37 protein-coding genes and 1 pseudogene (1 of these 38 cut by a window edge) are annotated in these 45,851 nt (G+C 56.7%); 10 read left to right on the top strand and 28 right to left on the bottom strand.

Going from position 1 to position 45,851, the window contains the following annotated elements; all coding sequences use genetic code 11:
* The first annotated feature begins 236 nt into the window (after nt 1-236).
* From mptB to ACWORE_RS03390, 4 genes are all read left to right on the top strand, one after another.
* A complete protein-coding gene (gene mptB / locus ACWORE_RS03405; protein WP_455302556.1) occupies nt 237-2,084 on the top strand; it encodes a polyprenol phosphomannose-dependent alpha 1,6 mannosyltransferase MptB in 1,848 nt (615 codons plus the stop codon).
* 53 nt (nt 2,085-2,137) lie between these two features.
* A complete protein-coding gene (locus ACWORE_RS03400) occupies nt 2,138-3,136 on the top strand; it encodes an ABC transporter ATP-binding protein (protein ID WP_455302555.1) in 999 nt (332 codons plus the stop codon).
* On the top strand, nt 3,137-3,994 hold the full coding sequence (locus ACWORE_RS03395; RefSeq protein ID WP_296135593.1) for an ABC transporter permease: 858 nt from the start codon (nt 3,137-3,139) through the stop codon (nt 3,992-3,994).
* A gap of 125 nt (nt 3,995-4,119) precedes the next feature.
* Nucleotides 4,120-5,163 carry a COX15/CtaA family protein gene (locus tag ACWORE_RS03390; RefSeq protein ID WP_455302553.1) on the top strand — a complete coding sequence of 348 codons (1,044 nt, stop codon included), beginning with the start codon at nt 4,120-4,122 and terminating at the stop codon, nt 5,161-5,163.
* A 203-nt stretch (nt 5,164-5,366) separates the two neighbouring features.
* Here ACWORE_RS03390 and ACWORE_RS03385 read toward each other — a convergent pair.
* Nucleotides 5,367-6,362, bottom strand: a pseudogene (locus ACWORE_RS03385) (heme o synthase); the annotation flags it as partial.
* Nucleotides 6,363-6,817: 455 nt separating this feature from the next.
* On the opposite strand from ACWORE_RS03385, the gene tkt reads away from it, so the two are divergent.
* From tkt to pgl, 5 genes are all read left to right on the top strand, one after another.
* Nucleotides 6,818-8,893, top strand: a complete 2,076-nt coding sequence (gene tkt, locus ACWORE_RS03380) for a transketolase (protein WP_455302624.1) — start codon at nt 6,818-6,820, stop codon at nt 8,891-8,893.
* Nucleotides 8,894-8,940: 47 nt separating this feature from the next.
* A complete protein-coding gene (tal, locus tag ACWORE_RS03375; RefSeq protein WP_455302552.1) occupies nt 8,941-10,176 on the top strand; it encodes a transaldolase in 1,236 nt (411 codons plus the stop codon).
* 330 nt (nt 10,177-10,506) lie between these two features.
* The gene (zwf, locus tag ACWORE_RS03370) at nt 10,507-11,988 is read left to right on the top strand and encodes a glucose-6-phosphate dehydrogenase (protein WP_455302623.1); all 1,482 of its coding nucleotides are present in this window, start codon (nt 10,507-10,509) and stop codon (nt 11,986-11,988) included.
* A gap of 63 nt (nt 11,989-12,051) precedes the next feature.
* Nucleotides 12,052-13,248: a glucose-6-phosphate dehydrogenase assembly protein OpcA gene (locus ACWORE_RS03365; protein ID WP_455302550.1), complete on the top strand. Its 1,197-nt coding sequence runs from the start codon at nt 12,052-12,054 to the stop codon at nt 13,246-13,248.
* Nucleotides 13,249-13,310: 62 nt separating this feature from the next.
* Nucleotides 13,311-14,159: a 6-phosphogluconolactonase gene (pgl, locus tag ACWORE_RS03360; protein WP_455302548.1), complete on the top strand. Its 849-nt coding sequence runs from the start codon at nt 13,311-13,313 to the stop codon at nt 14,157-14,159.
* Nucleotides 14,160-14,374: 215 nt separating this feature from the next.
* Here pgl and secG read toward each other — a convergent pair whose 3' ends face one another.
* A complete protein-coding gene (gene secG / locus ACWORE_RS03355; RefSeq protein ID WP_455302546.1) occupies nt 14,375-14,608 on the bottom strand; it encodes a preprotein translocase subunit SecG in 234 nt (77 codons plus the stop codon).
* Nucleotides 14,609-14,786: 178 nt separating this feature from the next.
* Between secG and ACWORE_RS03350 the strand changes: the two genes are divergently transcribed.
* Nucleotides 14,787-15,794 carry a hypothetical protein gene (locus ACWORE_RS03350; protein ID WP_455302545.1) on the top strand — a complete coding sequence of 336 codons (1,008 nt, stop codon included), beginning with the start codon at nt 14,787-14,789 and terminating at the stop codon, nt 15,792-15,794.
* Between the two features lie 86 nt (nt 15,795-15,880).
* On the opposite strand, the gene tpiA is transcribed toward ACWORE_RS03350, so the two are convergent.
* The 26 genes from tpiA to ACWORE_RS03220 form a co-directional block, all read right to left on the bottom strand.
* Entirely contained in the window at nt 15,881-16,663 is a 783-nt protein-coding gene (gene tpiA / locus ACWORE_RS03345; protein WP_296135609.1) for a triose-phosphate isomerase, read from the bottom strand.
* Nucleotides 16,664-16,746: 83 nt separating this feature from the next.
* Nucleotides 16,747-17,958 carry a phosphoglycerate kinase gene (locus tag ACWORE_RS03340; protein ID WP_455302543.1) on the bottom strand — a complete coding sequence of 404 codons (1,212 nt, stop codon included), beginning with the start codon at nt 17,956-17,958 and terminating at the stop codon, nt 16,747-16,749.
* 99 nt (nt 17,959-18,057) lie between these two features.
* Entirely contained in the window at nt 18,058-19,062 is a 1,005-nt protein-coding gene (gene gap / locus ACWORE_RS03335) for a type I glyceraldehyde-3-phosphate dehydrogenase (protein ID WP_296135612.1), read from the bottom strand.
* A gap of 242 nt (nt 19,063-19,304) precedes the next feature.
* Nucleotides 19,305-20,309, bottom strand: coding sequence for a DNA-binding protein WhiA (gene whiA / locus ACWORE_RS03330; protein ID WP_455302541.1), 1,005 nt, complete (start codon nt 20,307-20,309; stop codon nt 19,305-19,307).
* A 1-nt stretch (nt 20,310) separates the two neighbouring features.
* A complete protein-coding gene (locus ACWORE_RS03325; protein WP_455302540.1) occupies nt 20,311-21,429 on the bottom strand; it encodes a gluconeogenesis factor YvcK family protein in 1,119 nt (372 codons plus the stop codon).
* A 63-nt stretch (nt 21,430-21,492) separates the two neighbouring features.
* Nucleotides 21,493-22,446: an RNase adapter RapZ gene (rapZ, locus tag ACWORE_RS03320; protein WP_455302539.1), complete on the bottom strand. Its 954-nt coding sequence runs from the start codon at nt 22,444-22,446 to the stop codon at nt 21,493-21,495.
* Between the two features lie 10 nt (nt 22,447-22,456).
* A complete protein-coding gene (gene uvrC, locus ACWORE_RS03315; RefSeq protein ID WP_455302537.1) occupies nt 22,457-24,574 on the bottom strand; it encodes an excinuclease ABC subunit UvrC in 2,118 nt (705 codons plus the stop codon).
* A 3-nt stretch (nt 24,575-24,577) separates the two neighbouring features.
* Nucleotides 24,578-25,141: a PH domain-containing protein gene (locus ACWORE_RS03310; protein WP_406604574.1), complete on the bottom strand. Its 564-nt coding sequence runs from the start codon at nt 25,139-25,141 to the stop codon at nt 24,578-24,580.
* A gap of 65 nt (nt 25,142-25,206) precedes the next feature.
* The gene (ribH, locus tag ACWORE_RS03305) at nt 25,207-25,686 is read right to left on the bottom strand and encodes a 6,7-dimethyl-8-ribityllumazine synthase (RefSeq protein ID WP_455302535.1); all 480 of its coding nucleotides are present in this window, start codon (nt 25,684-25,686) and stop codon (nt 25,207-25,209) included.
* Nucleotides 25,687-25,786: 100 nt separating this feature from the next.
* Complete coding sequence (locus tag ACWORE_RS03300) at nt 25,787-27,172, bottom strand: bifunctional 3,4-dihydroxy-2-butanone-4-phosphate synthase/GTP cyclohydrolase II (RefSeq protein WP_296135619.1); 1,386 nt, start codon at nt 27,170-27,172, stop codon at nt 25,787-25,789.
* A gap of 25 nt (nt 27,173-27,197) precedes the next feature.
* Nucleotides 27,198-27,905 carry a riboflavin synthase gene (locus ACWORE_RS03295; RefSeq protein WP_406604576.1) on the bottom strand — a complete coding sequence of 236 codons (708 nt, stop codon included), beginning with the start codon at nt 27,903-27,905 and terminating at the stop codon, nt 27,198-27,200.
* A gap of 67 nt (nt 27,906-27,972) precedes the next feature.
* The gene (ribD, locus tag ACWORE_RS03290) at nt 27,973-29,046 is read right to left on the bottom strand and encodes a bifunctional diaminohydroxyphosphoribosylaminopyrimidine deaminase/5-amino-6-(5-phosphoribosylamino)uracil reductase RibD (RefSeq protein ID WP_406604577.1); all 1,074 of its coding nucleotides are present in this window, start codon (nt 29,044-29,046) and stop codon (nt 27,973-27,975) included.
* Nucleotides 29,046-29,825, bottom strand: coding sequence for a ribulose-phosphate 3-epimerase (rpe, locus tag ACWORE_RS03285; protein ID WP_455302532.1), 780 nt, complete (start codon nt 29,823-29,825; stop codon nt 29,046-29,048). Before rpe ends, ribD begins: the two co-directional genes overlap by 1 nt.
* Before the next feature lie 9 nt (nt 29,826-29,834).
* Nucleotides 29,835-31,409, bottom strand: coding sequence for an RsmB/NOP family class I SAM-dependent RNA methyltransferase (locus ACWORE_RS03280; RefSeq protein WP_455302531.1), 1,575 nt, complete (start codon nt 31,407-31,409; stop codon nt 29,835-29,837).
* Nucleotides 31,406-32,428 carry a methionyl-tRNA formyltransferase gene (gene fmt / locus ACWORE_RS03275; RefSeq protein ID WP_455302529.1) on the bottom strand — a complete coding sequence of 341 codons (1,023 nt, stop codon included), beginning with the start codon at nt 32,426-32,428 and terminating at the stop codon, nt 31,406-31,408. Before fmt ends, ACWORE_RS03280 begins: the two co-directional genes overlap by 4 nt.
* Nucleotides 32,428-32,964 (bottom strand): peptide deformylase, encoded by a 537-nt coding sequence (def, locus tag ACWORE_RS03270; RefSeq protein WP_406604579.1) that lies wholly within the window; start codon nt 32,962-32,964, stop codon nt 32,428-32,430. The genes fmt and def overlap by 1 nt, the downstream gene beginning before the upstream one ends.
* Before the next feature lie 123 nt (nt 32,965-33,087).
* Nucleotides 33,088-35,214 carry a primosomal protein N' gene (locus tag ACWORE_RS03265; RefSeq protein WP_455302527.1) on the bottom strand — a complete coding sequence of 709 codons (2,127 nt, stop codon included), beginning with the start codon at nt 35,212-35,214 and terminating at the stop codon, nt 33,088-33,090.
* Between the two features lie 80 nt (nt 35,215-35,294).
* A complete protein-coding gene (gene metK, locus ACWORE_RS03260; protein WP_455302525.1) occupies nt 35,295-36,497 on the bottom strand; it encodes a methionine adenosyltransferase in 1,203 nt (400 codons plus the stop codon).
* 112 nt (nt 36,498-36,609) lie between these two features.
* A complete protein-coding gene (coaBC, locus tag ACWORE_RS03255) occupies nt 36,610-37,905 on the bottom strand; it encodes a bifunctional phosphopantothenoylcysteine decarboxylase/phosphopantothenate--cysteine ligase CoaBC (protein ID WP_406606065.1) in 1,296 nt (431 codons plus the stop codon).
* A gap of 151 nt (nt 37,906-38,056) precedes the next feature.
* Entirely contained in the window at nt 38,057-38,344 is a 288-nt protein-coding gene (rpoZ, locus tag ACWORE_RS03250; RefSeq protein ID WP_012731626.1) for a DNA-directed RNA polymerase subunit omega, read from the bottom strand.
* The gene (gene gmk / locus ACWORE_RS03245; RefSeq protein ID WP_406604581.1) at nt 38,341-38,916 is read right to left on the bottom strand and encodes a guanylate kinase; all 576 of its coding nucleotides are present in this window, start codon (nt 38,914-38,916) and stop codon (nt 38,341-38,343) included. Before gmk ends, rpoZ begins: the two co-directional genes overlap by 4 nt.
* 3 nt (nt 38,917-38,919) lie before the next feature.
* Nucleotides 38,920-39,246 (bottom strand): integration host factor, actinobacterial type, encoded by a 327-nt coding sequence (mihF, locus tag ACWORE_RS03240; RefSeq protein ID WP_012731628.1) that lies wholly within the window; start codon nt 39,244-39,246, stop codon nt 38,920-38,922.
* 205 nt (nt 39,247-39,451) lie between these two features.
* A complete protein-coding gene (pyrF, locus tag ACWORE_RS03235; protein WP_406604582.1) occupies nt 39,452-40,483 on the bottom strand; it encodes an orotidine-5'-phosphate decarboxylase in 1,032 nt (343 codons plus the stop codon).
* Between the two features lie 41 nt (nt 40,484-40,524).
* The gene (carB, locus tag ACWORE_RS03230; protein WP_296135637.1) at nt 40,525-43,998 is read right to left on the bottom strand and encodes a carbamoyl-phosphate synthase large subunit; all 3,474 of its coding nucleotides are present in this window, start codon (nt 43,996-43,998) and stop codon (nt 40,525-40,527) included.
* Complete coding sequence (carA, locus tag ACWORE_RS03225; protein WP_455302523.1) at nt 43,999-45,246, bottom strand: glutamine-hydrolyzing carbamoyl-phosphate synthase small subunit; 1,248 nt, start codon at nt 45,244-45,246, stop codon at nt 43,999-44,001. It abuts the gene before it with no gap.
* On the bottom strand, nt 45,246-45,851 hold the 3' portion of the coding sequence (locus tag ACWORE_RS03220; protein WP_455302522.1) for a dihydroorotase. Its footprint extends 759 nt past the window's final position; the window shows 606 of its 1,365 coding nt (coding positions 760-1,365); the start codon falls outside the window, past its right edge; the stop codon is at nt 45,246-45,248. The genes carA and ACWORE_RS03220 overlap by 1 nt, the downstream gene beginning before the upstream one ends.

The raw sequence follows: 45,851 nt of genomic DNA, 5'->3' as shown, positions 1-45,851 counted from the left end.
GGCTGCTCCTTGCTAGTCGGGGTCTGATTTCTCAGTCCAACTAATGGGGAGCAGTTCACCGGACGGGGGGATATAAAAACAGTTCAGCCGTCGACGTTGGCTACACTCGACGTGATGGCAATGGCTTGGAATAGGCCGTGCTTGAATGTGAGGGACGTGCTGCGCTTGAACGTGCAGCGCGTGGGCTCGTGAGCTGATAGTTAAGAACTAGTGGGGAACGATGGGAGGACCTTGACATGGGCACTCGTGGACCATCGTTCTTCCATCGACTCCTGGATATTAGCCGGCGCCAGATTTCCTCCGTCGTCCCGGAGTTTGGGGTAGCTGGTTCACGATCCGCAGAAGTTTTTCACGGTGAAGGCCCGGCGCGGCCCCGCCTCAAGCGTTTTGGGGTTTCCGATCTTCGTCGATTCGCGCTCTTGCGGTGGCTTGGCACCTTCGGATCCGTCTTAATCATGATTGGCGGCTGGGGTGCGGGGGCGATGCCTGTGGTCGACAACACGCTCTGGGACTTCCCCATTGCCAACCTCATGGGTCGAATGTTGTTGACGTCGACTGTGCTTGTGTTCGTCGGCATCGGTTTTCTTGTCACGGCGTGGGCGCTCATGGGTTATTTCGCGTTAGCCGGTCCACGAGAGCACGGTCATGGTTGGGCTACTGCACCGGTGATGGTCCGGAACTTTGTTGCGTGGGTCATCCCTCTGGGCTTTACTGCTCCGCTTTTCACCCAGGACATTTATTCCTATATAGCTCAGGGGGCGATTGCAGCTCGAGGGCTCAACCCGTATCAGGGCGGCCCGGTTGATCTATTAGGCGTGGCAGATCCTCTTGCTCGATCGGTGCCTTTAGTGTGGTCCCATTCGCCGTCCCCCTATGGGCCCGTCGCCATTATGGGTGGCCAAGTGATCTCGTGGTTAACCAACGAGAACATTATGGCGGCTGTTTTCCTCTACCGGCTGGTGTCAATCATCGGCCTCACGCTGTGTGCGTGGGCTGTCATCAAGCTTGCACGCCGCTGTGGTGTGGAGGCATCGGCTGCGCTGTGGCTTGGCGTGTTAAACCCGTTATCGCTTCTTCACCTCGTCGGCGGTATCCACAACGAGTCAATCATGCTTGGTTTGTTGATGGTTGGCATGGAATGGTGCTTCAGGGCTTTCGAACGCCCACTGGACGAGTCCCCATCCGGGTCCGAGTTTCCTTCCCCGGTTTCTGTAGAGCCGACAACGTCGGCGTCGGCACTGTTCACGCGCCGAAGCGTACTGTATTTCGTTGCCGGCGTCGGAGCGATCTGTTGCGCGATTATGGTCAAAGTGACCAGCATTGTTGCGCTGGGTTTTGTCTGGGTCACGCTTATTCGTTCCATTCATCGCAAACATGCGTGGCTGCTCGCCACTGTCATCGTGGGATCCTTGCTCGTTTTCTTCGTCGTCGGCCTGTCTTTTGCTTCTGGGCTCGGCCTCCAATGGCTGACGGTGCAGGGCGGAGCAGCCGATATTGTCAGCTGGATGTCGATTACCACGCTTCTCGGTATTTTTGCTGGGTTCCTAGGAAGTCTGCTCGGACTAGGTGACCACACCGAGGCAATGACCTCGTTTATTCACGGGGTGGGGTTGGTTGTTGCGGCGCTATGGATGGTCCGCATGCTCGTGGCGACCTATCGCGGCCGCCTCCACCCCGTCGGTGGATACGGGGTCGGGATGCTCGTGCTAGTTCTTCTTTTCCCTGTCGTCCACCCCTGGTATGCATTGTGGGCCATCATTCCGCTCGCTGCGTGGGCGAACCGTGCTCTATTCAGGAATACGGCCGTCATCTATTCGATCATTCTCAGCTTCTTCGTTCTGCCTCGCGGATTGAAGTTGCCCGCGTGGAGCGTGACACAGACATATATCGTCGCCGCAGTGAGCTTCGTAGTCTCGGCAGTGCTGGGGTATGTCATCCTCAAAGTCATCGAGGTTCGATCCCCAGGAATCGTGCTCGGACATGCGGACCGCACCCACACGTCCACGGTCAGAATTTCGCGGGGCACTCACCATAAGGTGACGAAGAACACGGACAATCGTGACCGGTCGCGTTCACTGCGGTAGCTACCGCTGAGTCTCTCTGTCGGTATCAGTTCGTCGCGCTACACTCGTACCCTGTGACTCACTCGGAAAATTCGCGTGGTGATGCGTTAATCCTCGATTCCGTCGTGCGGACTTTTAAATCCCGACGGGCCGTTGATGGCATCAGCTTTTCAGTTCGTCGTGGTGAAGTTTTCGCTCTGCTGGGTCCGAATGGTGCCGGTAAAACCACGACGATCGAAATGTGTGAGGGATTCCAGACTCCCGATTCCGGATCGATTGAGCTCTTGGGGATGGATCCGTCGACGCAAACTGACGAGATTCGCGCCCGTATCGGCATCATGCTCCAGAACGGGGGTTCGTACCCAGGAATCCGCGTCAAGGAGATGCTGTCTCTGCTGGCGAGTTACAGCCAGAATCCGTTAGATCCCTCCTGGCTCCTGGAGATCGTCGGGCTGACTGACCATGCTCACACGCCGTATCGTCGGCTCAGCGGTGGTCAGAAGCAGCGGCTCTCGTTGGCATGCGCATTAGTTGGCCGGCCGGAAGTGATCTTTTTAGACGAACCCACTGCCGGTTTGGACGCTCAGTCACGATTGGCTGTGTGGGATTTAATCAGCTCACTCCGTCGCGATGGGGTGACCGTATTGCTTACCACCCACATGATGGATGAGGCGGAATCATTAGCGGATACCGTGTTGATCATTGACCATGGTCGCGTCGTCGCCCACGGGACCACACAGGAATTAACGAACGCCGACGATGCACGAATTTCCTTAACGACGTCGGGCGCGCTGGATTTGTCGGCTGCTAACAGTTTTTTGGCTGAGAACACCCACGCAGGCGCTCCCCACGCAGGGTCGGACGACGCGCCGACAGTGAGCCAGCCACCACTTCGTGTCTCGGCTGTGCGCCCACAGCATTACCGCGTGGATGGACAGGCGAACCCAGAAGCAGTGAGCGCTATCGTAGCCGCTGCTAGTGCTCAAGGAATCCTAATTACCGCTCTAACGGTGGACCATCGGAGTCTTGAGGACGTCTTCTTGGATATCACCGGACGAGAGATGAGGTCCTAAATGATGGCAGACAATCGCGGCACAGAGTCTCTTACTGGCGCCCAATCCCCCACTGAGGCCTCTACTCAGGACACTGAGACCACCGAGGATTCGCGTTTCGCGCCGGGGACGTTTACACCACAGCCCCATCGAGCCTCCACAACGAAGCTTGTTTCTGCTCAAGCGAGAATGGAGACTCTCCTGTTCTTGCGTCATGGTGAGCAGCAGCTTCTCTCGATGGTCATCCCCATCGCGATGCTCATCGGCTTCACATTGATGCCCTTCCTCGATCTCGACGATCCGATCGCGCGGCTGTTCCCCATGGTCTTAGCCGTCGCAGTGATGTCCGCGGGATTTACGGGTCAGGCGATTGCCGTCGTCTTCGACCGTCGATATGGAGCCTTGAAGCGGATGGGAGCCTCAGCCCTCCCCAAGTGGGCGATTATTGCGGGTAAGGCGTGTGCCGTTGTGGTCGTGGTGTTGCTTCAAACCCTGGTTCTTGGTGCGATCGCCATGGTCATGGGGTGGTCGACGACTCCCCTCGGCGTCGTGATGGGGATTGTTTTCCTTATCGTGGGAGCTGTCGCCTTCACCGCGCTAGGGTTGTTATTGGGCGGCACGCTCCATTCTGAGGTTGTTCTGGCACTGGGGAATCTCCTGTGGTTCGGGCTCATGGGTGTGGCGGCAATTGTCGCCATGGAGCCGGGAATTCGCGAGGGGATCCATGCGCTGCTCATGCTTTTCCCCTCGGTCGCCTTGACTCAAGGACTTATCGACGCGTTCCACGGGAGCTTTAACGTCTTTGCTCTCGTGATCATGCTCATGTGGTCTGCTCTCAGCGGTTTCGCTGCTAGTAAGCTGTTCCGTTTCACGGCGTAGAACGCCTTCGTCGTCGGCTAGTCCTGGATTATCGGAAGCCTCCGACTTCGCGTGAGGATTTTCGTGAATAACCCCACGTGTGTGCGATCGTGGTGTGCGCGGTGCGGGCTGTAGGCTGGAGAATCGTGAGTGCAATTCAGACTAATGATGCTCGGCGTGACGAACCGACACAATTAGGTCCCGGCTCCCGTGAAGATGCGACTACTCCTCCATCGACGGCAGGAGGATTCGTCCGCGGCTGCTATTCCTTTGCTCGTCGTACCCGCTTCCCCGTGTGTACTGTGGCCCGCCAACGGCTGTTTGCGCTGGCGTTGTTAATTGCCCAGATCGGCATCACATTCACGGGCTCGATTGTTCGTGTGACAGCTTCGGGGTTGGGCTGCCCGACGTGGCCCGAGTGCCAACCGGGATCGCTGGTTCCAGAAACTGGATCAATCCCATGGGTTCACCAGCTCATTGAATTCGGAAACCGCACGCTCACCTTCGTTCTGACCATTTTCGTCATTTTGGCGTTTCTCGCGGTGTCGCGTGCCAAACGGCGTTCAGAAATCATCGTCTTGGCGTTCATCCAAGGAATCGGCGTGATAGCCCAGGCGGTCATTGGCGGTATCTCCGTCCACCTTGATCTGGCGTGGTGGATGGTTGCGCTGCACTTTTTACCCTCGATGGTGCTCGTATGGCTTGCTGCCTTGCTGTGGGTTCGAATCGACGAACCTGACGACGGTAAAGCCCAGGTGATGTACCCGCAGCCTTTGCGCTGGCTGGCTCTCATGTCGTCCATCGCCATGGGGATCACCCTGATTACAGGAACCATGGTGACGGGTGCTGGCCCTCACGCAGGCGACTCGGAGGTCCCCGCCGATTCGCGGCTCCAAATACCGCTTGATCTGATGGCGCACCTGCATGCGCACGCGATGTACCTGTACCTCGGCCTCGTGGCAGGTTTATTGTTCGGGCTTCTCACTGTTCGAGCTGACCGAGCGATCATGAAGACGACACAATGGTTGGTCGTCTTGATTGTTCTCCAAGCTGGGGTTGGCATCGTCCAGTATTGGCTGGGCGTTCCGCGGTGGACTGTTCCGCTTCATGTTATTGGTTCTGGTGTGATCTGTGCTGTGACAGCAGTGTTGTGGGCACAGGGCAAGCGGCGCGCCGCTCCAAGGATTTAGGTTAAAGATTTTAGGAAGCCTGCTGCGCGTTGTAGCGGTTTCCGTCGATCATTCTCTTGTCCGCCGAGGACTCCCTACCTCTCCATGGAGGTGTCACTGGTTTATGTGTTTCGGGGATCCCCGGCGGACTTTGCTTTGTCTACACGAACGGTTCTACGAGAATTCTATTTGTCGAATAGATGATTGTGCTCGGTGATCAGATCTTAAAAACCAAGAACTTCGTGAAGCGGTTGTAAATTGATTACCGCATCAATGGAGAGACCAACGAACAACAACGACAAGTAGTTATTCGATAAAATAAATAACCTAATAGGTTTCACTGGTTTACCAGTAGAGATTCGCTTGTAAAGGCGAGTGGCGCTGATAATGAACCATGCCCCTGCCCCGATTGCGGTGAGAGTATAAAACCAACACGAGGCGAAAATAAGGGTCAGGGACGTGAGGACAGTAAGCCAGGTATAGAAAAGTATTTGTTTTGCAACCTGAGCTCGTGTTTTCACTACTGGCATCATGGGCACCCCGGCACCGCGATAATCTTCTTCATACCGCATACCTAGAGCCCACGTGTGCGGGGGCGTCCAGAAGAAGATGATCATGAATAGTGCGACGGCTTGTAGCCATCCAGCCACCGAATGATTAGACGTGTTATCAGCAATAACGGCCCAGCCGACAATGACGGGCATGCATCCTGCGGCCCCACCCCAAATCACGTTCTGCCACGTCCGGCGCTTGAGCCATTTCGTGTAGACGAAGATATAAAAGAGGATGGTCAGCATCACGAAAACTGCTGATAAGAGCGAATGACACAAGAATGTGAGGAACAAAAAGCTCAGCACAGTCATCGATGAGGCAAAAACCTTGGCTTCTGTGAGAGTCAGCCGGCCGTCCACTAAGGGGCGATTCTGGGTCCTCTTCATAACCTTGTCGATGTCACTGTCGACGATCATGTTGAAGGAGTTGGCAGCGGCAGCTCCCATCCATCCCCCGACAAGCGTCAACAAGATGAGCCAGAGGTGGATAGTACCGCGATCCGCCTGAAGCATGGCGGGAATCGTTGCGACCAGGAGAAGCTCAATTACCCGTGGCTTCGTGAGCGCCACATACGCCTTTATCTTCTCCACTTGCCTCTTTTTCCTCCATGTCCGCTGACAGTCCTCATCGCTGACTGATCGTTCATGCTTGTCTCGGCACTGGTGATGGGCATCTGTGCGTCGTAGCTATGACCATATTTAGGACAGTCACCGCCCTAGTCTAACAATCACGATGTTATTCGTTGACTTGCCACGGGATTTTTACTCGAGGAGGAAATTCCATCCTGAACACTCGACCCCGACGGGGCTTATAGGCGCCGCGTTTCGTCAGGCCATGCTGACCCTCTGAAGAGGGTGCCTGAGGCGGGCATGAGAGCCTGTGCAGATCCCCTTTGAATAGCTTCGTAGACCGCGATGAAACTTCAGCCTAAACTGGTGTTCGTTTACTCCGAGGAGTTTTATTCCGCGGGAATGTTGCTTCAGCGGGAACCAACTTAGCGGTCGCTACGTAGACGGTAAGCATGTCTACGGCACGCGCACAGAAAGGTGATCAGAAGGTGATTGATAAGACTTCGGCAGTCATCAAGCGGTATGCACAAGCTCGGGAGCTCGTTCCCGACCATATCCGCAGAGCCGTGGAACCAGCCTTCCCCAAAGACTGGGATGAGATCGACTCGCGATCCGTCGACACAGTCCGCGTTTTAGCTGCAGATGCTGTTCAGAAGGCAAAATCCGGTCACCCCGGCACGGCGATGAGCTTGGCTCCCCTGGCCTACACCTTGTTCCAGCGAACAATGCGCCATGATCCCTCGGATCCCGACTGGGTAGGCCGCGACCGATTCGTCTTATCCTGCGGGCATAGTTCGATGACTATTTACGCCCAGCTCTTCTTGGGCGGATTTGGCCTAGAGCTCGACGACCTCAAGCAGCTCCGTACGTGGGGATCCTTGACTCCCGGCCATCCGGAGTACGGGCATACCGCGGGGGTTGAAATTACGACCGGTCCTCTGGGGCAGGGTTTGGCCTCATCCGTCGGTATGGCCATGGCCGCCCGTCGTGAGCGGGGGCTTTTTGACCCTGATGCTCCGGCAGGACAGTCACCCTTCGACCACTTCATTTATGTGATTGCTTCCGACGGTGACCTTGAAGAAGGCGTGACCAGCGAGGCGTCATCACTTGCAGGGACACAGAAACTCGGCAACCTCATCGCTTTTTGGGATGATAACCGTATCTCGATCGAAAACGATACGACGATTGCGTTTAATGAAGACGTCTGCGCCCGGTATGAAGCCTATGGATGGCAAGTTCTGAATGTTGAGTCCGGTGAAGATATTCAGGCGCTAGAAGCCGCGATCACGTTAGCTCAGCGCGAAACCAATCGTCCGACGCTCATCCGCGTCCGAACCGTTATCGGTTACCCGTCCCCCACCAAGATGAACTCCGGTGCTGTTCACGGAGCAGCACTCGGTGATGATGAAGTTGCCGCCGTTAAGCGCATCTTAGGTTTCGATCCTGATCAGACCTTCGAAGTCTCAGACGACGTCCTTTCTCATACGCGGTCACTTCGTGATCGGGGTGCCCGCGCCCATGAGGCCTGGTCGGCCGACTTTGACCGGTGGGCTAAGGAGAATCCTGATCGGAAAGCCCTATTTGATCGTCTGTATGCCCGGAGACTTCCCGATGGCTGGGATGCTGATCTGCCTGAGTGGGAGGCTGATGGTTCCGGAATTGCGACGAGGAAAGCCTCGGAGGTTACGCTTCAGTCGCTGGGTGCGACGCTACCGGAGCTGTGGGGAGGCTCTGCCGACCTAGCTGGATCGAATAACACAACTATTAAGGATGCGGATTCGTTCGGCCCCTCCACCATTTCTACTGATTCATGGAATGCGCAACCCTATGGCCGAGTGCTTCACTTCGGTATTCGTGAGCATGCCATGGGTTCTATTCTCAACGGGATTGCTCTTCACGGGCCGACGCGCCCCTATGGCGGCACTTTCATGGTCTTCTCCGACTACATGCGCCCTGCAGTACGTTTGGCTGCGTTGATGAAGACCGACGTGTACTACGTGTGGACACACGACTCGATCGGGTTGGGCGAAGACGGCCCCACCCATCAACCTGTGGAGCATCTTGCTGCCCTGCGCGCTATCCCAGGCCTTGCGGTCCTGCGTCCTGCTGACGCGAATGAGACTGCCTCCGCATGGCGAGCAGCGATTGATTCCCCCGAGGGGCCCAAAGCGCTGGCATTGTCCCGCCAGAACTTACCTGTGTTGAAGGGAACCAAGGAACTCGCTCGGGACGGTGTCCGTCGTGGTGCTTATGTCCTGGTTCGTGAGTCCGCGGAACGCCCGCAGGTCATCGTGATGGCCTCGGGTTCGGAAGTCCAGCTCGCTGTCGAGGCTGCCAAAGTTTTGGAGTCTCGCGGTGTAGCAACGCGTGTTGTGTCCGTGCCATGTATGGATTGGTTCTTGGAGCAAGATCAGTCATATCAGGACGAAGTCCTTCCTCACGACGTCACCGCCCGCGTATCAGTGGAAGCGGGCATCGCAATGCCGTGGTATCAGCTTCTCGGGTCGCGCGGTAAAGCCGTCAGCCTTGAACACTTCGGAGCATCAGCTGCCGCTAGTGAGCTCTTTGAAAAGTTCGGCTTTACTGTCGACGCCGTCGTCGATGCTGCCACCTCTGTTGTAGAGAACTAAGACCATCTACGTCATATTTGCGCGTTACGTGATGAAAGGATTTGATCGTGACCTCTGATAACGCACCCCACGTACTGGGAGGCGATTCGAGTTTTCCCTCCGAGTATCTCCCTTCCTCAGCCAATGAGAATGTCCGTCAACTAGCCGACGCAGGCACGTCGGTGTGGCTCGATGACCTTTCTCGGGACCGTCTGACCTCTGGGAACCTGGTCGAGCTCATTGCCGACGCGGGAATCGTCGGCGTGACGACGAACCCGGCGATCTTTTCGGAAGCCATGACTGTTGGCACCGCGTATGACGACCAGTTAGCGACCCTGAGTTTGCAGGGGCATTCGGCGTCGGAAGCGGTCTTTGACATGGCTATCGACGACGTCCGTGATGCCTGCGAAGCCTTCAAAGATGTATATGAGGCATCGCGGGGTCAAGATGGACGCGTATCTATCGAGGTCGACCCTCGTTATGCACATAATCCCGAGAAAACGGTGGCACAGGCTAAAGAGTTGTGGGATCGTGTGGGCAAACCCAACGTGATGATCAAAATTCCTGCCACAAAACAGGCTCTACCGGCGATTACGGATACTATCGCCGCGGGAATTAGCGTGAACGTCACCCTCATTTTCTCAGTGGAGCGATACAAGGAAGTCATCAAGGCCTTCATCGACGGTCTTGAACGTGCCCAGTCGGCCGGCAAGGATCTGTCCTCTATTCATTCCGTGGCTAGTTTCTTCGTCTCTCGGGTCGATGGTGCCGTCGACCATAAACTTGCTGATATCGCACCAACCGCATCCCGCGATGTAGAAAAACTTAAGGGGATGGCGGGTATTCATAATGCGCAGCTAGCTTATGAAGCATTCCGTCGTGTTTTCGGAGGCGACGACGTTGAGACCAGCGCCGCTGTCAATAACGACGATCTCTCGTCGGAGGCTGAGCGTTGGCAGAAACTTGCGGGCGCCGGGGCTAACGTCCAACGGCCGCTATGGGCGTCGACCAGTGTAAAGAATCCTGATTACACGCCTGCGTTGTACGTCACTGAGCTTGCCGGTGCTTGCACCGTCAACACCATGCCAGAGGGGACGCTGGACGCTCTCCAGTCTGATGGTGGTGTTCACGGGGACGCGCTCACGGGCACGGGAAATGACGCCCGAACATATTTTGACGACCTTGAATCACTGGGCATTGATTTCGCTGACGTGGTGAATGTGCTTGAGGATGATGGCGTCGCTAAATTTGTGGATAGTTGGAATGAATTGATCGCCAATATTGATTCCCGCTTATCCAGCTAACCACTCAGCGAGTTGTTTACCAGAAATAGCTGTTGCTCCCCCAGCATGGTGACACTGCCGAGTCGGGGTCAACCAAGGACCTGATGAGAAAGGCATGGACAATCGACCGTGAATAATCCCAACGCGGCCGCCGCGTCACACCGGCAGACCTACACCCCAGAAGGAGAAACCGACAACGACGTGAACAAAGGTCATGCTGCGGCTCATCAGGAGCCGTCCGCCGAAGAACAGCTCAACCGGGTGACAGTGGAGTCCAATGAAAACCTGCTGGAAACTAGCGGTTTTCCCGATAACTGGACTAATCCGCTCCGCGACCCCAGGGATAAAAGGATGCCCAGGATCGCGGGACCATGTGGGCTCGTCATCTTCGGGGTCACAGGCGATCTAGCACGAAAGAAACTCCTCCCCGCGGTATATGACCTTGCCAACCGCGGTTTACTCCCCGCGGGATTCACCCTCGTGGGATACGGCCGTCGTGACTGGACCAAAGAAGATTTCATTAAAAAGGTGTACGACGACGTTCGCGCGGGATCTCGTACCCCCTTCAGACGATCGGTATGGGAACGTCTGGCCGAGGGGCTGATCTTCGTCAAAGGCACCTTTGACCAAGACGAGTGCTTCGATGCGTTGGCCGAGACGCTGGCGGAGGTCGACCATACCCGCGGCACCGCCGGGAACTGGGCCTTTTATCTCTCTGTGCCTCCTGCCTATTTCCTGAACGTGTGTCACCAACTTCAACGCTCGGGTCTCGCTAAAGATAGTGCTGGCGGTTGGCGGCGCGTGGTTATCGAGAAACCTTTTGGTCATGATGAGGAATCAGCTCGGGAACTTAACCGCATTGTCAACAGTGTTTTCCCTGAACGGTCAGTTTTCCGTATCGACCATTATCTGGGCAAGGAAACAGTTCAGAATATTATGGCGCTGCGCTTTGCGAACCAGCTGTTTGAACCTTTGTGGAGCGCATCCTTTATCGACCACGTCCAAATCACGATGGCTGAAGACATTGGCCTAGGCGGACGGGCTGGTTATTACGATGGCATCGGCGCTGCGCGGGACGTCATCCAGAACCACCTCATCCAGCTTCTTGCGTTAATCGCAATGGAAGAGCCCCTGGCCTTCACGCCCCGCGATCTGCAGACTGAAAAGATAAAGGTTCTGAGAGCCACCAGTGCTGTTCCCCCGTTCTCTAAAACGACAGCCCGGGGCCAGTACACCGCAGGATGGCAGGGCTCTGAATTTGTCGGCGGTCTTCGCGATGAAGAAGGATTTGCCGAAGACTCGAAAACTGAAACCTACGCGGCCTGCACATTGGAGATTAACTCTCGACGCTGGGCGGGCGTCCCATTCTATTTACGCACCGGCAAGCGATTGGGCCGACGAGTGACGGAAATCGCTTTGGTGTTCAAAGATGCGCCCTATCTTCCTTTCGATGCTGATGAGACGACTGCTCTTGGCCCCAACGCGGTTGTTATTCGTGTGCAACCCGACGAGGGAGTTTTGATGCGCTTCGGCTCGAAGGTTCCCGGTTCCGCGATGGAAGTTCGTGATGTCAACATGGACTTCGCCTACTCGGAAGCGTTTACTGAGGCATCCCCCGAAGCCTATGAGCGTTTGATCCTGGATGCTCTCTTGGATGAAGCTAGCCTCTTCCCCACCAATGAAGAGGTGGAGCTCTCGTGGAAGATCCTTGACCCCATCGTCAAATATTGGGCTGAACGAGGACGCCCTGATGACTATCCGGCGGGAACGTGGGGCCCTGAAAGTGCTGATCGCATGCTTTCGCGGTCAGGACGCACCTGGCGGCGCCCGTAAAACTATCTCACCGCTCGTCCTCACATCACACGCTCAATTTTCAGGGAATGAGAAGACCGACGCATGATCATTAACCTCCCCAATACAACAACCCGCGACATTTCTAAACGCCTCGTCACCGTCCGTGAGTCGGGTGGCGAAGTCACGACCGGCCGTGTACTCACTTTGATCATCGTCGCGTCAATTAACGACGACTACGAAACGTTTATTACGGCGGCAAATGAAGCCTCACAGGAGCATCCTTCTCGTATTCTCGTGTTGCTTACGGATGATTCCTCCTCGACCGCGGGACCATCTGATAATGATGACACCGGAAATTCGCAGACTGAGCTTGCGGACTATGAGAATCTCGAAGAGTTTGAGCGCGCTCTCGACGCGATGCCCACCACCGCGCAACCCGAAAGGTCCGACGAGGAAACCGCGCAGCCAAGTGTCACAGACGACGTAGCGTCCAGCGGGCGCGTTGATGCCGAAATACGTATGGGTGGCGATGCTGGTGCCGCTGAAGTCGTCGTCATGAAGTTGTATGGCGCCGTTAGTCAACATCTCGCCAGTGTTGTGATGCCAATTCTGCTGCCAGACACTCCGATTGTGGCGTGGTGGCCGGCCAGCCGTCCCCCGGTCCCTGCGACCGATCCGATCGGTCGTCTTGCCGGCCGACGAATTACTGACTCTTTATCGTCAAGTATTGAGGACGGAATCTTTAGGTGCCGATCGTCGTATGCGCCCGGCGACTCTGATCTTGCCTGGTCACGTATAACGCAGTGGCGTGGAATTTTAGCGTCGGCACTGTATCAGCCTCCGTTTTCTCCCATCCGCGGAGTGACGATTGCTGGTCCATCGGAAGACCCGAGCGTTGATATAGCCGGTGGATGGCTTGCGGACCGTCTAGGAATGAATGTCACCCGTGAATCCACGGACTCGCCCAAGGTACCTCTTGATTCCGAAGGGCGACCTACTATCGGCGTGCAAAGCGTGACGATCCATCGTGATAGTGGCGATCTGATCCTCCGCACCTTTAGCGCACATACGCTGACGATCACACGCGAAGGATCAGGCCGCGAAAGTCGCGTCGCCCTCACGAGACGCGGAACAGCTGACTGCCTCGCGGAAGAGCTGCGTCACCTTGACCCAGATGTCATCTATGCACAAGCTCTCCGAGGGCTATTCAGAGTTCACCGCGTCGATGCTTTCGATTCAGACGAGTCGTACGCACCTGACGACGCGAACGACAGTGACGTCGAAGCAGACCGTGAATAGGTCGTCGGCAGTGCAATAAACCTCACCGTTGTGTGATAGACCGCAAGAAGAAAGGCGTATGGATGAGCGAAAAGGCTAGTTCTGATTCAGATGTCCGCATCGTCGCGTGTGCAGATCAAGCAGAAGTGGCTATGCGAGCAGCACGGGACGTTGAAAACGTCATAGTCAGTATTCAGGAAGGGCGTGAGGGCGCTAGTAACACCACCGGGGTTACCCCGGATGGGTACGCCCGGCTGGTGGTCACGGGTGGAAGCACGGGTATCGCGGTCCTCCACCAGCTGTATATCGATAGTGAAGCCGGTAACGCTGGTATTGACTGGCACCGCGTCCACGTGTTCTTCGGTGATGAGCGCTGGGTTCCAGCAGATCATCCGGAGCGGAATGACAAACAGGCAGCAGAGGCGCTCTTCAGCAACATCGATATCCCGCAGGAGAATCTCCATCGCTTCCTTGCCCCATCATCCGACAGTGCGTATGGAGAGACCGAAGGATCTCACAGTGGAAACGTTGACGTCGCGGAGCTCAAGGACGCTGCTGCATCGTACGCGGACGCCATCAATACGTACGCTCCCGATGGATTCGACATCCACCTCTTAGGAATGGGGCCGGAAGGGCACATTAACTCCCTGTTCCCCCATACGCCTGGGTTGACGAGCGAAGACACCGTCGTATCGGTAACTGATTGCCCCAAGCCACCGCCCACGCGTTTATCGCTAAGCCGTCGCGCGCTGAATTCATCGACACGTGTGTGGTTCGTCGTTGCGGGTGAAGCTAAAGCTGAGGCCCTTTGGCACGCAGTCTCTGGCGACGATGCAGACATGTGGCCAGCTGCGGGCGCACGTGGGCAAGAAGATACTGTCGTGTATGCCGACGCACCGGCCCTATCTCAGCTACAGGGCTCATCGTCATAGGTCACCAAAAATTGCCGACGTACAGCGCATCCCCACTCGGTCTGAATAAGGATTGCGTTGTCTGTCGGCAAAAATAAGTAGGCCCTTCGCGTGAATCGCGGGAGGGCCTCTTTTACGCGGCGTTGTGACCGTTGCTAGATTTCATCGACCGCTGGATTCCACCCACCATAAGCTCGTAAAGGCTGGGAAAAACGTGGAGTGCTAACCGTCGATGATTATCCGTACGCCTGAAGAAGATTCAGGCCGATCACTGCAGCTAACCAGATAATTGCGCAGAAGATAGTAATGCGGTCGAGGTTCTTCTCTGCAACCGTCGATCCCGAAAGATTGGATTGCATTCCGCCACCAAAAAGGCTGGACAGTCCGCCGCCCTTGCCTTTGTGCAACAGAACGAACAGCCCCATGAGCAGGCTGAACACAACCAAAACGATTTGCAACGCGAGATGCATTGGTGTGGGTGCTCCAATCAGGAAGTAATGTCACCGACCGTTAATAACCACACCAGTGTAACGTACTGGCGCCGTGGAGTGAACGTGCCCCACTCCATGTGTCACATGAAGCCGCAACACTGGGTTGCGTAAGGCCCACGAGATTCGTTCGCGGACAGGGGAAGGCATAATAGGGATTGTGAGAACTCGAGCTCGCCTACTTTCTTTGACGGATCACTTTCATGCTGCAGCTCAGGGGGTTGGAGTAACCGTACATGCCATTGCCGACGCGCTCATTCGTCGGTTGCATCTTCAGCGGGTGGTAGGTGCACTTCCTTTTATTCCGCCTGGGCTACGAGCTGCTCTCGGCTACTTGGTTCCGCTGAAGCCGGCGGATCTTCCAGAGCGCCTCCCCCATGTACACGCGCATAACGACAGTTCCCACAGGTTTCCTCTCCGCGAGGCCCTCCTCCGCGGCTTTGCCTCAGTGGAGGCTGATGCCACTCTGTACCGCGGGCGATTTCTTCTGGGCCACAGTGTTTTGGAAAAAAGCCGGGGCCTGGATTTAGAAAGGGACTATCTCGAACCACTCGCCACTATGGCGCGACTGGGACCTCTCTTCCCCACCAGAAACAATGACGCCAGCAACGCCCCCGCAACGTCACAACCAGGTAATGAGGACCCCGTTTATGTCCACGTTGATATCAAGTCAGCCGGGCTCCCTGCGTTGAAACAGCTCGAAGCTATCGCGTCCCGCTACTCGGATGTACTGAGTGAATGGACCGGGGAAAAGTATATTCCTCGACGTCTGACTCTGATTGCGACCGGAAATAGCCTGAGGGCAGCCGATGAATGGTGGACGCAGCCAGCAACGAAGGACCACCATCGTCGGGTATTCCTCGATGGTCGTCCGGAAGATTTAGATGCCTGCCCCCCAACGTGGCTTATGCCCATAGTGAGTACGGACTTCACGCATTTCTCGGCGTGGCGGGGTTTCCGCGCTATCGCGGCCTCGGAAGAAGCTGCAGTGAGGGAATTCGTGTCTTCCGTACATGAGCAAGGACGGCAGGCACGGTTATGGGGTATCCCAACATGGCCCTACGCTAACCATGCACGAGTGAGCCGGTGGCTCCTCAATGCCGGACTCGATTGGGTGAGTGTCGACAATTTACGAGGAGCACACCGGCTCATTCATTCGGCGCTCTAGCGCTAACTAGCTTGAGCACTAACTAGCAACTAGTGCCGCAACCCGCCTACTCCGGAGCTACTCACTCCGAGTAGGCAGATGAGGTCTTAAACGCTACCGTCGGCAGCGAGGGCAGAGAGCTTAGCGAAGTCTTCACCATCGAGTGAAGCGCCACCAACAAGTCCACCGTCAATATCCTGCTCAGCAATCAGTTCAGAAACATTGCCCGTCTTCATAGAGCCGCCGTACAAAACGCGGATTGAGGACGCCGTCTCCTCGTCTGTCAGCTCGGCGAGGGCACCACGAATAGCGTGGCACACTTCCTGTGCATCCGAGGCAGATGCGGTCTTACCCGTTCCGATCGCCCAGATGGGTTCATAAGCGATAACAGACTTTGCGATTTCGTCCTTGCTCAACCCGGCAAGTGACTCCTTGACCTGGTCGACGACGAAGGAAACGTGCTTGCCAGCCTCGCGAACGTCCAGAGACTCTCCTACACAAACGATCGGGGTCATACCGGCGTCGAGAGCCTTCTTAGCCTTCGCAGCAACGATCTCGTTGGTCTCGGAGTGGTAGTCGCGGCGCTCTGAGTGGCCCACGACGACCCAGGAGCACCCCAACTTGGACAGCATCGACGGTGCGATTTCACCGGTGTACGCACCGGAATCGTGGGTCGAGATGTCTTGAGCACCATAGGTGACGCGCAGCTTGTCCCCATCCACCAAGGTCTGCACCGAACGAATGTCGGTAAACGGAGGAATGACCGCGACATCAACCTTGTCGTAGTAGTCCTTGGGGAGTGCAAAAGCGAGTTTCTGAACCACGGAGATGGCCTCAAGGTGGTTGAGGTTCATCTTCCAGTTACCAGCAATAAGTGGTTTACGAGCCATGAACAGTCCTTTCGTACAAAGGTGAGCCCCGGGTCAACAGTGATGTCGACCGGGGAATAGAAATTCGCCTAGCAGTCGAGTGCTTAGCGGTCGAGTACAGCAACACCCGGAAGGGTCTTGCCCTCGATGAGCTCCAGTGAAGCTCCGCCACCTGTGGAGATGTGGGAGAACGCTTCATCAGCGAAACCAAGGTTACGGACGGCGGAAGCGGAATCGCCACCACCAATCACGGAGAATGCTCCGTTCTTGGTTGCCTCGGCAATGGCTTCAGCGAGACCCTTGGTGCCATTAGCAAATGCTTCGAACTCGAACACCCCCACTGGGCCGTTCCAGAAAATGGTCTTGGCCCCGTTCAGACGCTCGCCGAAGGTCTTAATCGACTCTGCGCCAGTGTCCAGGCCCATCCAGCCGTCTTCGATACCGTCGGCAGATACCGTCTTGTGCTCGGTGTTCGCATCAAATTCCTTGCCGACGACGATGTCTGACGGCAGGACGATCTTGTCCGAGTATTCGAAGAGCAGGTTCTTGCACTCGTCGATCATGGACTCTTCGAGCAGGGAGTCTCCGACGCCGTAGCCCTTAGCCTTGAGGAATGTGTAGCACATCCCACCACCGATAATGAGGGTGTCCACTTTCGGCGCGAGGGCTTTAATAACTCCGAGCTTGTCGGAAACCTTCGATCCGCCGAGGCAGACCGCGTAAGGATGCTGAGGATCATCCGTACACTTCGAGAGCTGCTCGAGCTCCTTCTCAACGAGGTAGCCGACGTAGGCCGGCAGTTTCTTGGCGACGTCGTACACGGAAGCTTGCTTACGGTGGACGACTCCGAAGCCGTCAGAGACGAAAGCGCCATTATCGCCCGTCAGAGCTGCGAGCTCAGAGGCCAGTTCCTCACGCTCAGCGTCGTCTTTGCTCTTCTCACGAGGATCGAAGCGAACGTTTTCGAGGAGCAGAACATCGCCATCATTGAGGCCGTTGGCACGTTCGTGGGCGTCTTCGCCGGAAACATCCGATGCCAGTGCAACGTACTGGTCTAAGCGCTGAGACAGGGCCTCAGCAACAGGTGCCAATGAGAATTGGGTGTCCTGCGGTGACTTCGGCCGTCCTAAGTGAGCCGCAACGATCACACGCGCTCCCGCTTCAGTAAGGGCCTTGATCGTCGGGAGAGATGCGTCGATGCGACCGGGGTCGGTAATGACCTTGTCCTTGAGCGGAACATTGAGATCGGCACGGACGAGGACGTGACGTCCCTCGACACCTTCCTTGAGCAAATCAGCGAGTTTCTTTACTGCCATAACAACTCCTCGTTAGTTTTATTGATATATAAAAAGACGGGCCGACGGCGTGCCGTGGCACAGCCCCCGGCCCGCTAGTTCACTCGGGCGAGTGGAGGATTAGAGACGCTGTCCGATGTAATCGGTCATGCGAACGAGCTGGTTGGAGTAACCCCACTCGTTGTCGTACCAGGAAACAACCTTGACTTGGTTGCCGAGAACACGGGTCATATCAGAGTCGAAGATCGAGCCGTGGGGGTTGTGCTGGATGTCAGTGGAAACCAGCGGCTCGTCGGAGTACTCGAAAGCAACGCTGAGCTTCTCGTCCTCGGAAGCCTTCTTCATCGCAGCGTTAACTTCCTCGACGGTGACGTCCTTCTTCGGGACGAAGGTGAGGTCAACGAGCGATCCGGTCGGTACCGGTACGCGAACAGCGAAACCATCAAGCTTGCCGTTGAGGTCCGGAAGAACCAGTCCGACGGCCTTAGCAGCACCGGTGGTGGTCGGAACGATGTTCAGAGCAGCGGCACGGGCACGACGCAGGTCCTTGTGAGGAGCGTCATGCAGGCGCTGGTCACCGGTGTATGCGTGGACGGTGGTCATCAGGCCGGACTCAATGCCGAAGGCATCGTCGAGAGCCTTAGCCAGCGGAGCCAAGCAGTTGGTGGTGCAGGATGCGTTCGAGACGACGGTCATGTCGTCGGTGTATTCCTCGTGGTTGACACCGTAAACGAAGGTGCCGTCAACTTCCTTACCAGGAGCCGAAATAATGACCTTCTTGGCGCCTGCCTCGATGTGAGCCTTGGCAGCCTCGCCCTTGGTGAAGAAGCCGGTGGATTCGATAACGATATCGGCGCCTAGCTTGCCCCAGTCGAGGTTCTTCGGGTCCCGCTCTGCGGAAACCACGATGCGGTGGCCATCAACGGTGATGGACTCGTCATCGTACTCGACCTTCGCGTCCAGCGGTCCCATGATGGAGTCGTGCTTCAGAAGCAGGGACAGGGTGCGGTTATCGGTCAGGTCGTTGACGCCAACAACCTCGATGTCTGCACCCTGCTCACGGATAGCGCGGTAGAAGTTACGGCCAATCCGACCAAACCCATTAATACCGACACGAACGGTCACGGTAATTCTCCTTAGCTATGTAGCTGTCTAGGTTAAGGACGTAATCAGGCGATCTACGTATAGCCTTTCCGTCCTTGCACTGACTACTTTACAGCTGAACTGAGATATATGCAGCAGTCAGAGCAGAATGAGACAAACAACACTTTTGCATAACCGGACATTGGATCCCACGAAACGGACATGAACGCACATTTGGTGCTTAGCAACGGAGCTCTAGCCGCACAAAAGAGCCAGTGACGCGACTAATCCTCGTCAAAAAGGTCGCTTGTGACGGCAGAAAAAGTATCAGGAACTCCTAATTCGGCTGCTCGTCTATCCGCCAAAGACAGCAGACGCCGAATCCGTCCCGCGATGGCGTCCTTGCTGATCGGAGGATCGGCTAGTTCACCGAGTTCTTCAAGCGACGAGTGCCGATGCTCTGTGCGCAACCGCCCGGCAGCCGCAAGATGCTCCGGGATGTCATCGCCCAGAAGCTCAGTGGCGCGCTGAACTCGGGCCGCTGCAGCGGCAGCAGCGCGGGCTGAGCGTCGTAAATTGGCGTCGTCGAAATTCGCCAACCGATTCGTCGATGTATGGGCCTCACGACGTTTGCGCTGCTCGTCCCATTCGATCCGTGTGCGATGAGCCCCCATCCGGCTTAACAAAGCACCGATAGCGTCCCCCTCGCGAACCTGGACCCGCTCTGCCCCTCGGACTTCACGGTTCTTCGCGGCAATACCTAGTCGACGTGCACAGCCAATCAAACCGATGGCGGCCGCGGTCTGCGGCGCGATCACCTCGAGTGCCGACGACCGGCCCGGCTCCGTCACCGACCCCCGAACCAAGAACGCACCACGCCACGCTGCTTCACAATCGACAGCTGTTCCGTGAACAATTCGCGGTGGAAGCCCCCGGACAGGACGACCAGCCCGATCCAAAAGACCAAGACGTCGCGCAACGTCCAGCCCCTCGCCCCGACGGTTCCACTCAACCTCAAACACCGGTTTCTTGGATGATTGCGTGCGGTCCGACACAACAGCGTGAATGTCATACAGATCGACAATGTGTTGACGCGCCCGCTCTGCGACGTCGGACGAATCGACGTCCAACGAAACCACCAATGACTCCGGCGACCGACCAGGGTTATTGTCGCCCAGTCGAAGCTTGCCAGCGAAGCGGATCATCGCGCCGACTTCGGAGCGTCGAGCATTAGACGCAGTGACCGTGGTACCGGCGATTTCGGCTTTAATATCGGCTGTTAAACCCACGCTACTTGGTTCTCCTTACCGATGTTCTCCTTACCGATTTTTGTTCCTGAGCTGCCGAATACACCTCAGACAGTACGCGGGCCAACTTCCTCGGAGAATGGGTGCTCAGCCACCGCCCTTGTTCATCATCATGGCGTACATCGCCAATGGTCAGCTCAGCACCGAAATTCGCGGCAGCGCGGCTCAGGTGCATGCGCTCTCGTGTTCCCGTCACCGAATGTTCGTCGACAATCACGGTATCGAGCGAAAGATCCTGACAATGTTGTTGAAGCATGTGGAGGTGTCGCTCAACGGTGAAGCCCGGGGTCTCCCCTGGTTCCGCAACGAGATTAACGACGACAACCTTATGGGCTTGGGTCTCCTGGAGGGCTTTCACAACGTCGGGAACCAAAATGTGAGGAACCACGGACGAAAACCAGGATCCCGGACCTAATGTCACCACGTCGGCGTTCATGATTGCGTCGATGACAGCGGCACTGCTCGGCGGATTATCGGGGATCAACTTCACGCGTCGGACCTGGCCCAATGTTGTCGCCACGGCGACCTGGCCGCGCACCGGAGATACCACCCGAGGATCGTCCTCCAGCCCGGCGACCTCGGCTTCAATATCCAGGGGCTCTGGACTCATAGGAAGCACGCGGCCACGGATGCGCATGAGTTTCGCGACCTCAGCTAATGCCTCAACCTCATCCCCCATCACGTCAATGAGCCCTTGAATGATGAGGTTTCCGACCGCATGGCCGGCCAAAGCGCCGCGTCCACCAAACCGGTGCTGGAGGACGCTTTCCCACAAGCGGCCCTCGGGATCATCAGCTGCTAACGCGGCTAAGGCCATTCGCAAATCGCCCGGCGGGATTGAGTTGAACTCCTTACGCAGGCGTCCTGACGAACCACCATCATCTGCCACGGTGACGATTGCCGAGACATCATCAGACAAGGTCCGCGCTGCTCGAAGCGTCGCGAAGAGTCCGTGTCCACCACCTAAACACGCCATCCGTGCGATATGGGATAGCTGCGTCGGAGGGTTTTCCGCAGAAGAGTCATCGTGAGAGGACTTGTCCTTATTAGCGTGAGTCAAGTGTTCGTCGCTCATCGATGTTTGAGGAGAAGCAGTATTCATACAAACTCAATTCCAATAATGATTACTCGGTTTTATGACATCAACGGCTAGCGCCAGAGTGACCTAGTCACGGTCAAAGTCGCGGTGGGTCACGGTGACATCGTCACCTTGAGCACGTAAGCGTCGAGCAATCTCCTCGGCTACGGCAACGCTACGGTGGTGGCCGCCGGTGCATCCGATAGCCACCGTCGTAAAGCTCTTCCCCTCTTGTTTGTAGCCTTCCTGCATAACGTTGAACATGTCCACAAAGGAATTAATGAAACGGTCAACATTTTCATGGCTGAGGACATAATCAGCGACTTCATGATCGGTTCCCCGGAATTCTCGCAGATGAGGAACCCAATACGGATTGGGGAGAAAACGAACGTCGAGAACGATATCGGCATCGCGAGGAATCCCGTGCTTAAAACCGAACGACTGAATAGTGACATGCTGGACATTCGAGTCAAGCGCATCAAAACAACGCTCAATTTCTCGACGCAGGTCATGGACAGAAAAGTTGGTCGTATCAATGACTATGTCGGCTTGATCACGAATGTCCTCCAGCACCTCACGCTCGCGCGCAATCCCCATGTGGAGAGTATCGGTGCCCTGGAGCGGGTGCTTGCGGCGGACTGTATCGAACCGCTTAATGAGCGTCTCATCGTCGGCGTCTAAGAATATGATGATCGGCCGTCGGCCATCTTCTTTTAACGACGACAGCACGTCCCCGAGTGACCCTGCAAAATCGCGCGACCGCACATCCGTGACGATCGCCAAGCGCTCGATCGGCGAGTCAGGAGAGAACGAGAGCTCAACCATGCGCATGATGAGCTCCGGCGGCAGATTATCGGCAACATACCATCCCATTTCTTCTAGGACGTTCGCTGCGGATTGCCGGCCTCCCCCAGACATGCCAGTGATGAGGACCAGCGAATTTTCGGCCACATGGTGTGGACTTTGGTCCTCAGGAGAAATCCCGTGTGCTGGGGTGATATCCGTGGCAGCTGTACTCGAAGAACGCGCAGAGTCAGGCATACTCATCACTTTACTTGTTTTGGTTCCTATTTTTCGGGGTGGAATCTTCTGAGACGCTATTCGTCCCGTCAGAATCCTGGTCCGACTTTCCGTGGAGGCCCTCATACACCAAGGCAGCGAGTGCCGGACCGATGCCATTAGCAGTTGTCAGATCATCAATACTCGTTTTTTTAATCTGCGCCACACTGCCGAATGTCTTTAATAGATCAGCTTTGCGCTTTTCACCCAGTCCGGCGATGTTATCCAGTTCTGATTGGCGCAGCCGGCCGGTCCGTCGCGACCGCTGATATGTGATTGCCACGCGGTGTGCCTCATCACGGATATTTTGGAAGAGGTACAAGCCCTCGGAACGACGCGGCAAAATCACCGGAAATTCCTCATGCGGTAGCCACACTTCCTCGAGGCGTTTCGCAATACCGCACAAGGTGACGTCGGTAATTCCCAACTCATCTAACACCTCTTGAGCAGCATTAACCTGCGGCGCGCCACCGTCGACAACAAGAAGCTGAGGAGAATACGCAAAACGCTTCGCCGCTGACGGATCGGCCAGGTCAGCATTGGTGTCAACCTCAGCCACTTCAGACGGAGCCAGCTTGCTTTCCTCAGCCGCGATGCTATCCGCCACCGCACCGTCGTCGGGAACTTCTGTGGAACCCTTCTTGTACCGCAAAAATCGTCTGCGAACTACTTCTTTAATACTTGCAACATCGTCGGAATGTCCCTCCCCTGCTGCTTCCTTAAGCTTATAGCGGCGGTAGTCCGATTTCTTCGGGGCCCCATCTTCGAAAACGACCAGAGAAGCCACGACGTCAGTGCCCTGGAGGTGAGAAATATCGGTGCACTCGATGCGGAGCGGCGGCTCTGCCATGCCCAAGTTTTCTTGGATTGCTTCGATGGCAGCGCTACGGGCTGTGAGGTCCCCGGTTCGCCGCAGTTTGTGCTGGTGGAGGGACTCGGCAGCATTACGAATGACGGTGTCCATGAGGGCTCGTTTGTCACCACGTTGAGGAACGCGAATGTCAACGTGCGCACCCCTCAGCCCCGACAAATACTCACCGATCTGCGCGATGTCCTCGGGCTCCTCCATAACCAGGACCTCACGCGGTACCGGTTGTCGAACGTCGTCGAGAACCCTGGAGCCCTCAACAGCTGTCGTCTCTTCTACGGTCTCCTGAGCGCGCTCGACTTCATCGCTGTAGTACTGCAGCAAAAACTCACGGATGAGCGCGCCAATGGAATCCTCTGAATCACCACTGCGTTCCACGACCCACGCACGTTGACCGTGGATTCGCCCCCGTCGAACAGTGAAAATCTGGACAGCGGCTTCAAGTTCATCTGCAGACACTCCGATTAGATCGGTATCTGTGTCCTCGGGGAGCACAATGGCTTGCTTTTCGGACACAGCTTTTATCGCTTCAATGTCGTCGCGAAGATGGGCGGCTTTCTCGAAATTGAGTTCCGTAGCTGCCGCTTCCATATCAGCCGTCAGACTCTTAATGATGTCACGGGAATTACCTGCAAAAACAGAGCACAAGCCGGTAATTAGCTTCCGGTGGTCTTCCTCAGAGATGCGCCCAATGCACGGTGCAGAACATTTGTCGATGTAGCCCAAAAGACAGGGCCGCCCCAGGAGTTCGTGGCGGTGGTACACGCCTTTCGAACAGGTCCTGACGGGGAAAACTTGAGTGAGTGATTCGAGGGATTCTCGGACGGCCCATACTTTGGGGAAAGGACCGAAATAGCGCACGCCTTTCCGGCGAGGTCCACGGTAGACCCAGGCACGGGGGATTCGCTCCCGTTGAGACACCGCGAGCATCGGGTAGCTCTTATCGTCCCGGAAGACCACGTTGTATCGCGGGTTAAACCGCTTGATCCAGGTGTATTCGAGGTTGAGAGCCTCATCTTCCGACGCCACCACTGTCCACCGAACTTGGGACGCGGCAAACACCATTTGGCGCGTTCGCGGGTGGAGATGCTCGGGTGTTTGGAAGTAGTTAGATAACCGAGCCCGAAGATTCTTTGCTTTTCCGACGTATAACACGCGGTCTTCTGGATCCCGGAATGTATATACTCCCGGCTCGGTGGGAATGGTCCCTGCCGCCGGGCGATATGTGGCGGGATTGGCCACAGGCTAGTCCTCCGGAAGGTAGGCGTCTTCTAGTAAGCGGAAATTGTTCACGGCGTCGACAACTCGATTACCGTCGGCAACTTGGAAAGCCCACATGGACACGAACTCGAAATCAGGGAGTTCTAGACGTGCAGTGCGCGAGTTTTTCGGAAAACTTAAACCGTGCACGATCTCCCACGGATAAAACTGGGGGTTGAGGAAATTGCGTACCTCGACGCCGTCTTTATTGACGCGGACCCGCGGGCGTAGCCCCAGCATCCATATTCCCGAAAAGATAATGCCGATCCCGATAAACGACCATTGATCAACAGTGGTCACTGCCGCACCTGTGTAACCGAGACGGACGACCAGGGCCATGAAAATGTGAATGGCCATGATGACAACGACGCCGGCCCAGGTCCACTGCTTTAATTTTGTGGACGTCACTACGAGTTCCCATGGTGCGGTGCTCGTGGTGGGCGTGCCATATGCGAGGTAGTCCTCAGACATGTTCGTTTCGCTCACACCATTACTCACGGCTCCGACCCTACCTTTTTTCTTCACTGTTACCGAATCAGTGCTCGGCATGGATACTGTTCGTGGATACTGCCTCTGTAGTCAGAACACCGCGGGGTTACTCTTTTAATCCACCTTTAATCCTCGGCCATGCTTTTTAGTGTTTGAGCAGTATGAATGGCAGCGATCATGGCCTCAGCGCCTTTATTTTCATGCGCTGTCGGGCCACCAGCCCTGTCGACGGCTTGTTCATGGGTGTTGCAGGTCAGAACGCCATTGCCGACGGGTGTTTCTGTCTCCACGGCAATTTTCGTCAATCCGTATGTCACCGCGTTACACACGTGATCAAAGTGAGGCGTTCCCCCTTGGATGACACAGCCCAGGGCGACGACAGCGTCATACGCTCGGGTGGCTTTCTTGACGACGACGGGGATTTCGAGCGCACCGACGACCGGAATGACGGTGACCTCCGCCCCGGCTGTCTCCCCTGCTTGACGTGCCTGAGATGCTAATTCATCGGTAATGTCTCGATTCCATTCCGAGACAACGATGGCGACACGGAGTCCGTGTGCAGATCCGGGTTCGATGGTGATGGTGGGGCCTCCCTCGCCACTCATGAGTCATTCCTTTCAGTGGTATGTGCGGTGGTGACATGCGGTGACGCGAGTTGATGGCCGCGTTCACGGCATGGAGATGGGTATAAGACCTAATGCGCCGTTATTCCGGCGGGGTGTCAGACGGTTCGGCGTGACCCGGCGTATGAGCGGCCTCCCAGGCATTCAAACTAGGTAAATCGTGGCCCATTTTGTCGCGCTTAGTGCGAAGATAATTGAGGTTTTCGGGGTACACATTGACCTCGATACTCCGACGACCGCTGATTCGTAAGCCATGCCCCTTCAGCCCCGCTCGTTTCGTCGGATTATTGGACAAAAGAATCATGGATTTAACGCCGAGATCGGAGAGTATGGCGGAACCTGTTCCGTATTCACGCGCATCAGCTGGCTTCCCCAGTTCAATATTGGCGTCAACTGTGTCGTAACCGTCATCTTGCAGCTTATAGGCCTGCAACTTGTTCAGAAGACCAATGCCCCGGCCCTCGTGACCGCGCATATAAAGAACGACGCCACGCCCCTCCTTGTACACCTCTTCCATCGCTTGATGGAGCTGATCGCCGCAATCGCACCGGCGGGATCCAAAAACATCTCCGGTGAGACACTCAGAGTGGACTCTCACCAGGACATCTTCCCCACCGTTATCAGAGGGATCACCGACGACGAGCGCTACGTGCTCGAGTCCATCAATGACGTTTCTATAACCTATGGCGGTAAAACGGCCATACGACGTCGGAAGTGTGGTCTCCACAACGCGCTCAACAAGCTGCTCCGTGTTCCGTCGGTAAGCGATGAGCTGATCGATGGAGATCATCGTGAGCGAATGCTCGTCGGCAAACCGACGTAGCTCGGGTCCCCGTGCCATGGTGGTGGGGTCTTCCTCGCTCACTACCTCACAGAGCGCACCGGCTGGATTGAGGTGAGCCAGTCGCGCGAGGTCGACGGCAGCCTCAGTATGCCCGGCGCGAACAAGGACTCCTCCTGGTCGGGCTCGAAGAGGGACCACATGGCCGGGTCGTGTGAAATCCGCGGGGCCGGAATCAGGAGATGCGAGCAGCCGAATCGTGTGCGCGCGATCGGTGGCTGAAATGCCGGTGGTTCCGCCTTCTGCCGCGTCGACAGTTACTGTATAAGCTGTGCTTTTCTTGTCCTGGTTTCGCGTAACCATGGGCGGGAGATCGCACCGGTCAGCGTCCTCATCAGTCATGCCGACGCACACATACCCCGACGAATACCGCACCATGAACGCGAGCGAAGCCGCGGTAATACGATCGGCGGCGATGATCATATCGCCTTCGTTTTCGCGATCCTCGTCATCGACGACGATCACCGGCTTGCCTGCTGCAATGTCGCGGATAGCCTCGTCAATGGTGTTGAGCTGGATATTTCCCCGGTACGTATGTGAATTTTGAGGATCAGAGCGTTGGGCGTGGGAGTGACTCTGGGGTTCTGCGAGGTCGCTCTGGTGTGTAGTCACGGCGTGTTGTTCCATCGTCTTCTCTTGTTTCCGTCTTCTATTATTTCGACTGCTGAGCTGTTGGGCCGGTCACCGCGTGGAGATAACCACCGACATTGGCATTGCGTTCGATGTATTTGGCGACAATATCGACCTCGATATTGACCTGGGCATCCGCTGCGAGCGAGCCGAGGATCGTGTCCCGCATGGTGGTGGGAATTAATGAGACCTCAAACCACGGGTCGGCAGTATCGGGAGGTGCTACCGCGGAGACGGTGAGCGATGTCCCACTAACCGCGATCGATCCCTTTTCAACAACATATCGAGCTAGATTCGACGGAAGACTGAAGCGGAAGACCTCCCATTTATCGTGAGGGTCTCGTGAGAGTAACCGGGCTGTTCCATCGACGTGGCCTTGAACTATATGTCCCCCGAGACGCTGTGATGGTTGGACTGCCCGTTCAAGGTTGACCTGGTCACCGGGGTGAATATCGCCCAAAGTCGTGCGATTAAGCGTCTCACCCATGACGTCCATGACGACCGCTGTTCCCTCATGACCAGCGTCCGTCAAGCACACACCGTTGACTGCGAGTGAATCGCCCTTGGAGAGGGTATCGGTGACTCCTGGTGCGTCAATAGTAATCCTGATGAAATCGGGGGTATTTCGTTCTTTGTTCGACGACGATGCCTCAGCCTGATCTGAGGGCGATTCCGCTCCCCGATCAATAGCGACGACTGTTCCGAGAGCTTCAACGATGCCTGTAAACACGATTGCCATTCTATCTTTCTGTGTCTGTCTTTCGGTGCTTAAGCATTCCGATAATGCTCAGGGCGATTTACTCTGACGACCCCTCAGCCTGCCGGTGAGCGTCGATGAGGAGATCAGGACCGCGCTGACTGATGTGTTCAATGGTGAAGTCACGTCTGTCGGTAAGCGTTGATACGTGAGGAATGTGTATCGCGGGCAACCCGGAACCAAGAATGCTCGGTGCAACATACCAGTGAATGTGGTCAACAACCCCCTGCTCGAGCGCAGCGGAAGCCAACGTCGGCCCGCCTTCAATGAGGAGATCGACGTACCCCTGCTGGGTGAGCTCCTGAATGACGTGAGGTAGATCGTGGGTATCAAAGTGCTGCGACCGTGCGTGTGCGAATATCTTTGCTTCCTTCGCAATCGAGCGCGAACCAATAATCACGTGATCGGGCTGATGTGCATAGAGTGTCCCGTCCGGTTTCCGAGCCGTCAAGCGCGGGTTATCGGCTATCACGGTCCCCGTTCCGACGATCAGCGCATCGCGGGTAGCGCGGTCGCGATGAACATAGTTACGAGCCTCAGCAGAGGTGATCCACTGTGATGTTCCATCAGGCGCGGCGACTCGGCCATCCAACGTGGCCGCAACTTTCAGAGTGACCATTGCCCGGCCAGTATCAACCCGATGCAGCCAGGAACGCAGCGCGCCACGACGCACCTCATCAGCACGAAAGCCACCAATGACAGCGAGACCCGCATCGGTTAATACCTCATGCCCGCCATGAGCGATCGGGTTCGGGTCTGGCACCGCATACACGACGGTAGATATCCCTGCGGCAAGGAGCACGTCAGTACAGGGGCCAGTCCGGCCCGTGTGAGCACACGGTTCCAAGGTGACGATGGCCGTGGCGCCGGCTGTCGCATCGCCGGCATCGCGAACCGCCATGACTTCCGCGTGCGGACCGCCCGCCGGTTGTGTATGCCCTTGGCCAATAATTCGCCCGTCGGCATCAATAATGACAGCTCCTACCGGCGGATTTGGGCTGGTCATCCCCTTGGCTTCCCGCCCAAGTTCGGCAGCCCGATCCATGGCATGCGCGATAACGCTCACAGGATGTCGGCCGATCATCTCACCGCGGGATGGCGTCGACTCGTACATTACTTTTGATGCCCGGCGAGGTGCTGAGTTCCGTGGTCCGCCGACGAATACCCGGCACGCGCATTCTCACGAAGTTCATCAATGGCAGCGTTGGGGGAATCGGCTTTATACACCGCCGATCCAGCGACGAAAACATCAACACCGGCTTCGGCGGCGCTAGCAATGGTGTCGGCGGAGATTCCACCGTCTATTTCAATGAGACAGCGACCGTCCGCACTCTCGTCGCTCGTTTCCTTACCCCATATCTGATCAATCCGTTGACGCAGAGCGCGTACTTTGTCGAGAACCTCGGGCATAAATTTTTGGCCGCCGAACCCGGGCTCCACCGACATGACGAGAACCATGTCGAACTCCTCGAGGTGCGCCAGAACCTCGTCAACTGGTGTTTTCGGCTTAATACTGATCCCGGCGCGAGTACCTGCCGCCCGCAATGCTCGTGCCAACGCGATAGCGGCGTCGATATCATCGACCGCTTCGGCGTGGAAAGTGACGGAATAGAAATCGGCGTAGTCGGGAGCCCATCGTTCGGGATCGTCAATCATCAGATGGCAATCCAGAGGGAGTTGAGTTTCTCGCGCAACTGCTTGCGCAACGGGCAACCCGAAACTGAGATTCGGCACGAAATGACCATCCATCACATCCACATGGATCCAGTCAGCGTGGGAAACCGCGTCAAGGTCCCTCGCGAGGTGCGCAAAGTCTGCTGAAAGGATCGATGGGGCGATAAGTGGGGCAGCCTGTGCTGATACCCCAGCGGATGGTTCCAGTCGTGATGTCATAGCAACATGTTACCGCTCTGGCGTCGCGCTCCGGCGGAAAATCTGAACGAACATCGCGTCCGTTCCGTGACGGTGTGGCCACATTTGGACAGCATTCTCGCCAGCTCGGCAGTGGTGCATTCCACACATATAGTCGACGGTATCTAAAGGCTGAAGTGGGCAATTCTTTTCTGCCCAGTCCACAATCTTGACGGTCTCTTCGAGGTGGGGCGAGCACGTTGAGTACACCACTATTCCACCGGGGTGAGTGAGTTCAGCCCCCGCCGCCAACAGCTCTCGTTGCAGCGTAACGAGTCCGGGAATGTCATCCGGGGACTTTCTCCAGCGCGCTTCGGGCCGGCGTCGGAGCGCACCGAGTCCTGTACATGGAGCGTCGACCAGCGTGCGATCATAATGCGCCTCGAGGCCAGACTGTCGCCCATCGACCGTATGGACTGTCACCGGAAGACCAGAAGTCGTTTTTTCGACCAACCGCGCCCGGTGAGGAACAGGTTCGACGGCATCAACATGGGCGCCATCAATGCGCGCAAGACATGCCATCAATGCGGTTTTCCCACCCGGACCTGCGCACAGATCGAGCCACTGTCCTGTCTCATCTCCTTCAAGAGGTGCTTCGGCGGCGGCACGGGCGATCAGCTGGGACCCTTCATCCTGCACCGCAGCCATACCTTCACGAACAGCGGGAATAGCGCCTGGATCGCCCTCCTCGAGAACCACGCCATAGGGCGAATACGATGTCTGCTCACCACCGGTGATGAGCGCCAACTCTTCCGCAGTGATCTCGCCGGGACGGGCGACGAGGTGCACACGCGGCCGTGCATCGTCGGCAATTAACGCGTCCGATAATTCGGAAATGGCGTAGTCACCCAGCGAATCGCGGAACACTTTGACGATCCATTCGGGGTGAGCTGTTGCCAGCGCCATGCGTTCAAACGGATCCGCATTCTTAGTGAGGTGATCTATCCATTCTGATTCTGTTCGCTGCGCGACGGGGTGGAGAACGGCGTTAACGAATCCCTTAGCTTTCGGTTTATCGACCTCTTGGCATAAGTCCACCGACGTATTGACTGCAGCATGATTGCCGACGCGCATACGCAAAAGCTGATACGTGCCCAGGCGGAGCACGGCAATGACGGCAGGATCGATGGCCTCAAGGGGGCGGCTCGAACACTCACCGATCACTGCATCCACAAGCCCTTGGGCTCGCAGTGACCCGTAACCCAACTCGGTGGTGAATGCAGCATCTCGGCCCGACAGACCGTATTCCTTCATCAGTGACGGAAGAACGATGTTACCGAAAGCGTTTTCGGTGTCTACACGGAAGAGCGCTTGCCACGCCACATAGCGTGGTACATCCCGATGATGCTCATGCGCAGGTGTTTTGTTCGGTTTATTCCCACCTGATGAACGCCGTTGGTTCTGGTGGCGCTTGGTATTTTCGTTGCGCTGGCGGTTTCGCCGTTGCTGTGGCGCTTTTCTATCCGAGTGCGACGCTCCCCTATCCGACGGTGTCTGCTTCGCTCCCTTGGCATCAGACTTGAGGTGACGCGCTGATTCACTGCGCGAACGAAATCCTCCACTCATTGAAAACGCGTCCCTTCATGCGGTATGTCGTCGTACGATTCATCTCGTTCTGCTGGATTATTCTGAGCCGATTTATCGTTGTTGAGGCCATTGGCAAGGTGCGCGCCTCTCACCCACGCCCCGGCCTCCATCATTTTTTTGCCGGGAGCTTGAACAGAGCCAAGTTGCACAGGATAATCCGCGGTTCCCACCCACACGCGGTTCTTTTTCCACGCAATTTCTCCAGGCGATAATGCCAGCGATTTTTCGATAGGGTCCCGCGGATCAAAAATAGGCTGCACAGCTCCGACGCGGATTCGGTCATCCTCAAGTAGTGTCCATGCTCCGGGATCAGGCGTGACCGCACGGATCGACTGGTCGACCGTTGATGCGGGCTTATTCCAGTCGATACGCGTATCTTCCGTCGAGATTTTCTTGGCATAGGTCGCGCCATCGTCACTTTGCGGTGTCGGTGTTGCCGATCCATTCTCGATAGAGTCCAGGGTGTCGACGAGTACCTGGGCACCCTGATCGGTCAGCCGTTCCATGAGTGAACCGGCAGTGTCATCGTCGGCGATATCGGCGGGCACAGAGGCAAATATGTCGCCCGTGTCCAGCCCTTCCTCAATGCGGAAGACGGTCACACCCGTTTCCTTGTCCCCCGCTTCAATGGCGCGCTGCACAGGAGCCGCACCTCGCCATCGCGGCAACAACGAAAAGTGCAGGTTGACCCAGCCCCAGCGAGGTAGCGTAAGTACGTTTGGGGGCACTAAAGCACCATAAGCGACGACAGGTATGCAGTCCGGCTTGTATTCCGCGAGGGAATCAATGACCGACTCGTCCCTTAACGTAGAGGTTTTGATGACAGGGACGTCGTGCGCTTCGGCAAGCTCAGAAACAGGGCTGGGATAGAGTCGACGACCACGGCCACGGGGAGCGTCGGGACGCGTTAAGACGGCAACAACGTCGTGATGTGAATCAAGCAGTGCTTGTAAAGCAGTCGCTGCTGGCGTCGGGGTTCCTGCAAAAACAACGCGCATTAGTTCTTCACTCCATCTTTGTCGCGGTATGCCGGCTCAGGGTGAACGAACCACTCGGCCGTACGGATCTGTGCCATCGTCTCTTTACGAATATCTGGTTCCAGCCTGCGCATGTACATCACCCCGTCAAGGTGATCGGTTTCATGCTGGATGCAGCGTGCCAGAATACCGTCGGCCGAAAACGACACTGGGTCCCCGTCGACAGTTTGCCCGGTGACAGAAACGTTCATCCACCGTCGAGTATCGGCGTGAATTGATGGAACAGAAAGACAGCCCTCCGGCCCATATTGCGTTTCATCACCCTCGTGTACCCACACCGGATTAACAATGTGGCCACGGCTGCCACCACAGTTATAAACGAAGACCCGACGCAAAACCCCTACTTGATTCGCCGCAAGACCAGCACCTCGATAGTGATCCATGGTCTCCATCATGTCGTCGACGAGGATCCGCAATGGCTCGTCAAAGTCGGTGACCGGTTCTGCCGGTGTTGTCAATACGGGGTCTCCAAAAATTCGGATACGACGAAGACTCATAACGACGCAACACTCCCAACAACGGCAATTAACGACAACTAACGACTATGCGGTGAAGATCGCTTACAACAGTAAGCATGTGTGAATGATGCCACTCACGAGCGACATAAACGCGGTCATAGTTTAGCCGATGTGGATGGGGTCCACGATCACCCGAATGGCTAAGTCCACCTTATTCACAGCGGCTTTAATTCGTGCAGCACGCAACGCTGAACCCAAGGCGAGTGGTCCATGACTCGTATTCGCCCGGATGAGCAGCCGAAGACAGTCGTGCGCTGGTGTGTTAGCGGGAGGGTCTATTCCCGGTGGTAACGGAACCGGTCCGAGAAACTGGGAATTCGGAGGGACATCGATAAGCCGCCTGAATTGCGAGATATCGTGCTCTGTTCCATCGATGGCCGCCATATGCACGGCAGGCGAAAACCCAGCTTCCCGACGGTGCTCCAGCTCGACAGCGGCAGCACCGACGGGGTCCCACCGGATCAACGATTGAACCACCGGAGTCTGCGCATCCGCAACCACAACGACTTCTCCCCCGTCGTTATGCGACTCGACCAAGGACGCGACATCGAGCCACGATGTGAGTGCTTCCTCATGAGCACGAACATCTTCACGCTTCAACTCCGACCACGTATCAAGAATGATGGCGGCCCCGAATTTCTTGTCCTCGGCGACGGGAGCAGAGCCTGGCGTAGCGATCACGAGGCTCGGTTCGTCCGGAATAGATTCAACTAAGTTGTCCCCCGTACTGACGACGACGGGGATACCAGGGAATGAGCGCCCCAATTCTTCAGCGGTACGGTCCGCCCCGACGACCACCGCCCGGATCCTCGTCGAGCCGCAATTGTCACAGCGAAAAGACGGATCAGGCCGTCCGCACCAGCGACAGGTTGGGTAACCCGCATTCGATGCTTGCTCACCACCATGAGACGTAGCAGTTCTTTGTGCTGTCTGGCCTGGCAGACCTAGTGGCCCGTTACAGTATCGGCACCGCGCCGGCTTCCCACAGCGTTGGCATGCCAGCGTCGGAACGTATCCTTTTCGGGGCACATGGATGAGCGCGGAACGTCCGCGACGATGGCTGGAGCGTATCGCCTCAAAGGCAACATGTGGAATTCGGGCACGTTTCGCCGCTGGGTCCTTTGCCAGCTCAAAGTCGGTGTCGCCGATGGCGCGAATTCGGGGCATAGCTGCACGGATAGCCTCCCGTGACGACACCAAATTGTGCGCCCACCCGGATTCGACGAGGAGTTGGGCTTCCGCTGTTCGCCCGACGCTCCCCACTATCATCGCTGCTTTCTCAATACTCGCCCGTAGCGTCAATACTTCACGGGCGTGGACGTAGGGGGCTCGCGGATCGACGAGGTTGTCGTCGCCGTCGTCGAGAATGACGATGAGGGACAGATTTTTGACGGGAGCGAACGCTGCTCCTCGTGTGCCGACCACCACCCGATTGACGCCGTGGAGGATGTCGATAAATCGACGGTATCGGGCGTGGCGGCCCAGGCTCGCGGTTAATTGTGTCCACTGGCGGGAGCTGAGCTCCTCTTTGAGAGCATGAGAGAGGCGGTTAATAGTCCGCTGATCAGGAACGATGATGAGAACTCCGCCCCCACCGCGAGCGGTTTGTGCTGCCAGTTGCGCAATGTGCATGGGCCACTCATCCCCCGGCGCTATTTGCCATACTGCTCGGGGAGCTTCGCCGCGCAGCACAGCGTTCACGAAAGATGGCCCGAACCGGTAGCGTGACCAGGCCTCGTCGAGGGCCGCATTGTCGTCGGTGTCATTGTCCGCGGCGTCGCCGGCGTCGGTGCTGCCGTTATCGGAGTCAGTAGCAGACCCCCATGGATCATCCCCGTGCTCTATAGCTTCGAGAGCTGCTTTTTCTGCAGTGGCATGACGGGGAGGAATGGCAGACCGAGTAATATCCGACCGCAATCCGCCGTACCGCTGTGCCAAGGTATAAGCCAGAGTCCGGAATGTTTCAGGTGCAACGACTTCTCGGCTAATAACCCGATTGATCCACGAGAGACGACCTGCGTGATCGGACTCATCTTCGCGCGACAACACCAGCGCATCAGTGAGCCGACCTGAAAAGTGGACTCGCACCATGACCCCAGGTTTGACGTCCTCATCCACGGCTGCATCAACCAGGTAGTCGAACTCGCGGTCGAGGTGCGCCACCTTGAGAAGCGGAAGCACCCGAGCCACGGGGCGCTCGGGTGCAGGGGTATGGGGCGAAATAGACACGGCTACATCCTAATGGAGTCGGCCTCTACCCCACTTCGCGCTAAAAGTGGGCGGCCCGGTCCATCTATTTAGCGTGCTACTTAGCGTGAAATAGCGGCTTTGAGGTCATCCACCCTATCCAACCGCTCCCACGGCAGGTCGACGTCCGTTCGGCCAAAGTGGCCATATGCGGCGGTTTGCGCATAAATGGGCCGCTTGAGGTCCAGTTCGCGGATAATCGCTGCCGGCCGGAGGTCAAACACTTTTTGTACGGCTTCCTGGATTGCTGAGATCGGCTCTTTCTCTGTGCCGAAGGTCTCAACATACAAGCCCACCGGATTTGCGCGCCCAATAGCGTAGGCGACCTGCACCTCGCACCGATCCGCTAGTCCAGCGGCAACGATATTCTTTGCGACCCACCGCATCGCGTAGGCAGCCGAGCGGTCAACCTTGCTCGGGTCTTTGCCGGAGAACGCTCCGCCACCATGACGGGCCATACCGCCGTAGGTATCGACGATGATTTTGCGGCCTGTGAGACCGGCGTCGCCCATGGGGCCACCGACGACGAAGGAACCGGATGGATTGATCAACACGGTGAGTTCATCGTCGACGAGGTTCTCCACCCCGGCGTCCTTGATGACTGGGGTGATGACATTCGTGCGCAACTGTTCCTCTAGCCATTGCCGAGAAACGCCCGGATCGTGCTGCGTGGAAATAACGATGGTGTCAATACGAATCGGGTTGTTCTCATCGTCGTACGCGAGCGTGACCTGCGTTTTTCCGTCCGGACGAAGATGCGGAACGATATCGTTTTTGCGTACTGCCGTAAGACGCCGCGCGAGGCGATGAGCAAGCGCGATCGGCAGCGGCATATATTCGGGGGTCTCGTTGGTGGCGTACCCAAACATGAGGCCCTGGTCGCCAGCGCCTGCACGGTCATCGTCCTCAACTTCAGCACCCCCGCGCGCTTCGAGTGCGGTATCGACACCGGCGCCGATCTCTAACGACTGTTCACCAATGGAGACGGATACACCGCACGTTGCCCCGTCGAAGCCCATATCGGAGGATAGAAAGCCGATGTTCCGGAGTGTTTGCCGGACCAGGCTGGGAATTTCTACGTATCCGCGGCCCCGAACTTCACCGACGACATGTACTTGTCCTGTCGTCACGACGGTTTCTACAGCGACGTGGCTATCTGGATCCACTGCGAGCATGGCGTCCAAAATCGAATCGGAGATTGCGTCGCAAATCTTATCTGGATGTCCCTCGGTGACAGACTCGCTGGTGAATAGTCGTTGAGTCACGGTTCCTTCTTCCTTGATGAGGTGGCGATACCACGTATTTTATTAGATGTTTTGTTGGAGACTGTGTTGGCTACTGATGCGATAGACCAAGCTGTCTAGATACTTATGTAGCTTAGCGCACTCGGTCCTCATAGTTCGCAACCGCATCCCACACTGAATCCGCTAAGCCAAACTTCGATGTCGACGGGATATCGGTGACCTCTCCGTCTCGTGACAAGACCCAGCCTCTGTTCGTATTACGTCCGAATACTTTCCCCTGGCCGACGTCATTGCAGACCAATAATTCACAGCCTTTATCCTTCAGCTTTAACTGAGCGTGCTCTAATGGGGTGTGGTTCGGGTCCCCCGTCTCTGCAGCAAAGCCAACAATGATGGTCGGTGTCGTGCTGTTCGGAGTCGAGTTTTCGTCCTGCCCAGCGTCGTCTTGGGTTGCCCTTTCTTGCCGACGAGAGACAACGCTCTTGAGGATGTCCGGGTTCTCCACCATCGACAACGTCGTGAGGGAAGTCGACTCCCTGTCCGCGGATTTCTTCATCTTCCAACCCTTTTCTTCGGCCGGACGGTAATCCGCAACAGCTGCAGCGCACACGACGATATCCGCGTCCTTATCGCGCTTCTCGACCTCCCTGTACATATCCCGGGCCGATTCCACACGAACAACCTCAGATCCAAGCGGAGTGGGAAGCTCGTGCGTAGCCCCCGCGATCACAGACACCTCGGCACCACGAGCTGCGGCAACCTCGGCAAGAGCAAACCCCTGTTTCCCCGACGACCGATTGCCGACGAAGCGCACGGGGTCTAAATTCTCGTGCGTTCCTCCTGCGGTGATGAGAACCCGGCGTCCTTCTAAGTCGCGAGGAAACTGACTCTGCCGTCGGGCTACGGACAACGCCAAGTTGACCACCTGCTCAGGCTCGGCAAAGCGCCCCGGGCCAGAATCGGGCCCCGTTAAACGCCCATGGGCAGGATCGACAACGGTGACACCCCTCTGGCGAAGGGTGGCGACGTTGGCCTGCGTCGCCGGATGAGTCCACATCTCAGTGTGCATCGCGGGGAAAACAACGACGGGGCACCTCGCCATTAACGCCGAGGCAGTGAGGAAGTCGTCGGCTCGGCCATGAGCTAAGCGAGCGATCACATCAGCCGTTGCCGGAGCAACGATGAACAACTCGGCGGTGTGCCCGATACTGACGTGCCGGACCTCGGGAACGCCGTCGAAAACTGATGTCGAGACAGAATTCCCAGAGAGCGCTTCCCACGTTGCACGCCCGATAAACTCCAGCGAGGTTGCTGTCGGAATGACCTGAACGTCGTGGTCTTGCTCTTTAAGTAGTCGGACGACGTGACAGGATTTAAACGCAGCGATACCACCTGAAACACCGAGAACGATCTTCACTGCTTCCTCAATTCAGCTGTCGCTATGCAAAAACCGCTGATCACACCGTGGGTGGCGTGATGCAGCGGAATGCTAGGTCGATGATGAGATGAGTACGAGCGGGAACACGTGCGGATAGCGTTTACCCGCCACATGTATCCCACTGGCCCTCACCGTAGAACTCTTAGCCCTCGGTGTGGTCGAGGAGGCCGTCGTTAATCTCACGCAAAGCGATCGAGAGCGGCTTCTCACCAGGCTCGGGGGTGACAAGTGGGCCAACGAACTCAAAGACCGAGTCATCGACGCTCTTGAAGTAATCATTGATCTGGCGAGCTCGCTTAGCAGCAAAGATGACAAGGGCGTACTTTGACGACACCTTGCCCAGTAGCTCGTCAATCGGCGGGTTGGTAATACCTACCGGCGGGTCAAATACGTTGTCGTCATTGACAGAAGCCAAATTAGGTGTAGTCACGATGTCCTTTCGGCCGTGAGTAGTGCGGCAATAGCGCGAACAGCGTTGTCCACGGAGTCATTAACCACGATGTGGTCGAACTCATCCTTGGCGGCCAGCTCTCTATGGGCAGTCTCGAGGCGACGTTCAATAACATCCGGCGGTTCAGTGCCCCGACCTGTCAAACGCTCGACGAGAACCTCCCATGAAGGTGGCATGAGGAAAACGCTGTGAGCCTCCGGAAGAGTTTTCTTCACATTCCGAGCACCCTCAAGGTCTACCTCGATGAGGACTGGGCGGTTACTGTCAAGAGCGTCACGAACGGGGCCAGCCGGTGTGCCAGAACGCTGAAGACCACCATGGATTTCAGCCCACTCCAACATATCCCCAGCTTCAACATGGCGGGTGAATTCGTCGTCGGAGACGTACAAATAATCCACGCCATTTTCCTCGCCGGGGCGGGGGGCCCGTGTCGTCATAGACACGCTGAAATACAAATCGGGCACCGTTTCACGCAGACGATGAACCACTGTGGACTTTCCTACTGCGCTGGGTCCCGCGAGAACCACAAGATTGCCACGATTTGTTGTCAAGGTTTATTTCTCCGGATCGAAGCCAAAGCGCTCAAGCAGAGCACGACGCTGACGCTCACCTAGGCCACGCAAACGACGTGTCGGGGCGATTTCCAGCTCTTTCATGATTTCCTGAGCCTTAACCTTACCCACCTTCGGCAACGCCTCGAGCAAAGCCGAGACCTTCATCTTGCCCAGGATTTCGTCCTCGTCGGCCTTCTTCAACACTGCCTGAAGGTCGGTCTCACCTTTCTTGAGCTTTTCCTTGAGCTCGGCACGGGCTTTGCGAGCTTGAGCAGCTTTCTCGAGTGCAGCAGCACGCTGTTCGGGCGTTAACTGGGGAAGGGCCACGGTTCCTCCGTAATGTCAATCGATGAATACTTCACTTACTGATGTTCGGGTTTCGGTGCGGGTCACAAGGTGACCGCGTAATTGTCTCCAGGTTCGTTGAAGCACCCGACCAACTTCGCAAATAGTGAGCCTGGCAAACAGCACCAAAGACTATAGACGCTGACCAGGTCAAAGTTAAGTCTGCCTCTGGTTGAGACAACGCGAGTCATTCTAACACCATACCGGGGTAGTCCTGGGCATTCGCCTCTACAGCCTTCTGCAAGCTACCTATATCTGGGCCATGTTTCAATATTGCCCTCGATATATTGGGGAAAGCTAGGGATTCGACGTGTGTCGTGAGGCGACGGACATCATCCGCGCTCGCCCCTTGAGCCCCTACCCCCGGAAGAAGGACAGGGCCGTTGAGGGCAGACAGATCCGGAGCCTTGCGCACCGCAGCTGATCCCTGTGTGGGGAGTCCTAAGGTAGCCCCCACTACGACACCGATGCTTCCGAATCGGCTACCGGTTTTCCGACGGTACAGCTGATTACGCGTAGCACATTCGTCGACGATGTGTTGGGCGACGCTGTCGCCGTCGCCGGCATTGTGCGAATCGTCCTGACGACGCTCGTCCCGGCGTTGTGGGCCACGAGAGCGCTTAATCCGCGCCGATTGCAGGGTCTCAGCCTCCGGATTCGACGTCGCCGCCAAGACGTACGCACCCTGTCCTTGACGCTCTGCAAGGTCCAGTACAGGCTCGAGTGCGCCAAAGCCAGTGTAGGGGCTGACGGTCACGGCGTCGCATCGCAGCGGCGAGGTCTCCCCTAGCCAGGCATCGGCGTAGGCCGCCATCGTCGAACCAATATCGCCGCGTTTGGCGTCGGCAAGAACAAGTGTTCCCGCCTCGTGGAGAGCAGCGATGGCCTTCTCCAAGACTGCGAAACCTCGCGAGCCGTACGATTCGAAGAAGGCTACTTGCGGCTTAACCAAGGCGACTGTCGTGCCGAAAGCCTCGACGCATCGCATGGTGAAGCTCTCGAGCCCATCAACTGTGGCGGGAAGTCCCCACTGGTCAAGCAGACCCGGATGGGGATCGATGCCGACACATAACCGCGAACGATTCAGAGCGGCTTCAGCAAGGCGGTCACCAAATGACGCATCATGCCCACGTGAGACATGCGTAGACACAGGTGGCTGTTGACCTGCCGGTCCTGAATCGCCCGCCGAGGACGACGTCGACGACTGCGGATCACACATACTTACCTTCTCTCACGAGCTTCACTAGCGGGTTAAAAAACTCATGCATGAAGATCCTGGATTGCTGCCACCATCAGCGATGTATTTGGCTTGCGATCATCCTGGTCAGCACCATCCCCACCCGGCTGTGGGTTTCCTTGCCCATCGCTCTCGTGTTCCGTCGGAGCCGTCTCAGAGATGCCATGGATGGATTCGATCGCCTGGACTGCTGCGACTGCCGCCTGGACCGTCGTAATGCAGGGGATCTCAGCATTCAAAGCTGCCGCGCGGATCTCGTAACCATCGTGGCGGGCGCCAGAACTCCCAGCTGGCGTGTTGATGATGAGATCAACCTGTTCGTCCAAAATAAGGTCGACGATGGATCGGCGGCCGTCCTTATCCCGATGAACGGTTCCCACCTCAACGTGATCGACGCTGGGATTATCTTCATGGACTTGCGATTGCTTCGCGACGACTTCACACGGGATTCCATTGCGCCGGAGCATTCCCGCGGTACCCTCCGTCGCTAGCAGCGAAAATCCCAGCGTGGCTAAACGTTGGATGGGGAAAACCATGGTCCGTTTATCGTGGTTGGCGACCGACACAAACACCGTGCCTGATACGGGGAGTCGTCCATAAGCCCCAGCCTGTGACTTCGCATAGGCCGCACCGAACGCGCGGTCAAGCCCCATGACTTCACCAGTCGACTTCATCTCTGGGGATAAGAGCGAATCCAACAGTGAACCATCCTGCCGACGGAACCTACGGAACGGCAACACCGCTTCCTTGACGGCAATCGGCGCGTCGAGAGGAAGTGAACCGCCGTCGTGGTCTGTGGGGATCATTCCTTCCATGCGCAGCTCATGGAGCGTGGCGCCGACAGATATGCGGGCGGCGGCTTTCGCCAACGGAACGCCGGTCGCTTTGGACACGAAAGGCACCGTCCGCGAGGCTCGCGGGTTCGCTTCGATGACATAGAGAGTGTCATCTTTCAGGGCGAACTGGACGTTCATGAGTCCTCGTACGCCGATTTCACGAGCCAGCGCTGCCGTGGACCGTCGAACAGTGTCGATATCCTCTGTGCCCAAGGTCATGGGCGGAATAGCGCAGGCTGAGTCGCCCGAGTGAATACCGGCTTCCTCAATGTGCTCCATGACGCCAGCGAGATAAACCTCGTCACCATCGCACAAAGCGTCGACGTCGATTTCAATGGCATTGTCCAAGAACCGGTCAACGAGGACGGGATGATCGTGGGTGATCTCGGTCGCCCGGGAAATGTAGTCGGCGAGAGACTCGTCGTCATAGACAATTTCCATGCCGCGACCGCCCAGCACGTAGGAAGGCCGGACCAGCACTGGATAGCCAATAGACGACGCTACCGCCTGAGCTTCCTCGAGGTTCTTCGCCGTCCCATAGGCCGGTGCCGGAAGTCCGGAGCGTTGGAGAACCCCTCCGAACTCGCCGCGGTCTTCCGCCAGGTTAATGGCCTCAGGAGTTGTTCCGATCACCGGAACGCCGGCCTCTTTAAGCCGCTCAGCCAGGCCCAGGGGTGTCTGTCCGCCCAACTGGCAGATGACGCCTGCCACATTTCCCGACTCAGATTCGGCGTGGTAGACCTCCATGACATCTTCAAAGGTCAGTGGCTCAAAGTAAAGGCGGTCAGCCGTGTCATAGTCGGTAGAGACAGTTTCAGGGTTGCAGTTAACCATGACCGTCTCATAACCGATGCGCGAGAGCTCCAATGCCGCGTGAACACACGAATAGTCGAACTCAATCCCCTGGCCAATGCGGTTGGGGCCAGAGCCGAGAATGAGAATCTTTTCTTTCTCTCGCTGCGGAGTTACTTCACTTTCAGCGGCTGGATCAAGTTCATACGCGCTGTAGTGGTAGGGAGTTTTCGCCTCGAACTCCGCCGCACAGGTATCCACCGTTTTGAATACCGGGCGGATACCAAGGGACCACCGCAGTGTCCGCACACCATTCTCTCCGGCGAGTTCGGGCCGCACGCTCGCGATTTGCGCGTCAGAGAGCCCAAGGTACTTCGCTCGACGCAACAGGTCTTCGGTGAGCACCGGCGCCACTTCTAGCTCCTTACGGAAAGCCACAAGGTGCTCGATTTCAGCGATAAACCAGGGGTCAATGCCCGACGCTTCATGGACCTCGTCGACGCTGGCACCCAGCCGTAGAGCAAGCTCAACGAGGTACAAGCGTCCTTCTTTGGGCACGCGGAGCATATCGACGACGGCCGCTTTGTGCTTAGCCGATTCGCCGGCAAAGTGTTCGTCGGGGTATGTCCAGAAGCCGCTTTCTTTGTTCTCCAGGGAACGGAGAACCTTGTTCAGGCCGGCAATGTAATTGCGCCCCAATGCCATCGCTTCGCCCACCGACTTCATGGACGTCGTCAGGGTGTCGTCGGAACCAGGGAATTTTTCGAACGCAAAACGAGGAGCCTTGACGACGACATAGTCCAGCGTCGGCTCGAATGCCGCCGGGGTCACACCGGTGATGTCATTGCGGATTTCATCTAAGGTGTATCCAATTGCCAGCTTGGCCGCGATTTTCGCGATGGGAAAACCGGTGGCCTTCGATGCCAATGCCGATGAACGCGACACGCGTGGATTCATCTCAATGGTGACGATGCGGCCATTGTCAGGGTTCACCGCGAATTGGATGTTACAACCGCCTGTATCGACTCCTACCTCGCGCAGAATTGCGATGGCCTGGTCACGCATGACCTGAAATTCTCGGTCGGTCAGGGTAAGCGCAGGTGCAACGGTGACGGAGTCACCAGTATGGACCCCCACCGCATCTACGTTTTCGATTGAACAAACGATGACAACGTTATCGTTGCCATCCCGCATGAGCTCAAGCTCATACTCTTTCCATCCCAGAATGGATTCTTCGATGAGCACATTGGCCTCCGGTGAGGCTGCTAACCCGCCGCCGGCAATGCGGTCGATGTCGTCGTACGTGTAGGCAAGGCCAGATCCCAGCCCACCCATAGTGAACGAGGGGCGAACAACAACAGGAAGACCGAGCTCAGCGACGGTTTCGTGAACTTCCTCCATGTTGTGGCACACCCGCGACCGAGCGGACTCACCCCCGATTTTTTCGACGATATCCTTGAACTTTTGCCGGTCCTCTCCCCTCTCAATAGCCTCAATATCAGCACCAATGAGTTCCACGTGGTGTTTGGCGAGGATCCCCCGACGGTCAAGCTGAATGGCGGCGTTGAGAGCCGTCTGCCCACCCAGTGTGGCGAGCACGGCATCGATGGGGTGCCCTTCGGCAGCTTCTTTCTCGAAGATCTTCTCGATGTATTCGGGATCGATCGGTTCAATATAGGTATGGTCCGCGAACTCAGGGTCGGTCATGATGGTCGCCGGATTGGAGTTAATTAAGGTGACGCGGAGTCCTTCTTGTTCGAGGACCCGACATGCCTGAGTTCCGGAGTAGTCAAATTCACATGCTTGGCCGATGACAATAGGGCCAGACCCGATGACCAGCACGTGGTTAAGGTTTGTACGGCGTGGCATTTACTTGGCCTTTCCTTCTTGCATAACGGTCACGAACTGGTCGAAAAGCGGATTCGCGTCATGGGGACCCGCCGCCGCCTCTGGGTGGTATTGCACAGAGAAAGCCCGCCCATCGTTGAGAGCAACGCCTTCTACCACGTTGTCGTTCGGGCAAATGTGGGTGATGTGGGCCGGTCCAAAGGGAGTATCAAAGCTGGCTGTCAGCTCTTCGGTGCTGAGTTTTCCCGACGCGTCATCGACATGCGGAGGAAGCAAGGCGAATCCATGGTTTTGGGCGGTGATGGATACGCGTCCCGTGGCGACGTCGACAACGGGGACGTTAATTCCGCGGTGACCAAATTTGAGTTTGTAGGTACCTAAACCTAACGCTCGGCCAAAGATCTGGTTCCCGAAACAAATTCCGAAGAACGGAATTTTTGCCGAAAGAACCTGGCGGACGATGTCGACCATGGTGTCTGCCGTCGACGGATCCCCCGGACCGTTGGAGATAAACACCCCGTCAGGATTGTACTTTTGGATGTCGTCGAAGGAGGTATTCGCCGGGACAACGACTGTCTTGATGCCGCGTCGCGAGAAATTTCGCGGCGTATTGGTCTTAATTCCCATGTCATAGGCGACGACAGTCAGAGTATCCGATTGCGACGGTGTCCCCTCGGGCTCAACGATATAAGGCTCGTCAGTGCTCACTTCTTCAGCAAGATCCTGGCCAGCCATTGACGGAATTTCGTTAACAATCGCCAGGAGCTCGTCGACGGGTTTCGCGGCCTCATCCCCAGTAAAGATCCCAGCGTTGACCGACCCCTTGTCACGCAGATGGCGAACCAATGCACGAGTGTCGACGTTCTTAATGCCGATTATTCCCTGTGACGCCATTTCGTCTTGGAGGGAACGCTTGCTCCGCCAGTTAGACGGGCGCGCGGAAAGATCACGGATAATCAAACCGGATACCCAGATAGTGGATCCACGCGACTCATCGTCTTCGTCATTCCACCCGGTGTTTCCGATTTGTGGCGCAGTCGCGCACACTAACTGACGACGATACGACGGATCCGTCATCGTCTCCTGGTAGCCGGTCATGCCCGTGGTGAAGACGGCCTCGCCGAGGGCACGCCCTGTGGCCCCAAAGGATGTGCCGCGGAAAACACGTCCATCAGCGAGAACAAGAACTGCGGGAAGACTCCCCGACTGTGCGTCGGTATTCGAGGAAGGAGAGTCGGTCGTGTGTAGCGATGTGGGCGATGTACTCACTAGTGAACCTTTCTGTCCAAGGGCTGGGAGGCTTCACCGTCTAGGCAGGTAATGTGCCCGCGGAGAATCGTGGTGGTGACTTTGGCTTGGAATTCCATGCCCTCGTATGGAGTGTTATCGGCTTTGGAAGCGAGGTTCTTCCCGCTGGCTACCCACCGGTGATCGGGATCGATGGCGGTCAGGTTGGCTGGCTCGCCAACCGCGATAGGACGGCCCTGCCCCGGAAGTCGGACGATTTCTGCCGGACGCTCGGACATCACTGTGGCGACAAAACGCCAGTCTTCTAGTCCCGTTCCGACAAAGAGCTGGGAGATGATGCTCAGTGATGTTTCCAGTCCCAGCATTCCCGGACGGGCATGGTCGAACTCACAGCATTTTTCTTCGGATCCGTGCGGGGCGTGGTCGGTGGCGACACAATCGATAATGCGGTCACGCAACGCATCACGAAGCGCGAGAACATCCCGCTCTTCGCGAAGAGGCGGGTTAACTTTGTTGACACCGTCATAGGTGCGGAGGCGCTCGTCAGTAAGGATCAGGTGATGGGGCGTGACCTCAGCGGTGACAGGAAGTTTCTGTTCTTTAGCCCATTTCACCAAGGAGACCGT

Source organism: Corynebacterium sp. c7Ub_26 (assembly GCF_053760365.1).
Note: the sequence above shows the minus strand (reverse complement) of the source record. Positions and strands in the feature narration are given on the sequence as shown.

What these genes read in the sequence shown, in the direction of transcription:
- mptB (WP_455302556.1), top strand. Translation starts at nt 237, where the DNA reads ATGGGCACTCGTGGACCATCGTTCTTCCATCGACTCCTGGATATTAGC.
- ACWORE_RS03395 (WP_296135593.1), top strand. Translation starts at nt 3,137, where the DNA reads ATGATGGCAGACAATCGCGGCACAGAGTCTCTTACTGGCGCCCAATCC.
- zwf (WP_455302623.1), top strand. Translation starts at nt 10,507, where the DNA reads ATGCCCAGGATCGCGGGACCATGTGGGCTCGTCATCTTCGGGGTCACA.
- ACWORE_RS03365 (WP_455302550.1), top strand. Translation starts at nt 12,052, where the DNA reads ATGATCATTAACCTCCCCAATACAACAACCCGCGACATTTCTAAACGC.
- pgl (WP_455302548.1), top strand. Translation starts at nt 13,311, where the DNA reads ATGAGCGAAAAGGCTAGTTCTGATTCAGATGTCCGCATCGTCGCGTGT.
- secG (WP_455302546.1), bottom strand. Translation starts at nt 14,608, where the DNA reads ATGCATCTCGCGTTGCAAATCGTTTTGGTTGTGTTCAGCCTGCTCATG.
- tpiA (WP_296135609.1), bottom strand. Translation starts at nt 16,663, where the DNA reads ATGGCTCGTAAACCACTTATTGCTGGTAACTGGAAGATGAACCTCAAC.
- ACWORE_RS03340 (WP_455302543.1), bottom strand. Translation starts at nt 17,958, where the DNA reads ATGGCAGTAAAGAAACTCGCTGATTTGCTCAAGGAAGGTGTCGAGGGA.
- ACWORE_RS03325 (WP_455302540.1), bottom strand. Translation starts at nt 21,429, where the DNA reads ATGAATACTGCTTCTCCTCAAACATCGATGAGCGACGAACACTTGACT.
- rapZ (WP_455302539.1), bottom strand. Translation starts at nt 22,446, where the DNA reads ATGCCTGACTCTGCGCGTTCTTCGAGTACAGCTGCCACGGATATCACC.
- ACWORE_RS03310 (WP_406604574.1), bottom strand. Translation starts at nt 25,141, where the DNA reads ATGCCGAGCACTGATTCGGTAACAGTGAAGAAAAAAGGTAGGGTCGGA.
- ribH (WP_455302535.1), bottom strand. Translation starts at nt 25,686, where the DNA reads ATGAGTGGCGAGGGAGGCCCCACCATCACCATCGAACCCGGATCTGCA.
- ACWORE_RS03300 (WP_296135619.1), bottom strand. Translation starts at nt 27,172, where the DNA reads ATGGAACAACACGCCGTGACTACACACCAGAGCGACCTCGCAGAACCC.
- ribD (WP_406604577.1), bottom strand. Translation starts at nt 29,046, where the DNA reads ATGTACGAGTCGACGCCATCCCGCGGTGAGATGATCGGCCGACATCCT.
- rpe (WP_455302532.1), bottom strand. Translation starts at nt 29,825, where the DNA reads ATGACATCACGACTGGAACCATCCGCTGGGGTATCAGCACAGGCTGCC.
- ACWORE_RS03280 (WP_455302531.1), bottom strand. Translation starts at nt 31,409, where the DNA reads ATGAGTGGAGGATTTCGTTCGCGCAGTGAATCAGCGCGTCACCTCAAG.
- fmt (WP_455302529.1), bottom strand. Translation starts at nt 32,428, where the DNA reads ATGCGCGTTGTTTTTGCAGGAACCCCGACGCCAGCAGCGACTGCTTTA.
- def (WP_406604579.1), bottom strand. Translation starts at nt 32,964, where the DNA reads ATGAGTCTTCGTCGTATCCGAATTTTTGGAGACCCCGTATTGACAACA.
- pyrF (WP_406604582.1), bottom strand. Translation starts at nt 40,483, where the DNA reads ATGTGTGATCCGCAGTCGTCGACGTCGTCCTCGGCGGGCGATTCAGGA.
- carB (WP_296135637.1), bottom strand. Translation starts at nt 43,998, where the DNA reads ATGCCACGCCGTACAAACCTTAACCACGTGCTGGTCATCGGGTCTGGC.